This window comes from Roseovarius halotolerans, from assembly GCF_900172255.1.
Taxonomy (GTDB): Bacteria; Pseudomonadota; Alphaproteobacteria; order Rhodobacterales; family Rhodobacteraceae; genus Roseovarius; species Roseovarius halotolerans.
Genome location: NZ_FWFU01000002.1, coordinates 495,671 through 549,993, shown reverse-complemented (window position 1 = coordinate 549,993; position 54,323 = coordinate 495,671). Strand labels below are relative to the sequence as shown.

Sequence of the window (54,323 nt, the reverse complement as noted above, 5' to 3'; positions counted from 1 at the left end):
GGCGCTGAGCGCAATCAGGAACCGCTCCACAAGCGAAGGGGCCAGTGCATAGACCAGCCCCTCCAGGATCAAGACCAGCCCGAGGGCCAGAAAGATATTCTCGATCAATTGGACGCCCCGGACTGACTCTCGATTTCTTGCTGGCGCTCTTCCTCTTCCAGACGCTCACGCTCGGATTCGGGCAGGTCGGGCGAGATCTCGGACTCCGGCGCCATCTCGCGCAGGCTCTCGATATCGATATCCTCGATGTCCACCTCGGTCAGGCCACCGGCTCGGATCGAGTTGAACAGCTCGGACAGGAATTCGCTGTCGGGCGAGAATACAAGCGTGGTGTTCTCGGAATTGAGCGACCGCTCCATCGCCGAGAGCGAGCGATAGAACGCGAAGAACTCGGGATTCTTGCCAAAGGCTTCGGCATAGATCCTGTTCCGCTCGGCGTCGGCTTCACCGCGCGTGATCTCGGCTTCGCGCTCGGCTTTCGACACGGTCTCGACCACGGTCCGGTCAGCGGCGGCGCGCACACGCTGAGCAGCCTCGTTACCACGGGCGATCTCGTCTGCGGCCTCGCGTTCGCGCTCGGCGCGCATCCGGGCGAAGGTGGCGTCAAGGTTCTGCTGGGGCAGGTTGGTCTGCTTCAGCCGGACGTCGACGATCTCCAGCCCGAGGCCTTCGGCGCTCGTGCGGGCCTGCGCGCGGATACGCCGCGCCAGCTCGCCCCGTTGGGGTGAAAGGATCGTGTCCGAAGTCACCTGGTCGGCACCCAGAACCTCGCGGATCTGCGCGTTGAGGATCGACGAAAGGCGATCCTCGGCGGCACGGATGCCGCCCACACCCACGGCCTGGCGGAACTGCACGACGTTGGCGATGCGGTAACGGGCGAAGGCATCGACCACCAGTCGGCGATCGTCCGAAGGCGTCACCTCGATCGTATCGGTGTCGAAGGACAGGATCCGGTCATCGTATCTCACGACTTCCTGGATGATCGGGATCTTGAACCCGAGGCCCGGTTCCTCGACCACCTGACGGATCTGGCCGAATTGCAGAACAAGCGCTTTTTCGCGCTCGTCCACGATGAAGATCGAGGACAGGACGCCGATGACAGCGACGACCGCGATCGGCAGAAGAAGTGCGGCTTTACGCATCAGTTCGACCCCCCGTTGCTTGTGTTGGACGACGCGGCGCCACCGCGGCGCAATTCATTCAGCGGCAGGTAGGGCACAAGGCCCTGACCGTTCTCGCCCGCACCTGTGGCTTCGTCGATCAGGATCTTGTCAAGCTGCCCAAGCGTGCGCTCGACCGTCTCAAGGTAAAGACGCCGCTGCGTGACCTCGGGCGCGGTGTTGAATTCCTGCGCGACGGCGATGAAGCGGCTTGCCTCACCGATGGCTTCGTTGACGACGCGCGCGCGATAGCCTTCGGCCACTTCGATGACCTGTGCCGCCTGGCCCCTGGCCTCGGCCAGCACGCGGTTGGCATAGGCATCGGCCTGGCGTTGCAGACGGTCGCGTTCCTGTTCGGCGGCCTGCACCTCGCGGAAGGCGTCGATCACGGCGCCCGGCGGGTCGGCGGTGTCCAGGTTGACACGCACGATGGTGATGCCGCTTTCGTAATCGTCCAGCGTTTCCTGGATATTCTCGCGCGCTGTGTCCGCGATGATGCCACGGTCGCGGTTGAGGATCGGCGCCAGGTTCGACGCCGCGATGATCTCGCGCATGGCGGATTCGGACACCGCCCGCACCGTCAGCTGCGGGTCGCGGATGTTGAACAGAAGTTTCGCGGGGTCCTGAATGTTCCACACGACCTGGAAATCGATATCGACGATGTTGGCGTCGGTCGTCAGCATCAACCCATCGCTTTCGGCGCCGCGGCCCATGCCGATATCCTCGGTGCGTTCCGAAGTGACATTGACCACATCATAGGTCACCACCGGCCAGGGCGCGAAGTTCAGACCCGGCTGTCCGGTCGACGAATAGGAACCGAGAAACAGTTCGACGGATTGTTCTTCCGGTTTCACCGTATAGAAGCTCGCCGCCGCCCAGGCCACCAGCGCGATCACCACGCCCAGCAGAATGGAACCGCGCCCAAAGGCCGGTCCGCCGCCGCCGCCGGCACCATTGCCGCCGCCACCGCCGCGACCGCCCATCAGGACGCGCAGTTGATCCTGGCCCTTTCTGACCAGTTCGTCGATTTCCGGAATCTGCGGCCCTCCGCCTTCCGAGGGCCTGCGCCCACCACGTTTTCCGCCGCGGTTATCGTCCCCGCCGCCTGAATTTCCGCCGCCGCCCCAGGGGCCGCCAGAATTTCCAGCCATGTAAACCTTCCCTTTACTGCCGCCCCGTTCGGGACGTTCTCTCTAAACTGTGCCCTGATACCTGAATTTCAAGCGCTTCGCACCGGTTCGCGCATCGTGACGATTTCCTCGGACATGGTGGGGTGAACCGCCACCGTGCGGTCGAAATCCTCTTTGGTGGCGCCCATCTTGATCGCGATGCCCGCCAGTTGGATCATCTCGCCCGCGCCGGGCGCGACGATATGACAGCCCAGGATGCGCCGACTTTCCTTGCTGACGATCAGTTTCATCAGCACCCGGTCCTCGCGCCCCGCGAAACTTTCCCGCATCGGTTTGAACGAGGTGCAATAGATATCGACGGGCTCCTGGTCGCGTGCCGCTTCCTCGCTCATCCCAATGGTGCCGAATTCCGGCTGGGTGAAGATCGCCGTCGGGATCAGGTCGTGATCCACCGGCGTCGGGTTGCCGTTGAACACCGTCTCCACAAAGGCCATCCCCTCGCGGATCGCCACCGGCGTCAGGTTCGCCCGGTCGGTCACGTCGCCGATGGCATAGATCGACGGCACCGCGGTCTGGCTATAGGCATCCACCTCGATCTCGCCCTTGCGGCCCAGCTTCACGCCGACCTCCTCAAGCCCCATCCCGGCGGTATTGGGATTGCGCCCGGTCGCGAACATAACCTGGTCGAACATCCGTTCGTCGCCATTGGTGGCCTTGACGCGGAATCCCTTCTCCTGCTTCTCCATCTCGATGATGTTGCAGCCGAGATGCAGATCGACCCCGTTGCGGATCATCTCCTCGGAAATCAGCCCGCGCGCTTCTTCGTCGAACCCGCGCAGGATCTGCGCGCCGCGGTAATACTGCGTCACCTGCACACCCAGACCATTGAGAATACAGGCGAACTCGCAGGCGATATAACCGCCGCCGATGATCAACAGCGACTTGGGGAGCGTTTCCAGGTGGAAGATCTCGTTGCTGGTCAGCGCGTGCTCGGCATCCTGGATGTCCGGCGTCACGGGCCATCCGCCGGTGGCGATCAGGATATGCTTCGCCGTCTTGGTCTCGCCGCTGGCCAGCCTGACGCTGTGCGCATCCGCCACCACCGCGCGGCTGTCGAAGGTCTCGACCCCGCTATTGGACAACAGCCGCCGATAGACCCCTTCCAGCCGGTCCAGCTCGCTGAGCATCTTGTCGCGGAATCCCGGCCAGTCGAAGCCCCCCGCATGCACGGTCCAGCCATAGGCCTGCGCGTCGCTCATGTAGCCGGGGTATTCGCTCGCGAACACCATCAGCTTCTTGGGCACGCAGCCGCGCTGCACGCAGGTGCCGCCGTAACGGTCCTCCTCGGCCAGCGCCACCCTGGCGCCGCCCTGTGCCGCGACGCGCGCCGCGCGCACCCCGCCCGAACCGCCGCCGATCACGAAAAGGTCGTAGTCGAATGCCAATGCCTTATCCTCTGAATTGCTCTCGCTCAGTCCTGCAGATCGGTGAACAGGTTCTCGGATTCAAGGAAATCGAGCCGGTCTTCCTCGACCGTGCCCTCGTTGATGTCGCGGGTCTCGACGCGACCATCGCCATAACCCACGATCACCACGTCACAGATATCTATGAACAGCCCGTTTTCCACCACGCCCGGCATCTGGTTCAGGACCATCGCCAGCTGGTTCGCCTTGCCGATCCGCCCCAGGTGCAGGTCCAGGATGTAATTCCCCTCATCGGTCACGAAGGGACGGTCTCCGTTCATGCGCAGAGTCGCATCGCGGCCCAGCACATCCATCGAGATCAGCATCTCCTCGACCAGCGACTTGGTGGTCTCCCAGCCGAACGGAATGACCTCGATCGGCAGCGGGAACGCGCCCAGTGTCTCGACCTCCTTGCCGACATCGGCGATCACGACCATCTGGTCGCTGGCGGTGGCGACGATCTTTTCCTGCAACAGCGCCCCGCCGCCGCCCTTTATCAGGTTCAGGTTCGCGTCGAACTCGTCCGCGCCGTCAATGGTCAGGTCCAGCCACTTGGCCTCGTCAAGGCTGATCACCTCGATCCCGACCTCGCGCGCCAGTTCCGCGGTGCGGGTCGATGTCGGCACGCCCTTGATCTTGAGCCCGTCATCGCGCACCAGCTCGCCCAGGCAGCGCACCATCCAGGCGGCGGTCGACCCCGTGCCAAGCCCCACGCGCATCCCGTCCTCGACGTAATCGACAGACCGCTTGGCAGCGACGAACTTGGCCTTGTCGATGGGCGACAATTCTCCGGACATGGCAGCGACTCCCCTGACGTTTCGGGAAGGGTTATAGGCAAGTTGAGCGTCATGCGCGAGGGGGCATCGGCGGGTTTGTGACAAACCCTCGCGCCCGGTGCCCTGCGCGGCGACCGGGCCGTCGTTTTCAGGCTGGCGCCGCGCGCCCGTCGCGTTAGGCTGACGCCATGCCCATGACCGAACCCTACCGCCTGCATTACGCGCCCGACAACGCCTCGCTGGTGATCCGCCTCGCGCTCGAGGAACTGCGCCAGCCCTATCGCGCGCTGCTGGTGGATCGCGCGGCGCGCGGGCAATCCTCGCCCGCCTACCTTGCACTCAATCCCGTCGGGCTGATCCCGGCGCTGGAAACGCCCGACGGCCCGATCTTCGAGACCGGCGCGATCCTCCTGTGGCTCGCCGACCGCCACGGCGCCCTCGCGCCCTTGCCGGATGCACCGGACCGCGGCGCGCTTCTCAAGTGGCTGTTCTTCCTCTCCAACTCGCTGCACCCCGCGCTTCGGATGACCTTCTACCCGGATCGCTACATCGGCCCCGGTACTGCCGAATGCACGCGCCTTCGCAGGCACATGCAGGGCGAGATCGCCCGCCACCTCGACACGCTCGAATCCGCCGCCACGGACGCGCCCTCACTGTTCAGCGGCGCTGAACCCACGGTCCTCTCGCTCTACCTTGCCCCGATGCTGCGCTGGATGGCGCTTTATCCCGAGGGCGAGACCGGCTGGTTCTCGCTGGCGCGCTGGCCGCATCTCGGGGACATGGCCGCTGCCCTTGAATCCCGCCCCAGCGTCGCCGCCGCGATCCGTGCCGAGGGGCTCGGCCCCGCACCCTTCACCGCGCCGCAACCCGCCGATCCGCCCGAAGGCAGCGCGCTCTGAGGCGACACAACCGTTGAAACCGCGCGCCTGAACCCCGAGATTGACAAGACTGGCGCAGATTTCGACAACTCGGTCGTTTTTGCGCCCCGAAAGCGCGCACCGCCGCGTCATAGAGATACAAAGAACCCGTATCGTCATCGGGTCAGCACAGGAAGGATCGCATGTTTCTGTCCGTTTTCGACATGTTCAAGATCGGTGTCGGCCCGTCCTCGTCGCACACGATGGGGCCGATGGTGGCCGCCGCGCGCTTTCTCGACAAGATGCGCGCCGCCCCGTTCGAGCCTCACGGCCTGCGCGGCTCGCTGCATGGCAGTCTTGCCTTCACCGGCATCGGCCATGCCACGGACCGCGCCACGATACTGGGCCTCGCGGGTTTTCGCCCCGAGGATTACGACCACGACACGGCCGAGGCGACGCTTGAGCAGATTCGCGAAACCCACACCCTGCGTCCGCCCGGCCTGCCGGAACTGGCCTTTCACCCCAAGGATGACCTGATCTTCGATTTCGGTCCCAACCTGCCGGGCCATGCCAATGGCATGATCCTGATGGCCACCGACGCCCAGGGCGACGTGATCCTTCAGGAGACATATTATTCCATCGGCGGCGGTTTCGTGATGACCGAGGCCGAACTGGCCCAGGGCCGCAACACCGACGAGGGCGAACCCGTCCCCTATCCCTTCAAATCCGCCGCCGAGATGCTGCAAATGGCCGAACATTCGGGCAAGACCGTCGCCCAGATGAAAAAGGCCAACGAGATTTCCCGTGGCGGCCCGGAAAACCTGCGCTCAGGTGTCGCGCGGATCTGGAAGGTGATGGATGACTGCATCGAACGCGGTATCGAATCCGAGGGCGAACTGCCCGGCGGCCTGCGCGTGCGCCGCCGCGCCAAGGGCATCCGCGATGCCCTCCTCGCCGAACGCGGCACCAACCTTCAGGCGCCCCACAAGATCAACGACTGGATCAGCCTCTACGCGATGGCCGTGAACGAAGAGAACGCCGCCGGCGGTCAGGTCGTGACCGCGCCCACCAATGGCGCTGCGGGCGTGGTGCCCGCCGTCATCAAGTACTGGCTCGAACATGTCCCCGGCGCGTCCGAATCCCAGATCGAGGATTTTCTCCTGACCGCCGCAGCCATCGGCGGGCTGGTGAAATACAACGCCTCGATTTCGGGCGCCGAGGCGGGATGTCAGGCCGAGGTCGGCAGCGCCGCCGCGATGGGTGCCGCCGGACTGGCCGCCGTGCTGGGTGGCACCCCCGCCCAGATCGAGAACGCCGCCGAAATCGCGCTGGAACATCACCTCGGCATGACCTGCGACCCCGTGAAGGGGCTGGTGCAGGTGCCCTGCATCGAACGCAACGGCCTTGGCGCGATCAAGGCGGTCAGCGCGGCCAGCCTCGCCCTGCGCGGCGACGGCACCCACCTTGTGCCGCTCGATGCCTGTATCGAGACCATGCGCCAGACCGGCGAGGACATGAGCGAAAAATACAAGGAAACCTCGCTTGGCGGCCTTGCCGTGAACGTGCCCAACTGCTGAACGCGCGCGGCGCGCCTAGGCAGGCCAGCTTGCGCGCGCATCGAGCAGCGCGCCTGCCGCCACTTCCAGCATCGCCTCGGGCAGGATGACCAGCATCTTGGGCGCGGTCAGCGACAATTGCACCGGCCCCGTCGCGTGGTTCGACGTGCCGATCCTCCCGTCGGGCGCGAAATTCAGCCCCGCGATGGAATATTCCAGCCCCTCCGACAGCCCCTCGACCGCCCCCAGCGGAAACAGCGATACCTCGCAGCCCTCGGGCAGGCCGATCGACAATTCCGGCGGCGCAAGGAACACCAGCTCCTCGCGCCCCAGCAGGATGCAGCGCCGGTGCGGGTGACGCACCAGCGTGTTGTAGGCCGCCAGCTGATGATCCAGCCGCGCGCCCGAAAACCCGATTCCCACCACCAGCGGCGCGGCGATGTTGCCAAGGCACTTGTCGAAATCCGTGCTGTCCTGATCCGCGATCGGATGCAGCGCCTCGTCGGGAAACCGCGCCCGCCCTTCGGCGCTGAGCGAATCGAAATCGCCGATCACCGCCTCGGGAATCACCCCGTTGGCCAGTGCCGCATCCGCCCCGCCATCCGCCGCAACCACCCTCGGGCCCAGTGCGCGGGCGCGCTTCAGAAGAAATTTGTCTATTTCTGCGCCCCCAATCAGGGTGATTGGCTCTGCTGCCTCAACAATCATCTGACATTTTCCTGATTAGCCGATATTTAGGAAACTGATCACATTCTCACCATGAAATGATACGCTAAAGTTCCAAGAATCGGGCGCCTTTGGTCTTGGCAAGCATGGTAAAGACGAATGTCGCAGGTCAAGAAGAGCGAGCATTCAAATGGTTAGTGGAAGTAAGATTCTCACAGTTTCGTACGGGACATTCTCGTGCACACTCGAAGGATTCGACGATTCCTTCGACACGATGAAGGCAATCGCCGAGTATTTTCGCGACCTGGCGGCCGATGACAGGTATTTCGGTGCCGAGCCACCGACCCCGGACGCCGAGATGCTCGCCCGGATCGCCGAGCGCGAAATCTCGCGCCGCGTCGAGGCGCGTCAAGGCGAAGGCGGGATTGTCCTGCGCGCTGCCGACTCTTCGGCCCTTGCCGGTCTGACCGCGCCCTACGCGCTTCAGCCTCAGCCCGCCGCCAGTCAGCCTGCGCCCGCTCCGGCCCCCGAGGCCGAAGCACCCGACACAGCGGCACCCGAAGCCCCGCTTCAGGAAAGCCCCGCCGAGGCCGCTGAACCCGCGGCCGAACCCAAGGCCGCCGAACCGGCGCCGGAACCCGAGGTTGCCGAAGCGCCCGAGTCCGTTTCCACCGACGAAGAGGAAACCGCTGCCGAAGCCGCAGAGGCCGCGCATCCCGCCGTCACCGAAGACGCCAGCGAAGAGGTTCTTTCCGAAGCATCGGAACCTGAACCCGAAGCAATTGCTGAACCGGCACCCGAACCGGAACCGGAATCCGTTGCCGAAGCAGAACCGGAGCCGGAAGCCGTGGCCGAGCCGGAAGCGGAGCCCGTACACGTCGCCGAGGCCCAGCCCGAGTCCGAAGATGACAGCGTCGCCGCCAAGCTGCGCCGCATCCGCTCGGTCGTGATGCAATCCGAACGCAGCTACGCCGGGGATGAATTCACCGAGGACGAACACGCCGACGATGAAAGCGCGGGCGACTACCTCGATGACGCCGCCGCCGATCTCGATGCCGCCCTCGAAGCTGACGACGCCGCAGAACTTGCGCAGGCCACGCCGCTTCAGGACGACGAGGAAGACGAGCTCGATTCGATCCTCTCGCGCTTCAATGCCGACCGCGACACCGTCGCCGAGGAACCCGCCGATACTGGCGATACCCTTGAAACCGAAGAGGAAATTCCGAACGCAACCAGCGATGAGGTTGAACTGGCGCATGATACGCTGGCGCAGCTTCTGGCCGACGCCCTGCCGGCAAAAGCCGCTGGCGATGCCGCCGAAGCCGCTGCGGACGCAGACGCTCAAGCACCCGAATTCGCTGAGGCGGAACCCGAGGCCGACCCCGTCGAAGATGACATCGCCGACGAAGACACCGCCGAAGACGCCGAAGAATCCGGCGAAGACATGGTCGAGCCGCGTGAACCGCTGCGCGCCCGTGTCGTCGCCATCAAGCGCAGCGAACTCGAAGCTGCTGCCGCCGCGCAACAGTTCGAAGAGGAACTCGCCGAGGACGACACCGCCGCCGCCACATCCGACGACGACGATGACGAGGAAGACGATGCGCCCGCCTCGCTTCTCAGCCCCGAGGAAGAGGCCGATCTTCAACGCGAACTGGCCGCGCTCGAGGCCGAGATGGGCGACGACGCGCCCGAATCCGAGGGCCGTCTTGTCGCAGACCAGGACGACGATGACGACCTTTCGGAATCCGCGCTGGACGACGAATGGGCCGACACCGCCGAGGCCGACGAAAACGACGAAGATCGTCCCCAGCCCGCACCTGCCCTTGGCAAGCTGGACGAGGGCGAACCCCATGCGGATGTGAACCGCATTTTCGCCAAGACCGACAGCCACCGTGACGCGCCTGAGGCCAACCACCGCCGCAGCGTGATCCAGCACCTGCGCGCCGCCGTCGCCGCCACCCGCGCCGACAAGAAGGCCGGGATCGCGGATGACCCCGGCAAGGACGACACGCCCTATCGCTCGGATCTGGCGGATGTGGTGCGCCCGCGCCGCCCGCGCGCCGACGCCACGCGCGAGCACACCCGCTCGCCCCGGCCCGAGGAAACCCGGCCCGCGCCGCTCAAGCTGGTGGCCGAACAGCGGGTCGATGTCGAAACCCCGCGCGAGCCGATCCGCCCGCGTCGCATCTCTGCTGCCGAGTTGCAGGCCGATCCGGCCGCCGTGGACAGTGGCTTTGCCGATTTCGCCAGCGAAATGGGCGCGACCGAGCTGCCCGACCTGCTCGAGGCCGCCGCCGCCTATCTCGCCGATGTCGAAGGCCGCCCGCAATTCTCGCGCCCGATGCTGATGGGCAAGCTGCGCGAAGTGTCGGATGCCGGGTTCTCGCGCGAAGACGGCTTGCGCAGCTTCGGCAAACTCCTGCGCGACGGCAAGCTGCAAAAGCTCAAGGGTGGCCGCTTCAGCGTCACCGAGGAAACCGAGTATCGCAACGCCGAAGGGCGCAATCGCAACGCAGGCTGAGCGGAGGGACCGCTCCTTCAGACGCCCGGTCCGGCCCTCGTGCCGCGCCGGGCGTCTTCACATCCGGCTCAGACCCCGGCGGGCAGCCATATGGTGCGGATCATGCTCGCCCGGTCCAGAAACGCCGGGTCCTCGCCCTCTGCACCGAACCAGTCGCGCGCATGGCCGTCATTGACCCAGGTCCGCTTCATCGCCTCCGCGCTCTCGCGCTCGATCATTGCCGACAGGTCGCTCGATGAAAAACACCACAGCGCGTCGATCTCCATATGCCGTGCCATCGCAGGCGCCAGATCCGCGTGGCTTCCCGTCAGCAGGTTGACCGCGCCGGGCGGCATCTGCAGGCACTCGAAAATCAGCGACAGTTCGGGTGCCACCAGCGGATAGGCTTCGGATGCCACCAGAACCGCACGGTTTCCCATCGCCAGGATCGGCGCCAGCACCGAAACAAGCCCCAGCAGCGGCGCCTCGTCGGGGCAGATCGCGCCGATCACGCCTACCGGCGCGCGCGCGGCCACCGCCAGCCCGTGCATCGCCACGCCAGGTGCGCGTGCGGCAATCGCGTCGGCGCGCGCGGCATAGCTGCACAGCCGCTCGATCGCCGTATCGACCTCCTTCTCGCCACCACGACCACCTGTCAAATCATTGATAAGGTGTGATAAATCGTCCTTTCGCGTCGTCAGCGCGTGGCTCATCGCGAGCAGGGCGCGTGCCCGGTCGCGCCCGCTTCTGCGGCTCCAGTCCGCGGCGTTATGCGCCGCGCCGACCGCCGCGCCGACATCGCTTGTCCCGGCCTGCGCCACCTGTCCCAATATCCGCCCCGCCTTGTCATGCACGTTGCGGCAATAGCCGCCGGGGCGCACCTGCCGCCCGGCGATGAACAGCGTTGCATCGGTCACGCCCGGCGCTTCCGCGCTCGCCGCCGCGCCATTGGCGCTGGCAAAGGGCTCGATCCGGGGCAGGGGTCTCGGCTTTCCATTCGTTCCCGTATGGTGCGCCAGCCCGTCCCATCCCCCATCGCGCCCGAACCCGGCTTCGCGCAGCCCGCCCTGCGGCGCGGCGGCATCCGTCAGCCCCGTGGCATTGATCCAGACGACACCGGCCGCAAGCCTCGGCGCCAGGTCCAGCACCAGCGACAGCGTCTCCGACCAAAGCGAGACCGCCCCCGCATGGCCCGTGTTGTTGATCAGCTGGACCGCCTCCTGCGGCGTTCTGAAACTCATCGCCACTGCGACGGGGCCGCGAATATCAAGGTGCATCGCCGGATCGGCGGGCGCCAGCCCGGTGATCAGGGCAGGGCGGTGATACTGCCCGCCGGGCGAAGGCCGGGTCGGGACGAACAGATCGCCTCCGGCGCGGGCAATCAGATCGGCCATCCGCCCGCGACCCGCCGGGTTCGCCATCGCGCCGATATCCGTGCACCGATCCAGCGGATCGCCGATCCGCAGGTTTTCCATACGGTTGCGTAGCTTTTGATGAAACCGCTCCGCCACACTCTCCTGCACCAACAGCCGATGCGGGCTTTCATAGGAAACTGCCAGCGCCTCGATTGCGGAATCCAGGTCGGCATCGTCAAACACGACGAAACTGTCGGCCGCATCCATCTCCAGCGACAACACCTTTCCTGCCCCCGCCGTCGCGCGGCGCAGCGCGCGCCCCGCCGTCAGCGATCCGGCAAAACCGACCATGTCGGTCCCCTCGTGGCACGCAAGGCTCTCGCCCACTGCGGCATCGCCGGTCAGGATATTGACCACGCCCTTCGGCAATCCTGCCTGCCGGCAGAGATCTGCAAACAGCAAGGCGCTCAGCGATGCCCATTGCGAAGGCTTCACGATCACGCTGTTGCCCGCCGCCAGCGCCGGGGCCAGCTTGCGCGCCAGCACCGCCAGCGGCATCCGCGACGGCAGGATCACCGCGCAGACACCCAGCGGCGCACGCCCCGGCAATTCACTCTCGATCAACCGCGCCAGGCTGGCATGATGCTGAAACTGCCGCTCCACCTGCGTCACGTCATGGTCGCGCACCGCACCGATGGGTCGCCCGGTATCCAGCACCTCGATCACCGCGCAAAGCCGCGCATTGTTGGCAACCACCCGCGCCAGCGCGTCCAGATGCCGTGCCCGTCCGGCCCCGCCCAGCCCGGCCCATTTGCGCTGCGCCTTCCCGGCGGCGCTCACCGCGCTGTCCAGATCCTCCTGCGTCGCCGCCGACAATGTCGCCAGAACCTCGCCATTCGCCGGGTTCACGGCGTCGAACCCCGCCCCCGGCGCGCCAAAGGTGCCGTTGATGAACTGCCCGAAACGGTCGCCCTGATCGACCAGCCATGCCAGTGCCTCGGCGGCGCTTTCCGGGGCGTCGCCATAGGCCATGCTGTCATATTCCTCGCGCACGCTCATGTTCCTGTCCCCGCTTCCATCATCCGATCCCGTGGCGCCAGCCCGCCGATGGCCGCCCGCTCACATGCTGCTCAAGCTGCCGTTCTATATCCGCCAGCAAGGACGACGCCCCGAAGCGAAACAGCTCCGGCGACAGCCACTCGCGGCCCAGCTCCTCGCGCAGCATCGCAAGATAGGCCAGCGCCTCGCCCGCCTTTGAAATGCCGCCCGCCGGTTTCATGCCCACCCGCCAGCCGGTCCTTTCGTGATAGTCGCGGATCATCCGCAACATCACCAGCGTCACCGGCAGCGTCGCGTTCACCGGCTCCTTCCCGGTCGAGGTCTTGATGAAATCCGCGCCGGCCATCATCGCCACCATCGCCGCGCGCGCCACGTTGCGCAGACCGCCCAGCTCTCCCGTGGCAAGGATCGCCTTCATATGCGCCGCGCCGCAGGCCGCGCGAAACGCCCGCAGCTCGTCATGCAGCGCCTCCCAGCGCCCCTCCAGAACCCGTCGGCGCGAAATCACGATGTCGATCTCCTGCGCCCCGGCGGCGACGCTGGCCTCGATCTCGGCGATGCGCAGGCGCATCGGCGACAGCCCCGCCGGAAACCCGGTCGAGACCGCCGCCACCGGAATGCCCGTGCCCTCCAGCGCCTCGAGCGCGGGTGTGATCATCTCGTGATAGACACAGACCGCGCCCACGCGCAGCCCCTCCATCCCCATCGCCTCCAGAAGGTCCGGTCGCAGCGGCTGGCGCGCCTTGGCGCAAAGCCGCGCAACCCGCGCCGCCGTGTCGTCGCCCGAGAGGGTGGTAAGGTCCATGCAGGCCACCGCCTTGCACATCCACGCCGCGCGCTGCTCGCCGGTCAGGACGCGCCGCGCGGGCAGGGCCGCCGCCGCCCGGTTCACCGCCGGCGCGTTCACCCGCAGCGCGCCGATCCAGTCCATGTCCAGCGCCATGCCCGCATTGCGCAAGCCCCCGGCTTGCGGCGACTGCGTGACGTGATCCTGTCCGAAGCCCTGCATCGGCATGCCGCCATGTCCTGAAAAATCCCTGGGCCAGACTCGCATGCGCCGGGAAACTTGGCAAGCGCGCGCGTTGTTTCTTGCAATTGCGAATAATTCGCAATTGCATTGACTCCGGCCCTGCCCAGCCCCATAGTTCCCCTGTTCGCAGTCAGTAACGGAGCCCTCATGACCCGTCTCTCCCGGCGCCGCCTCCTCGGTCAGGCCGCTTCGGCCCTCGCGCTTGCGGCCACGCCGCTAAGGGCCGCGCCGCCCGCGCTCGACATCGTGGCAACCACCGGCATGATCGCCGACGCCGCGCGCAATATCGGCGGTGACCTCGTGAATGTGCGCGCACTCATGGGCTCGGGCGTCGATCCCCATTCCTATCGCCAGACCCGCAGCGACATCGTCGCGCTGACCCGTGCCGATCACGTCCTCTGGCATGGCCTCTATCTCGAGGCGCAGATGGAAGACATGCTGCTCAAGCTCTCGCGCCGTGGCACCGCCACCCCGGTCGGCGAGGCCGTGCCGCGCGCGCAGCGGATCGCGCATGACGAATACGAGGGGCGCTTTGACCCCCATGTCTGGATGGCGCCCGCGCTCTGGGTTCATGTCCTGCGCGCCGTGCGCGATGCGCTCACCACCCTTGCGCCCGCCCATGCCGACACTTTCGCCGCAAACACGGACGCCTATCTTGCGCGCATCACCCAGCTTGACATCTACGCGCAAGAGGTGCTCTCGACCGTGCCGCCCGCATCCCGTGTTCTGATGACGGCGCATGACGCATTCGGCTATTTCGGCCGCGCCTACGGGTTCGAGGTGATCGGCGTGCAGGGCATCTCGACGGAATCCGAGGCCGGGCTGAACCGTATCCGCACCCTTTCCACCCTGCTGGCCGAGCGCGACATCCGCGCGGTCTTTGTCGAAACCTCCGTCTCGGATCGCAATATGCGCGCACTGGCCGAAGGCGCCGCCGCTCAGAACCATGAAGTCAGGATCGGTGGTTCCCTCTATTCCGACGCGATGGGCAAGCCCGGCAGCTACGAGGGCACCTATATCGGCATGATCGACCACAACGTCACCACCATCGCCGCCGCGCTGGGCGGTCAGGCCCCCGAGAGGGGCATGGATGGCCTCTTGCAGGCGGGATTGTGAGCATGAAGCACGACAGCACCCGCCCCGAGGCCGTCAGACCGGCCATTCCCGCGACCGCCGGTGATGCGCCGTCGGTCCCTCTGGCGATCAGCGGCCTCACCGTGTCTTACGGCGATATGCCTGCCGTCAACGATGTCAGCGTCGCTTTCCGCTCCGGTGCCATGACCGCGATCATCGGTCCCAACGGGGCGGGAAAATCGACGCTTCTGAAATCCGCCCTGGGGATCGTGACGCCGCTCTCGGGGCAGGTCACCTGCTGGGGCAGGCCGCTGGCGCGGCAACGTCACCGCATCGCCTATGTACCCCAGCGCGCCGCCATCGACTGGGAGTTCCCCGCCCGCGCGCTCGATGTGGTGCTGATGGGCATGTATCGCGAGCTTGGCCTCCTGCGCCGGGTGCGTGCATCGCATCTGGCGCGGGCCATGTCCTGCCTTGCCCGCGTCGGGATGGAGGATTTCGCCGACCGCCAGATCGGCCGCCTCTCGGGCGGCCAGCAGCAACGCGTGTTCCTTGCCCGCGCACTGGCGCAGGGCGCGGACCTCTACATGCTCGACGAACCCTTCGCCGGGGTCGACGCGGCGACCGAACGCGCCATCATCGCCGTCCTCAAGGAAATCGTCGCTGAAGGCGGCACCGTCATTGCCGTGCATCACGACCTTGCCACCGTGCCGGGCTATTTCGACCGCGTGTTCCTGATGAACGTTCACGCCATCGCCGAAGGGCCGGTCGCCACCGCCTTCAGCCGCGAGAATCTCGACCTGGCCTATGGCGGGCGTCTGGCGCAAGACCCGGTCGGGGCAGCGGGGGCGCGCGATGCTTACTGACGCGCTTTTGCTGCAACTTGGCTACAACGCCACCCTGGTCACGCTGGGCGCGGCGCTGCTGGGCGCGGCGGCGGGGGTGACGGGCGTGTTCCTGGTCCTGGGCAAACGCGCGCTTGTCAGCGACGCTGTCAGCCACGCGACCCTGCCCGGCATCGGGCTTGCCTTCATCGCGATGGTCATGGCGGGGGGTGACGGGCGCGCACTGCCGGGGCTGTTGCTTGGCGCGGCGGCTGCGGCGGGGCTGGGGCTGCTCTGCGTCAGCTGGCTGACCCGGCGCACCCGCCTTGGCGAGGACGCCGCCATCGGCGCGGTGCTGTCGGTGTTCTTCGGCGCGGGGGTGGTCCTTCTGACGGTGATCCAGACCATGAGCGCGGGGCGCCAGGCAGGGCTCGAAACCTTCCTGCTCGGGTCCACCGCCGGGATGCTGCGCAGCGATGCCCTGGTGATCGCCCTGGCGGGGGCGCTGGTGCTCGCTCTGGTTCTGGCGCTGCGCCGCCCGATGACCCTGGCCGCCTTCGATCCCGATTTCGCCGTCGCCCGCGGGCTGAACGTGCGGCGCATCGACCTCGCGGCAATGGGGCTTGCGATGGCGATCACCGTGATCGGGCTCAAGATCGTCGGTCTGATCCTGATCGTCGCCCTGCTGATCATCCCGCCCGTCGCCGCCCGGTTCTGGAGCGATCGCGTCGATCATGTCCTGGCGCTCTCGGGCCTTCTTGGCGGCATCTCGGGCTATGGCGGGGCGGCCCTGTCGGCCACCGCGCCGGGCCTGCCGACCGGGCCGCTTATCGTGCTTCTGTCCTTCGCGCTTTTCGCGCTCTCGCTTCTGGCCGCACCGCGCCGCGGGGTGCTGGCGACGCTCTTGCGCCGCCGCCGCGCCGTCGCGCCGGGGGCGGGGCGATGATGGGCGCCGAGTTCGTCGCCCTGTCGCTGCCCCCCATCCTGATCGGCACCTTGGCGGCCATCGCCTGCGCGTTGCCGGGGAACTTCCTGCTGCTGCGCCGTCAGGCGCTGATCGGCGATGCCATCAGCCATGTGGTCCTGCCCGGTATCGTGTTGGCCTTCCTTGTGACCGGAACCGTCGCCGCCTGGCCGATGATGCTGGGCGCGGGCGCGGCGGCGCTTGTCGCGGTCCTGATGATCGAGACCATCCGCCGCCTTGGCCGGATCGAGCCCGGCGCCGCGATGGGGGTTGTCTTTACCACCATGTTCGCCGCCGGTGTGCTGCTGCTTGAACAAAGCGACACATCGGGTGTGCATCTTGACGTGCAGCACGCGCTTTACGGCAATCTCGAAAGCCTGATCTGGCTCGAGGCGACGGGCTGGGATTCGCTCTGGGATGTCCAGGCCCTCGCGGCGCTGCCGCCCGAATTGCCGCGCATCGCCCTGACGCTCCTGGTCGTGGCGGTGGTCATGCTGCTGTCATGGCGGCCCCTGGTCCTGTCGACCTTCGACGAGGGTTTCGCCCGCACGCTGGGCCTGCCGGTGCGTGCCATCGGCGTGGGCCTGGTCAGCCTCGCGGCACTGGCGGCGGTGGCGGCCTTTGACGCGGTCGGCTCGATCATCGTGATCGCCATGTTCATCTGCCCGCCCGCCGCCGCGCGGCTGATGACCGACCGCCTTGGCACGCAAATCTGGTGGAGCCTCGGCTTTGCGACCCTGTCGGCGGTGCTCGGCTACGTGCTGGCGGGCTATGGGCCGCTCTGGCTGGGGGGCACGCATGCGCTCAGCGCCGCGGGCATGATCGCCAGCGTCTCGGGTGTGATCCTCTTGCTGGCGGCGCTGTTTGGCCCCTGTCGCGCACCGGCAGGGCAGCGGCCCGGCTGAGAGCGCAGGAGCGAGGGACCAGTCCCTCGCGCTCCCTGGGATATTTCCAAACAGAAGAAGGGCTCAGCCGTTCAGCCCGAAGGCCCGCGCCAGCGCGCCGAGTCCCTCGGGCAGAAGGCTTTCCCGGCTGTGGAGCTCGACCGGAACGCCCTGATCCCCCAGCGCCAGATCCAGCCCCGGAGCGGCGCCGTCAGGCGCGATGAGGGCGACCTGCTGCCCGAGCCAATAGGGCCGCGCGGCGGCCAGTTCGACGCCGATCAGATGGCCGGAGATGGCATCGGGCCGGTTCGAGACCTCGGCGGCGCGCAGATGTGCCGCCAGCCTCTCGGGGCGGCTCAGGCTGTCGGCGATCGCATCGGGCGCGGGTGGCATGGTGCCGCCCAGCGCCGACACAAGCCGCGGCGTAAGGAAGCTCTGCGCGCTCACGGCCTCGCCCGCGCTGATCTGGACCCAGTGGTTGATGCCGTCCTCCAGCGCGCAGACCACCCCGTCCCAGCCGGGCTGGCGCGCCAGCAGGCCCGCGATCCACAGCCGCACACGGGCAGCGATCACATCGGGCGGGGCTTTTTGCACAAGACCCGGCAGGGCAGCGCCCGCCGCACCGGGCAGGACCGGGGCGGGCAGGGGATCGGGGGCGCCGTCACCGATCCGGACCTGCTGCGCGGCCTCGAATGCCAGTGCCGCAAGCGCGCCGGCCTCGTCGGGCGCGCGGGTGCTCTTGATCAGGCTGGCGCCGCGCATCGCATGGGCGCTGATGTCGGCGCCGTCGCGGCCAATGGCGATCCAGTCGGTCATCGCCCCGGTCAGCCCCGTTCGATCTGGCGGATCAGCCCCGCCATGTCATAGCCCGCCGCCCGCGCCCTGCGGATGACCTCGTCACCGCCCAGCGCCTCGTAGCTGACCATGCTCCAGAGCATCGTGCAGCGCGTCCCCGAGCGGCAATAGGCCAGCACCGGGCGTTCCATCTCGTCAAGCGCGCGGGCGAAGTCGCGGATCGTCGCCGCCGGGGTCGGCCCCAGCGGGATCGGCACCGAGCGGACCTCGAGCCCGGCATCGCGTGCCGCCTCGGCCACCGCCGCGTAATCTGGCTGTCCGGGTTCCTCGTCATCGGGCCGGTTGCAGAGCACCGAGCGGAACCCCGCTGCCGCGATGGCCGGAATATCGCCCGGCGAGATCTGAGGGCTGACCGAGATGTCCCCGGTAATCCTGCGTATGTCCATGGCGCGCCTCCTTGGTCAGACATTCATATGCGACGAACTGCCCCGCGACTTCAACATCTGCCTGCATGGCGCGCCGCTGCCCGGCGCGATGACCGCGCCGCCCGCACCCGGCCTTGCGCAGGTCTTGTTCATGTCAAGGGGGCGGTCGGCAATTTCCGGTAAATCGACGCATTTGATCTTCAAAAAGCGACATTGACAGTGAAATGATCCGTCAAAATCGCAAATATGGGAAAATATCACCAATGCTTCATGCTATCATGCGTCATTCTGCCGCGGAATAACAAGCAGAAGGCGGCGGAGCGATCAGAACGAGGGAGTTGATAAACATGTCCGGAATATTCGTCGTTGGTTTTGACGGCAGCGAAGCGGCGCATCGCGCGCTGGATTTCGCCATAGAACGCGCTGCGGCGCAGGGCGGCACCGTGCTCATCGCGCATGTGCTTGAATGGTCGCCCTATTCCTTCCTGACCCCAAACGAGCTGGAAGAGCGTCACAAGCGCCGCCGCGAGGAACTGGAGCGCGCCGAAACCGCCCTGATGGCCCCGGTCGTCAAGAAGGTGTCGGGCAGGGGCGCCGAGATCGAAAGTGTCATCCGCTACGGCAAGATCGCGGATGTCCTCTGCGAGATCGCCAAGAGCAAGAAGGCGGCGCAGATCTTCATCGGGCGTAACGGCCACTCGGCGCTGGGCGCGCGGGTGTTCGGCTCGGTCGCCAGCGCGCTGGTGCAGACCGCGCCGGTGCCCTGCACCATCGTTCCATGACCGCAAGACACCAACACAACAGGGATTTTCATATGTATCCTAAAGCAACACGGGCGGCCCTGGCCGCTGCCGGGCTCAGCCTCACGGGTGCCGCCCCGGCCTTCGCACAGTCGCTGGACGAGACGGTGAACCAGATCTTCGCCGCCTCCACAGGATGGTTCGTCAACTTCATCTTCAGCCCCTTTCCCGGCACGTCCTTTCCCTGGATCGTCGCCTGGCTGGTGGCAGCGGCAACGGTGTTCACCTTCTACTTCCTGTTCATCCAGTTCCGCGCCTTCGGCCATGCGATCTCGCTGGTCAAGGGCGACTATTCCGACCCCGACGATGCGGGCGAGGTCTCTCACTTCCAGGCACTTGCAACGGCGCTGTCGGGCACCGTGGGGCTTGGCAATATCGCGGGTGTCGCGGTGGCCGTCGGCATCGGCGGGCCGGGGGCGACCTTCTGGATGATCCTCGCGGGCCTCATGGGCATGGCCAGCAAGTTCACCGAATGTACGCTGGGCGTGAAATACCGCAATGAATACCCTGACGGCACGGTCTCAGGCGGCCCGATGTATTACCTCACCAAGGGCTTCGCCGAACGCGGCCTGCCGGGGGGCAAGTTCCTCGCGGTGATGTTCTCGATCTTCTGTATCCTCGGCGCGCTGGGCGGCGGCAACATGTTCCAGTCCAACCAGGCGCATCAGCAGATCACCGGCATCGTCGGCCCCTATCCGGGCTGGATCACCGGCGTGATCTTCGCCGGTGTGGTCTTCGCCGTGATCGTCGGCGGCCTCAAGTCCATCGCCAAGGTCACCGAAAAGGTGGTGCCCTTCATGGGTGTCCTCTACGTGCTGTCGGCGCTGGTCATCATCGCGATGAACGCCGACATGATCGGCTGGGCCTTCGGCCAGATCTTCGCGGGTGCCTTTACCGGTCTCGGCGTGGCGGGCGGCATGGTCGGCGCGCTGATCCAGGGCTTCAAGCGGGCCGCCTTCTCGAACGAGGCAGGCGTCGGCTCGGCCGCGATCGCCCACTCGGCGGTGCGCACCAAGGAGCCGATCACCGAAGGCTTCGTGTCGCTGCTCGAACCCTTCATCGACACGGTGGTGATCTGCACCATGACGGCGCTGGTCATCATCATCTCGGGGCAGCTTCTGACCGATCCCGAAACCGGCCTCTACCTGGTGGGTGAGTCCGGGATGATCCAGACGGCGGACGGGACATCGGGCGTCAGCCTCACATCGGCGGCCTTCGCCAGCGCCTTCAGCTGGTTCCCCTATGTGCTGGCCCTCGCGGTGGTGCTCTTCGCCTTCTCGACGATGATCAGCTGGTCCTATTACGGGCTCAAGGCCTGGACCTATCTCTTCGGCGAGGGCCGGGGCCAGGAGCTCACCTTCAAGGTCATCTTCTGCATCTTCGTGGTGATCGGCGCGGCGGCCAATCTCGGCCCGGTGATCGACTTCTCGGATGCGGCGATCTTCGCGATGGCGGTGGTCAACGTGTTTGGGCTCTACTTCCTGATGCCGATCGTCAAACGCGAGCTCGACAGCTACCTCGCGCGCCTGAAATCCGGCGAGATCAAGAAGTTCCACTGACCTCTGGTCCGCTGAGAACCCAAGACCGGCGCAGCCTGCGCCGGTCTTTTTCGTTGGGGGTGGTGAAAGGGCCGACACCCCCCTCATTGATACACCCGCACACACTTCCTACGTCTTATGGAGTGCCGCAGACCGGCAGACACCTGAAAATGCAGGAGGACACGACATGGACGAAAAGGAAGCCTATCAACAGAAGCTGAACGCCAAGCTCGACGAATGGAAGGCCGAGATCGAGAAGATGCAGGCCAAGGCCAAGACCGCCGAGGCCGACGCGCAGCTTCAGTATCAGGACTATATCGAAGACCTCAAGAAGCGCCGCGCCAACCTCGAAAAGGAACTCGAGGAGTTGCGCGACACCCAGACCGCCGCATGGGATGACCTCAAGTCCGGCGCCGACAAGGCATGGAAAGCCATGTCCGACGCGATGGACGACGCATGGCGGCGCTTCGGCTGAGCCCCTCGGGGCGCAGCCTTCCGGGCGGGGTCAGGCCGCCGCGAACCCCTTGTCCAGCGCCGCAAGGATGCGGTCGATCTCGGCTTCGGTGATCGTCAGGGGCGGTGACATCAGCACGTTATGCGCCCCCAGCCGCACCATCGCCCCCGCCTCATAGGCGGTCTGGTGGATGCGCTTCATCGTCGCCGCGTCCATCGGCGTCTTGGCGGTGCGGTCGCTGACGATCTCGATCCCGGTCATCAGCCCGTGACCGCCGCGCACATCGCCGATGATGTCGTATTTCTCGGCGAGCTTGCACACCCCGTCATAAAGCTGCGTGCCGCGCGCCGCCGCGTTGGTCTTGGTATCAAGCCGCAGCGTTTCGGACAGGCACGCCACCACCGCCGCCGCACCCACCGGATGCGCCGAATAGGTGTAGCCGTGCCAGATCGCGCCCTCGGGGCCGGAATTCTCGAACACATCGGCGACCTTCTCGCCCAACAGCGTCGCCCCCACCGGGAAATACCCGCTGGTGATGCCCTTGGCGCAGGTCATCATGTCGGGCTTCACGCCCCAATGGCGCGATCCCGTCCAGTCGCCGCTGCGCCCGAACCCGGTGATGACCTCGTCCGCGATCAGCAGGATCCCGTAACGGTCACAGATCTCGCGCATCCGCCGCATGAAACTGTCGCCCGGCACGATCACCCCGCCCGCGCCCTGGATCGGCTCCATGATGAAGGCGGCAATGGTGCTCGGGTCCTGGAACTCGATCTCGTCCACCGCCGCCGCGGCGATCTTCTCGGCCAGCACCTCGGGGTCGGTCTCGTCGAACGGGTTGCGATAGGTATAGGGGCTGGGCAGGTGGTAACAGCCCGGCAGAAGCGGCTCATAGGTGATGCGGAAACGGTTGTTGCCGTTCACGCTGGCACCACCGAAATGCGTTCCGTGATAGCCCTTCTTGAGGCTGAGGAACTTGGTCCGCGTCGGCTCGCCACGCAGCCGGTGATACTGGCGCGACAGGCGCAGCGCGGTCTCCACGCTGTCCGACCCGCCGCTGGTGAAAAAGGCGCGCACCATGCCGTCCTCGGCAAAGAACTCCTGCACCGCGTAAGAGGCCTCGATCGCCGCCGGGTTCGACGTGCCCGCAAAGGCCGAATAATAGGGCAGCTGCCAGAGCTGGTCGGAAATCGCCTGCTTGATGGCATCGTTGGAATAGCCAAGGTTGACGCACCACAGGCCGCCCACGGCATCGACGGCCCGATGCCCGTCGAGATCGACGATCTCGACCCCTTCGGCGCCCTTGATGATCTTGGGGGCGTTCTCATGCGCCTCACCCGGATGTCCCATCGGATGCCACAGATGGCGGGCATTCATCTCGCGAAGGAAATTATCGTCTTTCATCGGGCGGCTCCATTCGGTCTCTGAGTCGGGAATTTGATCAAACTCTTGCACCCGCGCTCCGGTCCTGTCCAGAGCCTTGGCCGCAGCCTGTCTGCAACGCGCTGCCACGAAAACGCCGGAATTCGTTGCGGAAATGGAAATTTTGGTTTAAACTCGGGCTATTGCGCCACGATTGCGCATCCTTGAGGCAAGCAGTGACGGCAGGAAGATCGCGCAAAGCGGCGCCACCGTCATCACAGGTAGTGACCATGACCGAGAAACCGGACTCTCAGCAGTTCGTTCGCGCGACCATGCGCCATTTCGCGGAATTGCGCGCCTCCGGGCCTGCAAATCCCGGACACGGCACCGCCTTTCCCGAGGACTGGTTCGACCTGCCCGCGGATTTCCTCTCTGATTTCGGCAGCCTCTTCTACCTTGCTTCGCTGACCCGCTATCACCGGCCCCGACCGCTGCAGGATCTCTTCGCCTGTTTTGAACCGCCCCTTCGCCTCGGCCAGTACAAGCTCTTTCGCTCAGGCGGCCATCCGCGTGCGGCGATCACATGGGCGGGGCTCTCGCCGCAGGCCGAATACGCCCTCGCCATCGACCACCGGGCTCTCCACCCCGAGGAATGGAACAGCGGCCCGTCCCTCTGGCTCGTCGATTTCATCGCCCCCTTCGGCCATATCGACCAGATCGTGCCGCTGCTCACGCATAATCCCGAGGTGCTTCGGATCAGGACCCTCTGGCACAACAAGCCCGGCACCCGCTATCGGATCGTCGAATGCAGCCGCAGCGCGCCCGACGCCCCGATCTCGATCAAATCCTACGGTATCGGCCAGTTCAAACGCCTGCTCAAGGAAAGCGGACATGGGCGCACCTAGCATCGGCGGCACAAGCACGGGCGCCATCGACGCCAACAGCACCGGCAGCGTCAGCGCCGATCTCAACGACGTGTCGAACAACATGTGGGGCGACACCTGGTCGATCCAGAGCGGCGCCACCTATGGCAGCGCCAGCATCAATGCCTCGACCGGCCTCTGGAGCTATGACCTCGACGAGAACCACCCCGCCGTGCAGGCCCTCGATCCGGGCGAGACCCTGACCGATACATTCGTCGTACGCCTCTCGGATACCGGCGGCAACGATACCCAGACCGTCACCATCACCATTACCGGTGTGCCCTGCTTCGTTGCCGGCACCGTCATCGAAACCGCCACCGGCCCGCGGCCCGTCGAAACGATCCGCCCCGGCGATCTGATCGTGACCCGCGACAGCGGATTGCAACCGGTGCGCTGGGCCGGGCAGCGCACGGTTCATGCCGATGCCCTCGCCGCCGAAGAGCGCCTGCGCCCGATCCGCATCCGCAAGGGGGCGCTTGGAGGCGGCCTGCCCCGCAACGACATGCTGCTTTCGCGCCAGCACCGGCTGCTCGTCACCGGCGACCGGGTGCAACAGATCTGCGGCACCGACGAGGTGCTGCTCCCCGCCCTTCGCTTTCTCGATTGGCCCGGCGTCGACATGCTCCCGCCGGACGGCCCGATCTCCTATCATCACCTGCTGTTCGACCGCCATCAGGTGATCATCGCCGAAGGCACCGCCACCGAAAGCCTGCTTCTGGCCGAGGAAGCCCGCAACCGCCTGCCGTTCCGCGCCCTCCTTGAAATCGAAGCGCTCTTTCCCGGCCCCGAAGCCCGCCGCATCCTCGCCAACCCGGCGCGTCCGATCCCGACACCGCAATTGCAGAAACGCATCGTCGCGAACGGCGCCGGACAGACACCGCTCTCTGGCGGACATGAAACAGCCCGCACCGCGCCCAACGCACCGCGCCTCAAACGCCGCTCGTCCTGATCCCGCCCTTCATCTGGCGAAAAATACCTCGGGGGGTCCCGGGGGGCTGGCCCCCCGGCCTCGGCCCCGAAAAGGTGCCTCACCCCGTCAGGATGGAACTTACCTTCAGCGCGCGCTGGGCGTTGCCCTCGACTTTGAGCTTGCCCGACATGAAGGCCATCACCGGGTTCTGCTCGCCCGACAGGATGTTGCGGAACACCTCGTCGCTGGCGATCAGCACCACGTCGGCCGCCTCGTCCCCCGCCTCGCTTGCGGCGCGCGCGCCGCTCTCGTCCAGCATCACCGCGCCCTCGCCGGTGATCACCAGCTTGGCGCTGCCCCGGATCGCGCCGCGCGCCTTGGGTGTCAGTTCAGTGATATAGCTTTCGATCAGCGCGCTCATCGTGGCCTCTTTTCGGATGGGTTCATCGCGCCAGATTGGCGCATTCGCCCCGCGCGGCAACCGGAACCCTGCGTCAATTCCGGGCCCCGGGCGCGATCTGTACAAAATCCGCGCGCCAGCTCCGGAATTGCGTACGAAACCGCCGTACAAATCGGACGTTTTGTACCGTTCTCACCAGCGGTCCAGCGCGTCTTCGTCCGCGTCTTTCGCCGCGACCCAGCCCGCGCCGTCGCCGGTGACTTCCTTCTTCCAGAACGGCGCGCGCGATTTCAGGAAATCCATAAGGAATTCAGCCGCTTGAAAGGCATCCGCCCGATGCGGTGCGGACGTGGCGACCATCATGATCATCTCGTCGGGTTCAAGCGCTCCATATCGGTGGATGACCAGAATATCACCTATATTCCAACGGCTTAGCGCTTCCTCGGCAATCTTCTCGATAGCCCTCTCGGTCATGCCGGGGTAATGCTCGATCTCCATCGCCTTCAGGTCGTCGCCCTCAAGGTCGCGCACGATTCCGGTAAACGTTACGAGCGCTCCCATCCCCGCCTGCCGCGCGGCAAAGCCCCTGGCCTCGTGGCCCAGGTCGAACGCCTCCTCCTGGACTCTGATATCCATCGCCTAACCCCCTGTCATCGGAGGGAAAAACGCAACTTCCCGCACATTCTCCAGCGGCGCGTCAAAGTCGCTCAGTTCCTGGTCCACGGCCACCCGCAGCGCATCCAGATCGGCGAAAGCGGCGGCGTAGCGTTCTTCTTTCTGGGTCAGTTCGTTAACCAGTTCCCGCACCGTCGCGGCCCCGGTCTCGATTCGGTCCTTCGGGCGCCCGACCCGCTCCCGCACCCATGCGAAATACAGAACGTCCATCTCTCATTCCTTCAGATAAGGTATTGATTTCCTGAAGTAATCATACCCCGTCAGCAATGTCAGCGCAGCCGCGATCCACAGCAGCCACAGCCCCGCGTGGCCCAGCATCACCGCACCATGCGTCATGGCCCCGAAATAGTGCTCGAACACGCCCTGGGCAAAAAGCACTGCAATCGCAATCATTTGCGCGGTCGTTTTCCATTTCGCCAGTTGCGTGACCTTCAAGGTCCCCGCTGTATCGCCCAGAAACTCCCGCAACCCGCTCACGAACACCTCGCGAAACAGAATCACCGTCGCCGGCAACACCAGCCACGGCGACATGCTCGAATATCCCACGATCACCATCAACGCGATCACCACCATCGCCTTGTCAGCGATCGGGTCCAGCATGGCGCCAAGTTTTGTCGTTTGTTTCCAGGCCCTTGCAAGGTATCCGTCAAACCAGTCCGTCGCCGCTGCGCTGATGAACAGCAACAGCGCAAACCAGTCCGCCCAGGGCCTGTGGAAATACAGGAACATCACAGCCACCCCCGGCGCAGCCAGCAGGCGCAAAGCGGTCAGGATATTTGGCACGTTCCACTTCATGCTCCGGTTCTAACCCCTCCCAAGGCAAAGGGAAAGCGCGGTTGCACCGCATCGCATGGTCAAAAATCGCTGAGCCGTTTCGTCGTCTCCGGGTCCATGAAACCCGCGACCGTCGCGTCGGTTTCCAACTGCAACGCACGGTGCAGATCGGGCAGGGCGGCACTGTTGAGCACCCGCTTCATTGCCCGCACCGACAATACCGGCAGGTCGGCCAGACGCTGCGCCTCTGCTTGGGCGGTCTCGATAAGATCATGATCTTCAACGGTTTTCCACGCAACGCCAAGACGGGCCAGTTCTTCGGCGCCATAGCGTTCTCCGAAAAACAGCATCTCGCGTGCCTTGATCAGCCCGACCAGTGCAGGCAGCAGGCTGGTCACCGCGCCGGTCACGAACAGGTTGAGCGACACCTCGGGAAAGAACCCCTTGGCCGACGCCCCCCAGATCGGGAAATCGCAATTGATCGCCCATTCAAAGCCACCCCCCACGGCCCAGCCATTGATCGCGCCCACCACCGGCTTTTGCCCCAGCGTGATCGCGTGGGTCGCCCGCTGGATCGCTTGCACCAGGTCGCGCGCCTCTTCCTCGGTCTCGGGATGAACATGCGCGCGCCGGTCATCGCCCGCGCAAAATGCCTTGCCCGCCCCGGTGAACAGGATCGCCCGCGTCGACGGGTCGGCATTGGCGTCCTCGAATGCGCGCGCCACATCGTCGATCAACTGCCTGTTCATCGCGTTCAGGCTTTCGGGACGGTTGAGAGTGATTGTCCGCACGCCATCGCCCGTCATCGCGCTCAACACGGTTTCGTATTTGAAATCAGTCATTTATCTTCCCCGTATCACGCGTTTCGTCTTGCCTTCGGTCAGCGGCAATGTCCCGTGCGGCACCAGGGTCACGCGGGCGGTCGCGCCCAGCTTGGCCTTGATCGCGGTCTCCACCTGCCGCGCCAACCCCTCGCCCGCGGCCTGACCCTCGGCCAGTTCGGCCGTTACCGGCAGGCTGTCATAGGGCGGCGGCCCGTCCAGCACGATCCGGTAGTCCCCGGACAATGCCTCGAACCCGTTGATCACGGCCGCGACCATGGTCGGAAACAGGTTGAGCCCGCGCACCACCACCATGTCATCCGAGCGCCCCACCACCCGGAACCTGAAGCCCGTGCGGCCGCAGGCGCAGGGCTCGGTTGTATCCACCGTGATGATGTCTCCGCTGCGAAACCGCACCAGCGGCTGGCAGTCGCGCATCAGATGGGTCAGCACCAGCTCTCCCGTCTGCCCCGCCGCGAGCGGCAGCGCCGCGCCGCTGTCAGGATCGACCAACTCGGGGTAAAGAATATCCGCCGCCATGAAGTGCAGCCGCGTGTCATGCTCGCATTGCGCCGCGAAATTGCAGAACACGTCCGAAACGCCGTAATTCGCGTTGCGCGGCTCCATCCCCCAGATATCGCGCAATCGATCACGAAAGGCAGGGTCATCAAGCCCCGCCTCGCCGCCGAACAGACCCAGCTTCAGCCCCAGGTCGCGCGGCTTCATTCCCGGAAACTTCTCGGCAATGACCCGCTCCAGGACCGCGGGATACGAGGGCGTGCACGAGATCGCATTGATCCCCACCTCACGTATCGTGCGCACCAGCAATTCGGTCGACCCCACGCCAAAGGGCACCACCATCGCACCCGTGGCCTGCAAGGTCATGTGATCGGTCAGCCCGCCCATCCACATCTGGTAGTTGAGGCAATGCACCACCGTATGATCGGGCGTCAGCCCCGCTGCCGACTGGCACCGCCCTCCGACGGTCTCGGTGGCGTGGCAATCGCGGGCCGAAAGCGCCAGGTTCATCGCCTGCCCCGTGGTCCCCGAGGTGCGGTGCAGTCGGACGGCGGCGCTTCGAGGCGCGGCCATGTAGTCGCCGAAAGGCGGATGATCGGCCTGCGAGATGCGCAGCTGCGCCTTGTCCGACAAGGGCAGTTCGGGCAGGTCGCGCAGATCGGCCGACGGATGCTTTCCCTTCCACAAGGCACGATAGAAAGCAGAGCTCTGCGCCACATAGGCGCTTTGCACGGCCCACGCGGCCTGTTGATGCGCCTTCAGCTTTCCGGGGCGCGCGAATTCGCCCCTGTGCAACAGCTTCATGGTTTCAACCCCCGCTCCCATATGGTCGTCAGTGTATCGACCACCGCCTCCAGATCGCCGGACACCGCCACGAGTCCCGGCTCGCCCGAAAGGAACAACCCCGAGAAATACTGGTCAGTCATCGCGCCGAGCGCATAGGCGCGCCGCATCAGCTCGTCCTCGGGCAGGGCGGCGCCATCGCGCTCCATCCTGCGCCGTGCCGCGGCGGCCACGGTCTCTATCCAGTCGCGGTTCAGCCGGTGAAAAGCGCTGCGGGCCTCTGGAAAGCGATCAAGATGATGCACGAGGCATTTCATCAGGCCCCGGTTCTCGCGGAACAGCATCCCATAGGCCATTGTCGCAGCGCGGATGCCATCCTCCGGCGCGCCTCGGCTCGCCCGCATCATGCCGTCCTGCAGGAAATGCGCAAAGCCCGGCAGCAGGTCGTCCAGAAGCTGCGATTGATCCTGGAAATAAAGGTAGAACGTGCCGTTGGCCACGCCCGCCTGCTTGCAGATCGCGCTGATCGTCAGATCCTGTAGCGCGGCATTCTCCAACAGCGCGCAGGTGGCGATGCGGATCTGCTGCGCCGTGCGCTGGCCCTTGGCTTCGCCCTTCACGCGCTCGGCCAGAACCGTGCGATAGCTGAGCGTGCCGACGGGGTCGGACGGGTCGGGCAGGGGCTTTCGGGCGGTGTTCATGGGCAATCCGCTTTTTATGAAACTGAATCCATATTCATAAAAAAGCCGCGCCGAGTCAATCGCTCTCTTCGGCCTGCCGTCTCAGCCCTTTTCGTGAAAGAAATCGTAGATCTTCTGCGCCAGCCCCTCGGACACGCCCTCGACGGCCTTCAGGTCCGCAAGGTTGGCGCGGCTCACGGCCTTGGCCGATCCGAAATGCACCAGCAGCGCCCGCTTGCGGGCCGCGCCCACACCGGCCACCTCGTCAAGCGGCGTGGCGCTCATGGATTTGGCGCGTTTCGCCCGGTGCGTCCCGATGGCAAAGCGATGCGCCTCGTCGCGCAGGCGCTGCACGAAATAAAGCACCGGGTCATTGTGCCTGAGCGCCGTGGGCCGTGCGCCGACACGGTGGAATACCTCCTTGCCCTGGTCGCGGTCCACGCCCTTGGCGACGCCCAGCATGGGGATGTCCTCGACCCCCATCTCGCGCATGATCTGCGCCACCGCGCTGACCTGTCCTGCACCCCCGTCGATCAGCAGCAGATCGGGCCAAAGCCCCTGTTCGCGCTCCGGGTCGTCCTTCAACAGCCGCTTGAACCGCCGGGTCAGCACCTCTTTCATCATGCCGAAATCGTCACCGGGAGTCAGATCGTCGCCGCGGATGTTGAACTTGCGATACTGGTTCTTCATCAGCCCTTCGGGTCCGGCCACGATCATCGCGCCGACCGCATTGGTGCCCTGGATATGCGAGTTGTCATAGACCTCGATCCGCCTGGGCGGGGCGGGCAGGTCAAAGGCCTCGGCCAACCCCTTGAGCAGCTTGGCCTGGGTCGCGGTCTCGGACATCTTGCGCGCCAGGCTCTCGCGGGCGTTGCGCAGCGCCGCATCGACCAGTTCGGCCTTCTCGCCGCGCTTGGGCACCAGCAATTCGACCTTGCGGCCCAGCTTGCCGCTCAGGGCCTCGGTCATCAGGTCGGCATTCTCGATCGGATGCGACAGGATCAGTTGTCGCGCCGGTTCCTTGCTGTCGTAGAACTGCCCGATAAAGGCCTCCAGCACCTCGGCCTCTTCCACATCGTCGCCGACACGCGGATAGAAATCGCGGTTGCCCCAGTTCTGCCCGGCCCGGATAAAGAACACCTGCACGCAGGCCTGCCCGTTTTGCAGGTGCAGCGCCACGATATCGGCCTCGTTGACGGTCCGCGGGTTGATGCCTTGCGCGCTCTGCACTTCGGTCAGCGCCTTGATCCGGTCGCGCAGCGCGGCCGCGCGCTCGAATTCCATCGCGTCCGATGCCTCGGCCATCTGGGTTTTCAGCTTGTCCTGGATCTCGGTCGAGCGCCCGGACAGGAACCGTTCCGCATCGCGCACCACCGCCGCGTAGTCTTCCTCGCTGATATAGCCGACACAGGGCGCGGTGCAGCGCTTGATCTGGTATTGCAGGCACGGTCGCGTGCGCGAGGCGAACTGCGTATCCGTGCAATTGCGCAACTGAAAGGCGCGCTGCAACTGCGCCAGCGTCCGGTTGACCGCACGCGCGCTGGCAAAGGGGCCATAGAACCGCCCCTTGCCCTTCTTGGCGCCGCGATGCTTGCGGATCATCGGGTAATCATGGGCGGTGACATGAATGCTGGGAAAGCTCTTGTCGTCGCGCAACAGCACGTTGTAGCGCGGCTTGAGCTGCTTGATGAGGTTCTGTTCCAACAGCAGCGCCTCGGTCTCGGTGCGCGTGGTCAGGAACATCATCGAGGCGGTTTCGCGGATCATCCGCGCGATGCGTGCGGTATGTCCGGTGGGGCGGGCATAATTCGACACCCGCGCGCGCAGGTTGCGCGCCTTGCCCACATAAAGCACCCGCGCCTGCGCATCGAGCATCCGGTAGACGCCGGGCGAGGAGTCCAGTGTTCGCAGGTACCGCCGGATCAGGCGGTGTCCCGTTTCAGGGGTGGTGTCGCTGTTCTGCTCGGTCATGGGGTTCAGATATGATTCTTCTTGGTCGCTGCAATCTTATCGCGATGCGGGCAAGAGGAAACCTTTCCACCAAACCTGTGGATAAACTTGGGGGCAAGTTTCGTGTAAGGGAAATATTCCCTTGGATTCAGACGATTTGATCGATTTGCCTGTTTTTTAGGCGTATTTTCAAGCCATTGAAATTGCTCATAAAAAACTTTGACTGCCCGCAAAATACTGAAAACATTAAAAATTTTGTAACAGCTTTCTGACAGTCCCGTGAGCCGTGCACAAGTTTTCTCGGCCCCGGCGCGTGCCCGCCTCACTCGACGCCCAGCACATCCGGCGTCTGCCAGCCCAGATGCTGCCCGCCGTCGACGCACAAAAGCTGCCCCGTGACTGCCGGGGCCCCGAGGAAATACGCCAGCGCGGCGACGATGTCAGCGCTGTTGGCGCCCCGTTCCAGCACCGTTGCCTGGCGCTGGCGCTGGAAATGACTGTCGCTCTGCCGGTGCCCCTGAAGCGTCGGGCCGGGGCCGATCGCATTGACCCTCACGCGTGGCGCCAACGCCTGCGCGGCGGTCTGCGTCAGGGTCCACAATCCCATCTTGGCCAGCGTGTAGCTCATGAATTCGGGGGTCAGCTTACGCACCCTCTGGTCGATCATGTTGACAACCAGCCCCTGTGCCACCGGCTCGCCTGCCTCGCAGGGAACCGGCTCTGGCACCTGCCGCGCCAGCGCCTGTATCAGCACGAAGGGCGCGCGCAGGTTGCTTTCCATGTGACGATCCCAGCTTTCGCGACTGGCGCTTTCCAGCGTGTCATGCTCAAAGATCGACGCGTTGTTCACAAGGACCGTAATGGGGCCGTCCAGCGCTGCGGCAGCCTTGGGCAAAAGCGGCTCCACCTGCGCCTCGTCCAGCAGGTCGGCCTGCAGCGTCACCGCTCGCCGCCCCATCTCGCGGATCTCCTGCGCGACCGATTCCGCCGCATCGGCGCTGGTGGCGTAATGCACCGCCACGTCATGCCCGCGCCGCGCCAGTTCCAGCGCCATCGCGCGGCCCAGCCGTTTTCCCGCCCCTGTTACCAAAGCTCCGCTCATGCCAGCACCACAACAACATAGGTCACGTAGAGCGCCGACAGCGCCACGCCCCAGATACGGCCGATATCGACCTTGAAAAAGACGAAGGGGAAGATCAGCAGCGACGCCGCCAGCATCACCCACAGATCGAATTGAAGGAACTCGCGGTCAACCGGCAGATCGCCGATCAGCGAGGCGATACCGATGATCGCCAGCAGGTTGAACATGTTCGACCCGATCACATTGCCAAGCGCCACATCGGCCTGCTTGCGCAATGCCGCCATCACCGTTGTCGCCAGTTCCGGCAACGAGGTTCCAAGCGCCACCAGGGTCAGGCCGATCACGGCCTCGCTGATGCCGTATTGGCGCGCGATGATCGAGGCATTGTCCACCAGCAGATCCGCACCCAGCGGCAGGCCAACCAGACCCAGCACCAGGAACAGCACGATCTGCCACCAGGGCATATCGGGGTCCGCGCCCTCGACTTCCTCGCTTTCGTCCGGGTCATCGGCCACGATGGCGAAAGTGGCACGCCGATGCTGGCGCGCCTCGATGAACGCGTCGGTCAGCACGAATGACAACGCGGCCAGCAGGATCAGCCCCGACACAAGGGTAAACGTGCCCAGAAAGGCCAGCCCGATGAACAGCACCGAAGCCACCAGCATGAACACATAGGTCTTGCGGGTATTGCAGTCGCTGGTGTGAAGGACCGAAAGGATCGCGGGCAGCCCCAGCACCAGCAGGATATTGGCGGTGTTCGACCCGATCACATTGCCAAGCGCCAGCCCCGGCTTGTCATCCAGCACCGCGTTGACAGAGATCAGCAGCTCGGGTGCAGACGTGCCAAAGGCCACGATGGTCAGGCTCACGATCAGTGCCGGGATCCCGATCCGCAGGCTCAGGTTCACCGCGCCCTTGACCAGCGCATCGCCAGCCAGAAGCAGGATCACCAGCCCCAGACCCGACAATAACCAAGGCATCATTTGGTCTTGCCCTTTCTGCAAGGGCAGGGGCCCTTGCCGATACGGAAGCGCCCGCATTTGGGGCATTTCGCCGAAGCCAGCTTCTTCTGGCCCGGAAAGCGCAGCTTGCCGAACATGGCCATGACGCCCATGCCGACAAGGAACAATATGACGATCTTGACGATCACCTCAGAGGCCGAAACGCGCGAAGGCGGCGCGCTCCTCGATCCCGGCGATGGCATCGCCGGCAATGCTCATGCCAAAGCGCTGGAACAACCCGCGCTTGCGGCCATATTGAGCAAAGCGCACCTTGTCGCCGTAAAGTTCTTTCATCTTGGGCACCAGATGCCCGACCCCGTCGGCCAGCCCCAGCTCGATTGCCCGCGCGCCCAGCCAGAACTCGCCGGTAAAAAGGTCGTCGCTCTTGGCCAGTCTCGCACCACGGCGGCTTGTGACCTGGGCCTCGAAGACGCGGTGCATCTGTTCCAGCAGCCCCTTGAGCCGGGTCACGTCCTCTTCCTTTTCGGGCAGGAACGGATCAAGGAAGCTCTTCGACCTGCCCGAGCTGTGAACCCGGCGTTCCACCCCTTGGCGTGCCAGCAGCACAGGTGCGCCGAAACTCGACGAGATCACGCCGATCGACCCCACAATCGAGGCCTCGTCGACCCAGATCGATTCCGCCGCCGTCGCCAGCCAGTAACCGCCCGACGCGGCCACATCCTCGACAAAGGCATGGACGGGAATGTTTTTCTCGTCGGCCAGCCGCCGGATGCGCGATGCGATCAGCGAGGATTGCACCGGCGAGCCGCCGGGCGAATTGATCAACAGCGCCACCGCCCTTGGCTTGCCGCGCTTGAAAGCCTTCTCGATCACGGGCGCCAGCGCCTCGTCATTGAGCTGCGAACGGCTGCCGGTTCCGATCGATCCGTTCAGCCGGATCACTGCCACCAGCAGGCCACGATTGAGAAAGGGAATACGCTCTTTCATGGCAACGCATGTAGAATGCCGGAGACCGACAAACAAGGCGGCATGATCAAGCATTTCTCCCCCGCCCCCAAAAAGCGGGGGCGGGCGGGTAAGAAAACCAGCCGCGTCAGGGGCTCAGGATTTGATCCGATAGCCGGTCTTGAAGATCAGCCAGATGATGGTGAGGCACAGCCCGGTAAACGCCGCAATCGCCAGCAGACTCAGCCCCAAAGGCACGTCCGCCAGCCCGAAGAATGACCACCGGAACCCCGAGATCAGGTAAACGACAGGGTTGAAATAGGACACCGTCTGCCAGATCGGGGGCAGCATCGAGATCGAATAGAAAGACCCGCCCAAAAACACCAGCGGCGTGATCACCAGAAGCGGGATGATCTGGAGCTGCTGAAAGTTCTCGGCCCAGATCCCGATGATGAACCCGAACAGCGAGAACGAAAGGCAGGTCAGCACCAGAAAGGCCAGCATCGGCCCCGGATGCATGATTTCCAGATCCACGAAGAACCCCGCCGTCACCAGGATCACGACCCCGATCATCAGCGATTTCGTCGCCGCCGCGCCGACATAGCCGATGACGATCTCAAGGAAATTGATCGGCGCCGAATGCAGCTCATAGATCGTGCCGATGAATTTCGGGAAATAGATGCCGAAACTGGCATTGCTGATGCCTTGGGTGATGATCGTCAGCATGATCAGCCCCGGCACGATGAACGATCCGTAACTGACGCCCTCGATCTGGTCGATCCTGCTGCCGATGGCCGAACCGAACACCACGAAATACAGCGACGTCGAAATCACCGGCGACAGAAGGCTTTCCATCAACGTGCGCAGGAAACGCTTCATCTCGTAGACATAGATCGCCTGGATGGCCCGCAGGTTCATGCCGTTTCCTCCTCTTGGTCCCTGACCAGCCCGACAAAGATCTCCTCGAGGCTCGATTGCGTGGTGTGCAGGTCGCTCAGGGTCAGCCCGGCCTCGGCCAGCGCCTGCAACAGCCGCGTGATGCCGGTGCCGTCCTGCCCGCGCGTGTCATAGTGATAGCTCAGCGCATCGCCATCAGGGGCCAGCTCCAGATTGTAATCCGCAAGCGCGGCGGGAACCGCGTCGATCGGCGCCGCAAGGTCGATGCGCAGGGTCTTGCGCCCCATCCGCCGCATCAGCGCCGTCTTGTCCTCGACCAGCAGGATTTCACCCTTGTTGATCACCGCGACGCGGTCGGCGATGGCTTCGGCCTCTTCGATGTAATGGGTGGTCAGGATGATGGTGACGCCCTGCGCCTTCAATCCCCGGACAACCTCCCACATGTCGCGGCGCAGTTCCACATCGACCCCGGCAGTGGGCTCGTCCAGAAACAGCACGCGCGGCTCGTGGATCAGCGCCTTGGCGATCAGCACCCGCCGCTTCATCCCGCCCGACAGTTCGCGGGTCCGGCTGTTGCGCTTGTCCCATAGCGACAGCTGGCGCAGGATGCGTTCGGTCAGCGCCGCATCCGGTGCCTTGCCGAACAGACCCCGTGAAAAGCGCACCGTGTTGATGACCTTCTCGAACGGTTCCAGCGCGATTTCCTGGGGAACCAGCCCGACAATGCTGCGCGCCGCGCGGTATTCCCTGACCACATCATGCCCGCCGATGAGGGCATGGCCACCGCTCGGCGTGGTGATCCCGCACAGCGCGGAAATCAGCGTCGTCTTGCCCGCGCCATTGGGGCCGAGCAAGGCTAGGATCTCGCCCTCCTCGATGGTCAGCGATGTTCCCTTCAGCGCCTCGAACCCGTCGCCATAGATCTTGCGCAGGTTCTCGACCTCGACCATCGGTTTCATGCGGCGCCTCCATTCTCGATTCCCGCAGGCTACGGCATCGCGCCCCAACTGCAAATCGCCCGGCACGCAGACCCCTCTGTGCAGCCATGCAGGGACGTGCGCTTGGGGCTTTCCTTCGCCGCACACGATGCTATGTCTTTCGTCGGCGGGCGATACGAGAGTTTGAGATACATGATTCAACGCATGGCTGCACTTCTGGCGCTGGTCCTGCTTGCAGGCTGCGGCGAGCCCGTAACCTCCAACAGCGGTTCGCGCATCCTTCTCCTCGGCGATTCACTGATGGCCTTCAACAAGGCACAGGATCGCGCCGTTTCCGACGCCATCGAAGAAGAACTGAAAGAACCGGTAACGGATCGCTCCGTGGTCGGTGCGCGGTTCTTCTATCCGCTGCCGATCACCGGCAGCGCCGGGCTCAGCATTCCCAAGCAGTACCGTGAAGGCGACTGGGACTGGGTCGTCCTGAATGGCGGCGGCAACGATATCTGGATGGGTTGCCTATGCGGTCCGTGCAAGCAACGCATCTCCCGGCTGATCTCCGAGGACGGCAAGCGCGGCACGATTCCGGGCTTCGTGTCCCGGATGCGCCAGACCGGCGCGCAGGTCGTCTTCGTGGGATATCTGCGCACCCCCGGCGTGACCTCCCCTGTTGAGGGCTGCGCCGATGAGGGCGACGAGATGGATCGCCGCCTTGCCCGGCTGGCCGCGCTGGACCGGGGCGTGCATTTTCTGTCGCTGGCAGAACTGGTGCCGCATGGCGACCGCTCCTATCACGGGCTGGACCTGATCCATCCCTCGCCCAAGGGCAGCCAGGAGATCGGCCGCAGGATCGCGCGCATCATTGAAACGCACAGCCGCCCGCCATCCTCGCGTTAGGACTTGATCAACCGCTTGAGCCAGCCCTTCTTCTCGGCTTCTTCTTCGTCATCCTCTTCCTTCGGGCCCTCGATCACCTCTTCGAGGCGGGAAAAGAAGTTGTCGGCCATCTTCTTGGCGAAACCGTCGACGATCCGGCTGCCAAGCTGTGCCAGTTTGCCACCGACCTTGGCCTCGACGTCATAGGACAGCCGCGTGCCTTCGGGCACCTCTTCCAGCCGCACATCGGCCGCGCCCTTGGCAAAGCCGGCGGCACCGCCCTTGCCCTCGCCCGTCAGGGTCAGGCTGTCGGGTTCGATCATCTCCGATACGGTCACATGACCCTTGAAGGTCGCCTTCACCGGGCCGACCTTCTGGGTCACGGTGGCCTCGAACCCGTCTTCGGGGTTGCCGGTGACCTCCTGCGCGCCGGGTACGCATTCCTTCAACACATCGGGGCTCAGAAGCGCCGCCCAGACCGTCGCGCGGTCGGCTTCGATAATGCGTTCGTCACTCATCTTCATGGCGCTTCCTCCTGTCGCGTCCGCCCTGCCGTCCAGCCTAGAGCAACCCGCATCGCGGGCCAAGTGGCCAGCGCATTGCATCCGGTGCGCCGCGCGCTAATCTGCACGCCGGAACACCACGGCCGGGGGAAGGACCATGTTGCAAGGTATCCGCGTGATCGAGATCGAGGGCCTTGGCCCCGGTCCCTTCGCCGCCATGACACTGGCCGATCTCGGCGCCGAGGTGATCGTGATCCAGCGCCCCGGCGCGGGCAATGCGGTCGCCGGCGCCCGCAACCTTCTGGACCGGGGCAAGCGCACCATCGCGCTCGACCTCAAGGACGGGGCCGATCTTGCCACCGCGCGGGCGCTGATCGCCACCGCCGACGCCCTGATCGAAGGCTTTCGTCCCGGCGTGATGGAACGCTTGGGCCTTGGCCCCGCAACCTGCCACGCCGATAATCCGGCGCTGGTCTATGGCCGCATGACCGGCTGGGGACAGGACGGACCGAAATCGCAGATGGCGGGGCATGACCTCAACTACATCGCCACCTCCGGCGCGCTCTGGTATGCCTCACCGCCCGATGCCGCACCGCTGACGCCGCCGACGCTGGTGGGCGATATCGGTGGCGGTGCGATGTATCTGGTGGCGGGGATTCTGGCCGGGATCATCGACGCCGCGCGCAGCGGGCAGGGCAGGGTGGTGGACGCGGCCATCGTGGATGGTTCAGCGCATATGATGGCGCTGCTGATGTCGATGGCGCCCGCGGGCAACCTTTCGCAGACGCGCGGTCAAAGCCCCCTCGACGGGGCACATTGGAGCCGCACCTATCGCTGCGCCTGCGGCGGTCATGTCAGCGTGCAATGCTTCGAGCCGCAATTCTACGCCGCCTTTCTCGATCTGATGGGGCTTTCGGATGATGCCGCCTTCGCCGATCAGAACGATCCCGCCCAATGGCCCGCGCAGACCGACCGCCTTGCCGCGATCTTCGCGGCAGAACCCCGCGATCACTGGACGCGCCTCTTCGAGGGCAGCGACGCCTGCGTCGCTCCGGTCCTTTCGCCCGCCGAAGCAGCGCTCGATCCGCATATGGCCGCACGCGGCGTCTGGCACATGGGGGATGGCGTGCAGCAACCGGCCCCCGCGCCGCGCTTTGACGGGGCCGCGCCAGCGCCCCGCCCGATCCCCGCGCGTGACGCCGATGGCGCGGCGCTGCGCGCCGAGCTGGCCGAACTTGGCGCGCGTGGGCGGGTCTGAGCGACCCGATTCGTCCGCGCCCCCTTGGATCACCCGGCGCAAGTGTCTATCTTGCCGCTTCGGGCACAGCGCGACAGGACAGGCAACATGGCCAAGCCAAAGGAAAACCCCAACTACAAGGTCGTCGCCGAGAACAGGCGCGCGCGCTTCGATTACGCGATCGAGGATGATCTGGAATGCGGCATCATCCTTGAAGGTTCCGAAGTCAAATCCCTGCGTCTTGGCGGCGCCAACATCGCCGAAAGCTACGCCACCGTTGATGATGGCGAATTGTGGCTGGTGAACTCCTACGTCGCGCCCTACGAACAGGCCAAGACCTTCCAGCACGAGGAAAAACGCCGCCGCAAGCTGCTGGTGTCGAAAAAGGAACTGGCCCGTCTCTGGAACGAGACTCAGCGCAAGGGCATGACGCTGGTGCCGCTGGTCCTCTATTTCAATCACAAGGGCATCGCCAAGATGAAGATCGGCATCGCGAAGGGCAAAAAGGCCCATGACAAGCGCGAGACCGAGGCGAAGCGTGACTGGAACCGCCAGAAACAGCGCCTCCTCAAGGACCACGGTTGAGCGGTGAGCTGCCGGTCTGAATTCCCCTTTTGGGAATGAAGCGCGATTTTGCTAGTCTCGGATGATCGCAGGTATCTGTCTCAAGGGGGGACACATGGAACTGTTGATCGGGCTGATCTGCGGGGCAATCGGCGGCAACATCGCCGGTGGCCTCCTGCGCAACGTCAATCTGGGCCTCTTCGGCAATGCCCTTGCCGGGGTGATCGGCGCAGGGCTGGCGGAAAAGACGCTGTCGGTCCTGGGCGATGATGGCTTGTCCTCGGCACTGGGCGGCGGCGATGCCGGGGTGCTCTGGACCCACGCCGCGACTGGTGCTGTCGGTGGCGCGGCGGTCTTGCTGGCGCTCGGCTCGATCCGGAACATGCTGGTGAAATGAACCACCGGCGCGCCGGGATGCTTGCTCTCCACTGCGCCGCGCGCTAGGCATGAGCCGTCCGAAATCAGGGGACGCGCCCATGACCCATGACGATCCTAAGACCCTCGTATCGACCGAATGGCTGGCCAGCCATCTGAAGGATCCCGACCTTCGGATTCTGGATGGCACCTATTTCCTGCCGCCAACCGACCGCGATGCCCGCGCCGAATATCAGGCGGCGCATATTCCTGGCGCGCGCTTCTTCGACATCGACGACATCAGCGATCACCGCTCTGCCCTGCCGCACATGGTTCCCCCGGTCGAGAAATTCATGTCGCGCCTGCGGGCGATGGGTGTGGGGGACGGGCATCAGGTGGTGGTCTATGACGCGCTGGGCCTGTTTTCGGCGGCGCGCGTCTGGTGGCTCTTCCGCCTGATGGGGCAGGACAACATCGCCGTGCTGGACGGTGGCCTGCCCAAATGGATGGCCGAGGGCCGACCGACCGAGGACATGCCCCCGATCGTGCGCGACCGTCACATGACGGTCCGCCGCCAGAACCACATGGTCAAGGACGTGACGCAGGTCTCCGCCGCCTCCAAGCTCGGCGATCACGAGATCCTCGATGCCCGCTCGCCAGGCCGCTTTCGCGGTGAAGAACCCGAACCGCGCGAAGGGCTGCGCGGCGGCCACATCCCCGGCTCGCGCAATGTCTGGTATCGTGACCTGCTCAATGACGACGACACCATGAAGGACCCCGAAGCGCTGCGCGCCGTCCTCGCGGATGCGGGGGTGGACCTCTCGAAACCCGCGATCACCTCTTGCGGGTCGGGCGTCACCGCCGCCATCATCAACCTTGCACTCGAGCGGATCGGCAAGACCGATCATGCCGTTTATGACGGGTCCTGGTGCGAATGGGGGGCTTTCCCCACCGTGCCCGTCGCCACCGGAGAAGACTGACCAATGTTCGAACATCTCAAGGAACAGCCCAAGGACAAGATCCTCGCGCTCATGCAGGCCTACAAGGACGATCCGCGCGACGACAAGATCGACCTCGGCGTCGGCGTCTACAAGAACCCGCAGGGTGTGACCCCGATCATGCGCGCAGTCAAGGAAGCCGAGCGCCGCTGGTGGGACGAGGAAACCACCAAGGCCTATACCGGGCTGGCGGGTGATCCCGCGTTTTCGGACGCGATGATCGGCCTCGTTCTGGGCGATGCCGTCGCGCGCGACCACGTCGCCGCCGTCGCCACGCCGGGCGGCACCGGCGCGGTGCGCCAGGCCTTCGATCTCATTCACATGGCCAACCCGCAGGCGCGGGTTTTCGTGTCGGACCCGACATGGCCCAACCACCTCAGCATCCTCAAGCATCTGGGGATCGAAACCGTCAGCTACCGCTATTTCGACAGCGAAACCGGCGGCGTCGATTTCGATGGCATGATGGCCGATCTCGCCGGGCTTCGCGCGGGCGACGTGGTGCTTTTGCATGGCTGCTGCCACAATCCCACCGGCGCCAACCTGACCGGCCCGGAATGGCAGGCGGTGATTGCGCTGATGAACGACATTGGCGCGCTGCCGATGATCGACATCGCCTATCAGGGCTTCGGCGACGGGCTCGAGGCCGATGCCGCCGCAACGCGCGCGGTCGCCTCGGGCTGCCCCGAAGTGCTGATCGCCGCAAGCTGCTCGAAGAATTTCGGCATCTACCGCGAACGCACCGGCATCCTGATGGCCGTGGCGCAGGACAAGGGGATGCACGCCGTCACGCAAGGCAACCTTGCCTATCTCAACCGGCAGAACTATTCCTTCCCGCCCGATCACGGCGCGCGGCTGGTCTCGGTCGTGCTGCACAGCGACGATCTGCGCGCCGATTGGCAGGCCGAACTGGAAGAGGTGCGCAACGGCATGCTCGCCCTGCGCGAACAGCTGTCAACCGAGCTGCGCAAGCTGACCAACTCCGATCGCTACGGCTTCATCGCCCAGCATCGCGGCATGTTCTCGCGCCTCGGGCTTTCGCCGGAAACGGTCGAGCGCCTGCGCAAGGATCACGGTATCTACATGGTGGGGGATTCGCGCATCAATATCGCCGGGCTGAACAAGGACACCGTTCCCAAGCTGGCCCAGGCCATCGTCGAAGTGGGTGCCTGACGCTCAGGCGCGGTAGCGCGCCAGGAACATCGCGACCGCGCCGTCGATCACGCGCTCGATATCCTCTTCGGTGGCCGGTGTGCCGACGCCGCACAGGCTGCGCAGGAACAGATCGCTCTTGCACAGCTCGCCGAACTGGTTGGCGGCCAGGTCCATGTCGTCGATCTTCAGCACGCCGCTCGCCACATAGGGCTTCAACACGCCGATCAGCCGGTCGCGCACCATCGCCGGGCCGGATTCATAGAACCGGCAGCCCAGCTCGGGAAAACGGTGCGATTCGGCCACGCATATCCGGAACACCTGTTGCCCGAAATCCGACAGGAAAAAGCGCACGATCCGATCCGCCGCCAGCCGCAGCACGCAGTCAATCGGATGATCCGCATCGAACTCCGCCAGCGCCGCGTCGGCCTGGCGGTTGCACTCCATCCGTGCGACCTCCGAGAACAGCAGCCGCTTGTCGGGGAAATAGCTGTAGAGCGTGGCCTTCGAGACCCCCGCCACACGGGCGATATCGTCAACGCTGGCGCCCTCGAAACCGTCGCGCATGAACACTTCGCGTGCGCCTTCCAGCACCTGGTCGAACTTTCTGCCCTTCTTGATTTCAGCGGCCATCGCCGTCATGCGGTGTCTCCCCAAAGCCGTCGCAGTCTAGTCGCGCCAGGGGGGACACCGCAAGCATGTCGCTTGTTTACGTAGGGCATGCGTTACTTGTTGATGCCCGCGTCGGTCTGCGTGACGGGTGCGGGCGCCGGGTCCGGTGACGGAAAGGACAGGGTCGGGGTCAGCGTTTCGGTTCCGATCCCAAAGGCAAGGACGGGTCCGGCGGACAGCATGATGACAAGAGCGGTGAGAACGGGTTTCATGATGATCTCCTAACTGAACTAAACTGTTCACTTCTTGATATCTAAACCAAATAGTTCACTTTGCAAGTCAAAACTGAACTAATTAGTTCACTTATTTTGCTGCGGCTTTGTGTCCATCGCGAAGCCCTTGTGTTTCCTCTCATTTTGGGTAATTTAGAATAATTCTAAATAAGGAGACTGCGCATGATTCCCGGAGTTTCATCGCGCCGGCGCTTTGCCGATCTGTCAGAACAGGAAATCCTGGCCCTCGCCATTTCCTCGGAAGAGGACGACGCCCGGATCTACCGGACCTATGCCGAAACCCTGCGCGCCGAATTCCCGGATTCCGCGCGCATCTTCGATGGGATGGCCGCCGAGGAAGACAGCCACCGCCGTGCCCTGATCGACCTTCACGAAAGCCGCTTTGGCGGGGTGATCCCGCTGATCCGGCGCGAACATGTGGCTGGTTTCTATGCCCGCCGCCCGATCTGGCTGATGGAAAACCTCGGGATCGAGCGCATCCGCGCCGAGGCCGAGGCGATGGAGCATGACGCCGAAGCCTTTTACCACAAGGCGGCGCAGCGCAGCACCGATCCCGCCACCCGCAAATTGCTGGGCGACCTTGCCGCCGCCGAGGCGGGCCACGGCGAACGCGCCACCGAACTTCAGGCCGAGCATCTCGACGAAGACGCGCTGGCCGCAGAAGAGCGAAACTCCAAGCGCCAGTTCGTTCTCACCTGGGTGCAGCCGGGGCTGGCCGGGCTGATGGACGGTTCCGTCTCGACGCTGGCGCCGATCTTTGCCACCGCCTTCGCCACGCAGGACACCTGGACGACCTTCCTTGTCGGGCTTGCCGCCTCTATCGGCGCGGGCATCTCGATGGGCTTCACCGAAGCCGCCAGCGATGACGGTGAACTCTCCGGTCGCGGAAGCCCGCTCAAGCGCGGTATCGCCTCGGGTGTCATGACCACCGTGGGCGGGCTTGGCCATGCCCTGCCATATCTCATCCCCGATTTCTGGACCGCGACCAGCATCGCCTTTGCCGTGGTGTTCATCGAACTCTGGGCGATCGCCTGGATTCAGAACCGCTACATGGAAACGCCGTTCTTCCGCGCCGCCTTCCAGGTGGTGCTGGGCGGCGCGCTGGTCTTCGCCGCCGGGGTGCTGATCGGCAGCGGCTAGCGCGCGGAAAAGCCACCCCGCGCGTCGCGCGCGGGCTTGCCTTTGCCCCCCGCCTCGTGGTCACTGGGGCGCGATACTGACCATCAGAAGGGAACGCGCCAATGGAGATCCTATCGGAAAACGCCTGTTTCGGCGGTGTGCAGGGCGTCTACAGCCACGCATCGCAGGCCACCGATTGTCAGATGACCTTCGGCCTGTTCCTCCCCGCCGAGGCCGAGGACGGCCCGGTTCCGGTGCTGTGGTATCTCTCGGGCCTCACCTGCACGCATGAAAACGCCATGACCAAGGCCGGGGCGCAGGGCTGGGCGGCCGAACACGGCATCGCGCTCGTCTTCCCCGATACCAGCCCGCGCGGCGAGGGCGTGGCCGATGACGATGCCTTCGATCTGGGGCAGGGCGCAGGTTTTTACGTGAACGCCACGCAATCCCCCTGGGCGCCGCATTTCCGCATGTGGGATTACATCGCCGAGGATCTGCCCCGCGTCCTGTTCAACAATTTCGCGATCGACGGCGACCGGCAGGCCATCACCGGCCATTCGATGGGCGGGCATGGCGCGCTGACGCTGGCGATGTCCCTGCCGGGGCGCTTCACCAGCGTGTCGGCCTTCGCGCCGATCAGCAACCCCACCGCCAGCGACTGGGGCCGCAAACAGTTCGCCGCCTATCTGGGCGATGACGAAAACCTTTGGGCGGCGCATGATTCCAGCCATCTCATGCGTGAACGCGGCTTTGACGGGCCAGTGCTGGTGGATACCGGCACCAGCGACCAGTTCCTTGACCTGCTTCGCCCCGAGGCCCTCGCTGCCGCCTGCGCCGAACGGCGCCAGCAGGCGACGCTACGCATGCAGCCGGGCTACGATCACAGCTACTACTTCATCTCGACCTTCATGGAAGACCACGTCGCCTTCCATGCCGAGGCGCTCTACACAGGCTGATCGCATGTCCCATTACGATCTCGTCATCATCGGCTCCGGCCCCGCGGGCCGCGCCGCCGCCATCCAGGCAGGCAAGCTCAAGCGCCGTGTGCTGGTGGTGGATCGCAAGGACCGCCTGGGCGGGGTCTCGGTGCATACCGGAACCATTCCCTCCAAGACCCTGCGTGAAACCGTGCTGAACCTCTCTGGCTGGCGCGAGCGCAGCTTTTACGGCCGCTCCTACCGGGTCAAGGAAGACATCGGCGCGAATGACCTCAAGGCGCGCCTGCACAAGACGCTCGATTACGAGGTCGATGTTCTGGAACACCAGTTCAACCGCAACCATGTCGAGACGCTTTGCGGCATGGCGCGCTTCACCGGCCCCCACGAGATCGAGGTCGCCACCGAGGCGGGCGACAAGACCCTTCTCACCGCCGACCGCTTCCTGATCGCCACCGGCACCCGCACCTATCGCCCTGACGATGTGCCATTCAACGGCACCACCGTCCTCGACAGCGATGAGTTTCTCGAACTCGCCCGTATTCCGCGCAGCCTGATCGTCGTGGGCGCGGGCGTGATCGGGGTGGAATACGCGACGATGTTTTCGGCGCTCGATGTGCGCATCACCCTGATCGAGCCGCGTGACAGCTTCCTCGATTTCATCGACCGCACCCTGATCCAGGACTTCACACACCAGATCCGCGAGAACGGCGTCGACCTGCGCCTCGGCAGCGCCATCGACAAGATCGAGGATTGCGGCGAGCATGTCGAAGTCAGCCTCGCCAATGGCCGCCACGTCCGCGCTGAAATGCTGCTCTTCGCCGCCGGACGCATGGGCGCGACCGAAAGCCTGAATCTCGACGCCGCCGGGCTCAAGGCCGACCATCGCGGCCGGCTGTCGGTGGACCGCAAGACCTACCAGACCGACGTGCCCCATATCTATGCCGCCGGTGACGTGATCGGCCATCCCTCGCTGGCCTCGACCTCGCTGCAACAGGGCCGCGTCGCCGCCTGCGACGCGCTCGACACGCCCACCTTGCCCGAAAGCCCGTGGTTCCCCTATGGCATCTACTCGGTGCCCGAAATCTCCACCTGCGGCATGTCCGAAGAGGAAATGCAGGAACGCGGCATCCCCTACGAGGTCGGCGTCGCGCGCTTCCGCGAAACCTCGCGCGGTCATATCATGGGTCTCGAACACGGCATGCTGAAGATGCTCTTCTCGCTCAAGACCCGCCGCGTTCTCGGGGTGCAGATCGTCGGCGAAGGCGCGACCGAGCTGATCCACATCGCCCAGGCGGTGCTGAATCTCAAGGGCACCGTGGACTACTTCGTTCAGAACACCTTCAACTATCCCACCCTCGCCGAGGCCTACAAGATCGCCGGTCTCGACGCCTTCAACCGCATGCCCATTCCCGAGGAATACAAGGTCCGGCGCGACGGCAGCTCGATCCGGAAGACGACATCGTGAGCATCTATGTCGACGCCGATGCCTGCCCGGTCAAATCCGAGGTCGAGAAGGTCGCCACCCGGCACGGCCTGCGCGTCCATATCGTCTCCAATGGCGGTTTGCGCCCTTCGCCCAACCCCCTCGTTGACACCGTGATCGTGCCCGACGGCCCCGACGTGGCCGATATGTGGATCGCCGAGCGCGCCGGTCCGGGCGATGTGGTCATCACCGGCGATATCCCCCTTGCCGCCCGCTGCGTCGAATCCGGCGCCCAGGTGCTCAAGCATAACGGCGAGGCGCTGACGGCGGCCAATATCGGCAACGTGCTGGCCACGCGCGACCTCATGGCCGACCTGCGCGCCGCTGACCCGTTCCGCCAGGGTGGCGGCAAGGGCTTCACCAAGGCCGACCGCTCGCGCTTTCTGGAAGCCCTCGAAAAAGCCGTGCGCGCCGCCGCAAGGCCACCCCGCACCTGACGCCCTCGCACATCCCCGCCTTCATCTTGCCGGAAATACTCGGATCCTCCGCCGCCATCTTCGCCCGGCCGGGGGGTTTACAAAACCTGCGCCCTCCTCTCATCTGGCGGGGCAGTTTCAGCCTCGGATATTCATGACCACCGCCACCACATCGCGATCCAACCTGATGGGCGCGCTTTGCGCCATCGCGGCGGTGCTGTGCTTTTCGGTCAACGACATGGGCATCAAGTTCCTCTCGGACCGCTACGCCCTGCACCAGGTGATCTTCATCCGCGCGATGATCGCCATGTGCGTGTTCGGCGCGCTGATCATGCCCTTCGGCGGCGGGCTCACGGTGATCCGCACCCGGCGGCTCAGGATGCACCTCCTGCGCGGCCTCTGCGTGGTCTTCGCCAACATGTGCCTGTTTCTGGGGCTGGCGGCGATGCCGATCGCCGATGCGGTCGCCGTGTTCTTCGTCTCACCGCTGGTGATCACGATCTTCTCGGTGATCTTCCTGCGCGAAACCGTCGGCGCGCGGCGCTGGGCGGCCATCGGCGTCGGTTTCCTCGGCGTGCTGGTCATCGTCAAGCCGGGCACCACGGCGTTTCAGCTTGCCTCGCTTCTGCCCGTCGCAGCGGCCACGCTCTATGCGGTGATGCATATCCTCGCGCGCAAGATCGGCGGCACCGAAAGCGCGGCTACGATGGCCTTCTACATCCAGGCCACCTTCATCGTCGCCAGTCTGCTGTTCGGCGCAATGTTCGGTCACGGCGGCTTTGCGGGCTCCGGCCATCCGTCGCTCGAATTCCTCCTGCGCCCCTGGGGGCCGGTGGCGCCGGGCGACTGGCCGATCTTCGCCATGCTGGGCACCACCGGCGTCTTCGGCGGCCTCTTCATCAGCCAGGCCTACCGCCTGTCCGAAGCCGCCTTCGCCGCGCCGTTTGAATATATCGCGATGCCGATGGCGATCATCTGGGGCGTCACTGTTTTTGGCACCTGGCCCGCCCCGACCGCCTGGATCGGGATTGCATTGATCGTCGGCTCAGGGCTTTACATGATCTGGCGCGAATCCGCCAAGGGCCGCACGCTCGTCGCCAAGGCCCCCCGCAGAAGGTAGAGACATGAGTATCAACGCCGTCATCTTCGACATCGGCAACGTGCTGATCGAATGGCAACCCGAACGCCGCCTGGCCGAGCGCATCGGCGCGGATCGCGCCGCCTCGCTGTTCGCGGCCTTCGACGTGCATGCGATGATGACCCGGATCGACGCGGGCGGTGATTTCGCCGACACGATCGAGGAAACCGCGCTGGCCCATCCCGACTGGCAGCACGAGATCCGTCTCTTCCGCGATGAATGGAACGCCATCGCGCGCCCCGAAATTCCCCACAGCGTCCGCCTGTTGCGCGCGCTCAGGGCGCGCGGCGTGCCGGTCTTCGCGCTGACCAATTTCGGCGCCCGCAATTTCCCCCTCAGCGCCGCGCAATTCCCGTTCCTGTCAGAGTTCGACCGCCATTACATCTCGGGCGAAATGTGCCTCGTCAAACCCGACCCGGCGATCTACGAAGCGGTCGAAACCGATTGCGGCTTTGCCCCCGAAACGCTCCTCTTCACCGACGACCGTGACGAGAACATCGCCGCCGCCCGTGCGCGCGGCTGGCGCACCCACCTGTTTGACGGGCCGGAACTATGGGCGCACACTCTCGTTGAACACGGGTTGCTGACCAGGAAAGAGGCCGCATGACGATCACCATCATCCCCTTTGACGAAGGCGAAAGACATCTCGACTGGCTCGGGCTTTGCGACGCGTTCGAGGCCGGGCACAAACTGCCCAAGGCCGAGATCGCCGACAATTTCCTCTACCGCGACCGCGACACGATGCTCAATCGCGCCGCCTGGATCGACGGTCTGGGCATGGCCGTGAAGACGGCGACGATCTTCCCCGGCAACCCCGCCAAGGGCGCGCCGATGATCAATGGCGCCGTCAATCTTTATGACGATGCGGGCGGCACGCTGGCGGCGCTGGTGGATTTTCACCTCGTGACCAAGTGGAAAACCGCGGGCGACAGCCTCTATGCCGCGCGCAAACTGGCCCGCCCCGACAGCGAGAACATCCTGATCGTGGGCGCGGGCACGGTCGGGCACTCGCTTTTCGATGCCTATTCCGCCGCCTTCCCCAACGCCCGTTTCCGGGTCTGGAACCGCACCCGTGCCAAGGCCGAGGCCATGGCCGAAACCTGCCCCGGCCTGCGGGTTGCCGATGACCTCGAACGCGCCGTGCGCGACGCCGACATCGTGACCTCCGCCACCATGTCCACCGACCCGATCCTCAAGGGCGAATGGCTGCGCCCCGGCCAGCATATCGATGTGATCGGCGCATACCGTCCCGACATGCGCGAGGTCGATGACACCGCGCTCACCCGCGCGCGCGTCTTCGTGGACAGCTACGACACGACCGTCGGCCATATCGGCGAGATCAAGATCCCGCTCGAAGCGGGCACCATCAGCCGCGACGACCTGATCGCCGATCACTATTCGCCCTCGGGCTTCACCCGCACCGGCGATGACGAGATCACGCTCTTCAAGAACGGCGGCGGCGCGCATCTCGATCTCATGACCAGCCGCTACATCCTCGACGCCTGGCAGAGCGCGCGATGATCTGGTGGGCGCTTGCGATCCTGACGGTCGCGGCGCTCATCGCCGCGCCCGTCCTCGCCGAGGCGCTGCGCCCCGCCATGCGCGGCGCCGCCCGTGCCACCGCGCCCGGGCAATTCGCGGACCTGCCGCGTGGGCAGACCCATTACGAGTGGATCGGCCCCGCCGACGGCCCGGTGATTGTCTGCATCCACGGCCTCACCACCCCCTCCTATGTCTGGCATCCGATCGCCCAAGGGCTCGCCCGGCTCGGCTTTCGCGTCCTGCTCTACGATCTCTACGGGCGCGGCTATTCAGACCGCCCGCGCGGCACACAGGACACGGCGTTCTTCGTCGCGCAGCTCGAAGACCTGCTCGATGCCCTCGGGGTCGATCAGCGGATCACTCTCATCGGCTACTCGATGGGCGGCGCCGTCGCCGCCGCCTTCGCACGCAAACATGGGTCGCGGCTGCGCCAACTCGTGCTGCTCGCGCCTGCGGGGATGGGCCATGACCTGGGTCCGGTGGCACGGCTCGTGGTCGATTACGACCGCTTCGGGCGCTGGCTTTTCATGCTCGCCTATGGCCATTCCTTCCGCAGCACGACCGAATCCGAACGCGGCCTCGACAGCAGCATCGACAATGTGGTCGACCGTCAGCAGGATGAACTGCGCTGGCGCGGCTTTCGCCCGGCGGTGCTTTCGTCCCTGCGCCACGCGCTTTCGGGTGACATGGCCGAGGCGCATCGCGCCATCGCCGACACCGACCTGCCGGTGCTCGCCATCTGGGCGCGCGAGGACGAGGTGATCCCGATCTCCGGTCTCGGCCGCCTTGCCGAATGGAACCGCAACGCCCGCCAGGAGGTGGTCGAGGGCGCAGGCCACGCCATCGCCTATACCCATGACCGCGAGGTGCTCGACCTGCTCGACGTGCTGTTGCTGCGCTAGCGTCTCACGCCGCCAGTTGCGCCGGCGTCGTGCGCGCCTCCTTCACCGGCAGATGCACCAGCGCCGAGAACGCGCCGACCCCCACGCCGACCCACCAGACCATGGTGTAATCGCCGTAAACGTCATACATCCGCCCACCCAGCCAGACCCCCATGAAACTGCCCAGCTGGTGACTGAAGAACACGATCCCGTAAAGCGTCCCCATATAGCGCAGCCCGTAAAGATGCGCGATCAATCCCGATGTCAGCGGCACCGTCGCCAGCCACAACGCCCCCATCCCCACCGAAAACAGCAGCACGCTGGTCGGCGTCATCGGCACCAGGATGAACGTCCCCGCAACCACGGTGCGCGCGGCGTATACCCCTGCCAGCAGATATTTCTTGGAATAGCGCTTGCCCAGCCAGCCCGCCGTCAGCGTCCCGGCGATATTGGCCAGCCCGATCACCGCGATCGCGATCGCCCCCAGTGCCGATGTGGTGGTGATCCCCACCGCATGCAGCGCCCCCCCCGGCGCGATCGGGCCGCACATCTCGGTCACGAAGGCCGGGAAATGCGCGGTCACGAATCCCAGCTGATAACCACAGCTGAAGAAGCCGAGGAAAATGAGCGTATAGGACGGATCGCGAAACGCCCGTTTCAGGATCTCGCCCATGCTCTCCTCGATCTCGACGCGGCTCGCCGGTTCGGGCGCGCGCATCAGCGGCAGGAAGGCCAGCACCATCAGCACCGCGCCCGCAAAGACCACGAACACCATCTGCCAGCTCATCCATCCCAGCAGCGCCTCGGCCACCGGCGGGCCGAAAACCTGCCCCGCCGACCCGGCGGCGGTGGCGATCGCCAGGCTCATCGAGCGGTTCTCATCCGAACTCGCCCGCCCCACCACCGCCAGGATCACGCCAAAGCCGGTGCCCGCAATGCCGAACCCCACCAGGATCTCGTAAAGCTGATGCGCCTCGGGCGAGACCGCAAAGGACGACAGCACCAGTCCCGCAGCATAGACAACCGCCCCCATCACGATCGCCTTGCGGTCGCCGATCCTCTCGGCAATCGCACCGAAGATCGGCTGCCCGATCCCCCAGGCCAGGTTCTGAATGGCAATCGCCAGGCTGAACTCGGCCCTCAGCCAGCCGAATTCCTCGGCGATGGGGATCTGGAACACGCCAAAGGACGCCCGGATCGCAAAAGAAACCAGAATGATCGCGCAACCCGCAATCAGAACCGGTGTGAAAAGCGGCGTCTGCCTGTCCATCTGGGTGATCCTGTTCTGCGCACGGCCACATTAGAAGAAACCCCGCCCCGGTCAATTCAGCCATTGTGATGCCTCCCATCACCATCCGCGCACCGCTTTCCTTGCGCGCCACGGCGCGCTATGCGTCGCTCCATGGAAACGCTGACCGATCACTACGCCCGCCTGACCGCCGCCGGGGACCTGACGCCCGACGCGGCGCAACAGGCCGCGCTGCCCGAATTCGACCGCATCCGCGCAGGGCTGGCCGCCCGGGCCGCGCACAAGGGCTGGTTCCGCCGCGCGCCCGAACCGCCAAAGGGGCTTTACCTCTGGGGCGGGGTGGGGCGCGGCAAGTCGATGCTGATGGACCTCTTCGTCGAAACCGTGCCGGTGCCCGCCCGCCGGGTGCATTTCCATGCCTTCATGCAGGAAATCCACGCCGGGATGCACGCCGCCCGCCAGAAGGGCGTCGAAGACGCGCTCGCGCCCGTGGCCGCCTCCGTCGCCGATGGCCTCGGCCTGCTCGCCTTCGACGAGATGCAGATCACCGACATCACCGACGCGATGATCGTCGGGCGCCTGTTTCAGTCGCTCTTCGATGCCGGGATCGTGGTCGTCACCACCTCCAACCGCCATCCCGATGACCTCTACAAGGACGGGCTCAACCGGCAGCTCTTCCTGCCCTTCATCGACCTGATCAAGACCCGCATGGTGGTGCATGAGATTAACAGCCCCACGGATTACCGGCAGGACAGGCTGGCCGGCAGCCCCACCTGGTTCACGCCCCTCGGCCCCGAAACGCGCGAGCAGATGCAGGCGCTCTGGGACGACCTCACCGATGGCCAGGACACGCCGCCCCATGTGCTTCATGTGCAGAAACGCGCGGTCGAAATCCCCGCCTTCCGTAACGGCGTGGCGCGCGCCAGCTTCTATGATCTCTGCGGCCGCCCGCTCGGCCCCGCCGATTACCTCGCCCTGGCCGATGCCGCCCGTGTGCTCATGCTTGAAAACATCCCCCGGCTCGGGCGCTCCAACTTCAACGAGGCCAAACGCTTCGTCACCCTCATCGATGCGCTCTACGAGGCGCGCGTGCGCCTGATCTGCTCGGCCGCCGCCGAACCCGAATATCTTTATGTCGAAGGCGAGGGCAGCTTTGAATTCGAACGCACCGCCAGCCGCTTGCGTGAAATGCAATCCGCCGACTGGGCGCAGGACTGAACCCTTCATCTTGCCCGAAATACTCCGGGGGAGTCGCCGTCTGCGGCGACGGGGGCAGCGCCCCCCGCATCCCTCTCAGGTTTTCGCCGTCGCCTGAAGCCAGTTGATATAAAGCCGCTCGGCCATCTCGTTGAACCGCTCCATGCGCGCGTCGCAATCCGCGCTCAGCCGCTCCGCGGCACCGGCGCCAAGCGTGCTTTCCAGCGCCTCGGCATATTCCGGGATCGCCACCCAGTTCTCCACCGTGTCGGGCTCGACCTCGATGTGAAACTGCGTCGAATAGGCCCGCGTGCCCCATTTCATCGCCTGCACCGGGCAGGCGGGCGATGTCGCCAGCACCTGCGCGCCGGGCGGCAGGGCAGTCACTTCCGCACCATGCCATTGCAACGCCGGAAAGACCTCTGGCAGCCCGTCGAACAGCACGCCGCTCGCCCCGGCTTCGGTCAGGTGCACATCCATCACCCCCACCTCGGGGTTTTCGGCCGGGCCGACCGCGCCGCCAAGCGCCTCGGCCAGCAACTGATGCCCAAGGCACAGGCCCAGATAGGGCAGGCCGCGCTCCTCCACCGCCACGCGGATAAACGCCTTCTCCTCCGCCAGCCAGGGATGCGCATCCTCCTGCCAGGTGTCCATCGGACCCCCCATCACCCAAAGCGCGTCATAGCCGTCGATGTCGGGCAGGGCCGCGCCCTTGTCCAGTTCCACCGCGTCCCAGTCGTGGCCATCCTCGGCCAGGAACCTGCGGAAGATACCGGGATGTTCGGTTGTGGCGTGTTGCAGGACCAGAATGCGCATGCGTGGCCTCCTTCGGCTCAGGTTTCGCCAAGCCTAGGGCCGCCGCCGCGCGGCGGCAAGCGCCCGCTCTCGGCCTTGCGCAAACCACGCGCGCGATGCCGGATTCGCACTAGCGATAGGACGAGGGCGAGCGCCCGTAGCGCTCCGAATAGGCGCGCGAGAAATGCGACGAGCTGGCGAATCCCGTCGCCAGCGCGATCTCGGTCAGGCTCAGCGGCGAATTGCGCAACAGGCTCTGCGCCTTGTCCAGTCGCAGCTCCCGGTAATAGCGCATGGTCGAGCGGCCCAGCTTCTCGGTGAACAGCCGATTGAGCTGGCGCGGCGACAGGCTGGCGAACCCCGCCAGCCGCGCCAGCGTCAGCGGCTCGCCCACATGCGCCTCCATCGCCGCCACCGCGTCCAGGATGGCGGGCGCCGTCGTGCCGACACGCTCGACCAGCCCGGCGCGCTGCGGCCCGACAGAGGGGCGCACATCCGTATGCATGAACCAGTCGCTGACCTGGCGGGCAAAATCCGCGCCGTGATGCTGCGTGATCAGCGCATGCATGAGGTCGATCGCCGCGGTGCCCCCGGCGCAGGTCACGCGGTCCCGGTCGATGACGTAAAGCGTGCGCTCGATCGCCAGGTGCGGCGAGATCTCCGCCAGCGCCGCGGCATGTTCCCAATGCACCGTCATCCGCCGCCCCGCCATCAGCCCCGTGCGCGCCAGGATGATCGGCCCGCCGGAGACACCGCCCAGCGGCACGCCCTCGCGCGCGAGCCTTGCTAGCCAGTTCATCACCGCCCGGTCGGCGTAGCGTGTCGGATCGCCCCCGGCGACCACGAAAAGGTAATCGAGCTGCTGCGCATCGCCCACCATCGCCTGCGGCATCACCACCGCCGCGCCGGAACTCGGTACCGGGGCCGCGGAGGTGGCAAAATTCACCATGTCGTAAAGAGTCCGCCCCGCCAGCAGGTTCGCCGCGCGCATCGGCTCCACCAGCGACGCATAGGACATCATCGCGAATCCGGGGACCGGCAGCACACCGATTCGC

57 protein-coding genes and 1 pseudogene (2 of these 58 running past the window's edge) are annotated in these 54,323 nt (G+C 65.3%); 27 read left to right on the top strand and 31 right to left on the bottom strand.

Translation table 11 applies throughout. The features are described 5' to 3' along the window. The 5 genes from ROH8110_RS09735 to rpiA form a co-directional block, all read right to left on the bottom strand. Positions 1-108: the 5' portion of a DUF2065 domain-containing protein gene (locus ROH8110_RS09735; protein WP_085817550.1), read on the bottom strand. The gene continues 90 nt to the left of window position 1, outside the view; 108 of the gene's 198 nt are visible here — the first part of the coding sequence; its start codon is at positions 106-108; its stop codon lies beyond the left edge, outside the window. After that, positions 105-1,142: a protease modulator HflC gene (hflC, locus tag ROH8110_RS09730; protein ID WP_085817549.1), complete on the bottom strand. Its 1,038-nt coding sequence runs from the start codon at positions 1,140-1,142 to the stop codon at positions 105-107. Before hflC ends, ROH8110_RS09735 begins: the two co-directional genes overlap by 4 nt. Continuing rightward, positions 1,142-2,311, bottom strand: a complete 1,170-nt coding sequence (gene hflK, locus ROH8110_RS09725; RefSeq protein WP_085817548.1) for an FtsH protease activity modulator HflK — start codon at positions 2,309-2,311, stop codon at positions 1,142-1,144. Before hflK ends, hflC begins: the two co-directional genes overlap by 1 nt. A 68-nt stretch (positions 2,312-2,379) precedes the next feature. Next, on the bottom strand, positions 2,380-3,735 hold the full coding sequence (gene gor, locus ROH8110_RS09720; RefSeq protein WP_085817547.1) for a glutathione-disulfide reductase: 1,356 nt from the start codon (positions 3,733-3,735) through the stop codon (positions 2,380-2,382). A 26-nt stretch (positions 3,736-3,761) separates the two neighbouring features. Next, positions 3,762-4,550, bottom strand: coding sequence for a ribose-5-phosphate isomerase RpiA (rpiA, locus tag ROH8110_RS09715; protein ID WP_085817546.1), 789 nt, complete (start codon positions 4,548-4,550; stop codon positions 3,762-3,764). 173 nt (positions 4,551-4,723) lie between these two features. Between rpiA and ROH8110_RS09710 the strand changes: the two genes are divergently transcribed. Beyond that, the gene (locus ROH8110_RS09710) at positions 4,724-5,428 is read left to right on the top strand and encodes a glutathione S-transferase family protein (protein ID WP_085817545.1); all 705 of its coding nucleotides are present in this window, start codon (positions 4,724-4,726) and stop codon (positions 5,426-5,428) included. A gap of 161 nt (positions 5,429-5,589) precedes the next feature. After that, the gene (locus ROH8110_RS09705) at positions 5,590-6,963 is read left to right on the top strand and encodes an L-serine ammonia-lyase (protein WP_085817544.1); all 1,374 of its coding nucleotides are present in this window, start codon (positions 5,590-5,592) and stop codon (positions 6,961-6,963) included. Positions 6,964-6,978: 15 nt separating this feature from the next. On the opposite strand, the gene ROH8110_RS09700 is transcribed toward ROH8110_RS09705, so the two are convergent. After that, positions 6,979-7,650: a thiamine diphosphokinase gene (locus tag ROH8110_RS09700; RefSeq protein WP_085817543.1), complete on the bottom strand. Its 672-nt coding sequence runs from the start codon at positions 7,648-7,650 to the stop codon at positions 6,979-6,981. A gap of 232 nt (positions 7,651-7,882) precedes the next feature. Here ROH8110_RS09700 and ROH8110_RS09695 point away from each other — a divergent pair, with 232 nt between their 5' ends. Then, a complete protein-coding gene (locus ROH8110_RS09695) occupies positions 7,883-10,129 on the top strand; it encodes an MSCRAMM family adhesin (protein WP_085817542.1) in 2,247 nt (748 codons plus the stop codon). 68 nt (positions 10,130-10,197) lie between these two features. Here the strand turns inward: ROH8110_RS09695 and ROH8110_RS09690 are convergent, their stop codons facing one another. Both ROH8110_RS09690 and deoC read right to left on the bottom strand, forming a co-directional pair. Further along, positions 10,198-12,522 (bottom strand): aldehyde dehydrogenase family protein, encoded by a 2,325-nt coding sequence (locus ROH8110_RS09690; protein ID WP_085817541.1) that lies wholly within the window; start codon positions 12,520-12,522, stop codon positions 10,198-10,200. A gap of 19 nt (positions 12,523-12,541) precedes the next feature. Then, complete coding sequence (deoC, locus tag ROH8110_RS09685) at positions 12,542-13,531, bottom strand: deoxyribose-phosphate aldolase (protein WP_085817833.1); 990 nt, start codon at positions 13,529-13,531, stop codon at positions 12,542-12,544. Between the two features lie 168 nt (positions 13,532-13,699). On the opposite strand from deoC, the gene ROH8110_RS09680 reads away from it, so the two are divergent. The 4 genes and pseudogenes from ROH8110_RS09680 to ROH8110_RS09665 all read left to right on the top strand — a co-directional run bounded on the left by ROH8110_RS09680 (position 13,700) and on the right by ROH8110_RS09665 (position 17,319). After that, a complete protein-coding gene (locus ROH8110_RS09680; RefSeq protein WP_085817540.1) occupies positions 13,700-14,668 on the top strand; it encodes a metal ABC transporter solute-binding protein, Zn/Mn family in 969 nt (322 codons plus the stop codon). A 2-nt stretch (positions 14,669-14,670) separates the two neighbouring features. Further along, positions 14,671-15,492 (top strand): metal ABC transporter ATP-binding protein, encoded by an 822-nt coding sequence (locus tag ROH8110_RS09675; RefSeq protein WP_085817539.1) that lies wholly within the window; start codon positions 14,671-14,673, stop codon positions 15,490-15,492. Next, a pseudogene (locus ROH8110_RS09670) lies at positions 15,482-16,369 on the top strand (metal ABC transporter permease); the annotation flags it as partial. The gene ROH8110_RS09675 and the pseudogene ROH8110_RS09670, both read left to right, overlap by 11 nt. A gap of 26 nt (positions 16,370-16,395) precedes the next feature. Beyond that, positions 16,396-17,319 (top strand): metal ABC transporter permease, encoded by a 924-nt coding sequence (locus ROH8110_RS09665; RefSeq protein ID WP_085817538.1) that lies wholly within the window; start codon positions 16,396-16,398, stop codon positions 17,317-17,319. 63 nt (positions 17,320-17,382) lie between these two features. Here the strand turns inward: ROH8110_RS09665 and ROH8110_RS09660 are convergent, their stop codons facing one another. Then, entirely contained in the window at positions 17,383-18,114 is a 732-nt protein-coding gene (locus ROH8110_RS09660; protein WP_085817537.1) for a 2-dehydro-3-deoxygalactonokinase, read from the bottom strand. Positions 18,115-18,122: 8 nt separating this feature from the next. After that, positions 18,123-18,539 carry a protein tyrosine phosphatase family protein gene (locus ROH8110_RS09655; RefSeq protein WP_085817536.1) on the bottom strand — a complete coding sequence of 139 codons (417 nt, stop codon included), beginning with the start codon at positions 18,537-18,539 and terminating at the stop codon, positions 18,123-18,125. Between the two features lie 326 nt (positions 18,540-18,865). Between ROH8110_RS09655 and ROH8110_RS09645 the strand changes: the two genes are divergently transcribed. The 3 genes from ROH8110_RS09645 to ROH8110_RS09635 all read left to right on the top strand — a co-directional run bounded on the left by ROH8110_RS09645 (position 18,866) and on the right by ROH8110_RS09635 (position 21,331). Beyond that, positions 18,866-19,300 (top strand): universal stress protein, encoded by a 435-nt coding sequence (locus ROH8110_RS09645; RefSeq protein ID WP_085817534.1) that lies wholly within the window; start codon positions 18,866-18,868, stop codon positions 19,298-19,300. A 32-nt stretch (positions 19,301-19,332) separates the two neighbouring features. Beyond that, a complete protein-coding gene (locus ROH8110_RS09640; protein ID WP_085817533.1) occupies positions 19,333-20,877 on the top strand; it encodes an alanine/glycine:cation symporter family protein in 1,545 nt (514 codons plus the stop codon). A gap of 166 nt (positions 20,878-21,043) precedes the next feature. Continuing rightward, positions 21,044-21,331: a sll1863 family stress response protein gene (locus ROH8110_RS09635; RefSeq protein ID WP_085817532.1), complete on the top strand. Its 288-nt coding sequence runs from the start codon at positions 21,044-21,046 to the stop codon at positions 21,329-21,331. A 30-nt stretch (positions 21,332-21,361) separates the two neighbouring features. Here ROH8110_RS09635 and ROH8110_RS09630 read toward each other — a convergent pair whose 3' ends face one another. Beyond that, positions 21,362-22,711 carry an aminotransferase class III-fold pyridoxal phosphate-dependent enzyme gene (locus tag ROH8110_RS09630; protein ID WP_085817531.1) on the bottom strand — a complete coding sequence of 450 codons (1,350 nt, stop codon included), beginning with the start codon at positions 22,709-22,711 and terminating at the stop codon, positions 21,362-21,364. Positions 22,712-22,959: 248 nt separating this feature from the next. Between ROH8110_RS09630 and ROH8110_RS09625 the strand changes: the two genes are divergently transcribed. Further along, positions 22,960-23,574 carry a toxin-activating lysine-acyltransferase gene (locus tag ROH8110_RS09625; protein ID WP_085817530.1) on the top strand — a complete coding sequence of 205 codons (615 nt, stop codon included), beginning with the start codon at positions 22,960-22,962 and terminating at the stop codon, positions 23,572-23,574. Then, positions 23,561-24,541, top strand: coding sequence for a Hint domain-containing protein (locus ROH8110_RS09620; RefSeq protein ID WP_085817529.1), 981 nt, complete (start codon positions 23,561-23,563; stop codon positions 24,539-24,541). The genes ROH8110_RS09625 and ROH8110_RS09620 overlap by 14 nt, the downstream gene beginning before the upstream one ends. A gap of 79 nt (positions 24,542-24,620) precedes the next feature. Here ROH8110_RS09620 and ROH8110_RS09615 read toward each other — a convergent pair whose 3' ends face one another. The 14 genes from ROH8110_RS09615 to ROH8110_RS09550 form a co-directional block, all read right to left on the bottom strand. Further along, positions 24,621-24,923 carry an SCP2 sterol-binding domain-containing protein gene (locus tag ROH8110_RS09615; protein WP_085817832.1) on the bottom strand — a complete coding sequence of 101 codons (303 nt, stop codon included), beginning with the start codon at positions 24,921-24,923 and terminating at the stop codon, positions 24,621-24,623. 171 nt (positions 24,924-25,094) lie between these two features. After that, positions 25,095-25,538, bottom strand: coding sequence for a molybdenum cofactor biosynthesis protein MoaE (locus ROH8110_RS09610; protein WP_085817528.1), 444 nt, complete (start codon positions 25,536-25,538; stop codon positions 25,095-25,097). 3 nt (positions 25,539-25,541) lie between these two features. Then, on the bottom strand, positions 25,542-25,787 hold the full coding sequence (gene moaD / locus ROH8110_RS09605) for a molybdopterin converting factor subunit 1 (RefSeq protein WP_085817527.1): 246 nt from the start codon (positions 25,785-25,787) through the stop codon (positions 25,542-25,544). 3 nt (positions 25,788-25,790) lie between these two features. Continuing rightward, the gene (pgsA, locus tag ROH8110_RS09600; RefSeq protein WP_085817526.1) at positions 25,791-26,372 is read right to left on the bottom strand and encodes a CDP-diacylglycerol--glycerol-3-phosphate 3-phosphatidyltransferase; all 582 of its coding nucleotides are present in this window, start codon (positions 26,370-26,372) and stop codon (positions 25,791-25,793) included. Between the two features lie 59 nt (positions 26,373-26,431). Further along, the gene (locus tag ROH8110_RS09595) at positions 26,432-27,193 is read right to left on the bottom strand and encodes an enoyl-CoA hydratase/isomerase family protein (RefSeq protein ID WP_085817525.1); all 762 of its coding nucleotides are present in this window, start codon (positions 27,191-27,193) and stop codon (positions 26,432-26,434) included. Further along, the gene (locus tag ROH8110_RS09590) at positions 27,194-28,495 is read right to left on the bottom strand and encodes a phenylacetate--CoA ligase family protein (RefSeq protein ID WP_085817524.1); all 1,302 of its coding nucleotides are present in this window, start codon (positions 28,493-28,495) and stop codon (positions 27,194-27,196) included. Further along, the gene (locus ROH8110_RS09585; RefSeq protein WP_121143673.1) at positions 28,492-29,175 is read right to left on the bottom strand and encodes a TetR/AcrR family transcriptional regulator; all 684 of its coding nucleotides are present in this window, start codon (positions 29,173-29,175) and stop codon (positions 28,492-28,494) included. Before ROH8110_RS09585 ends, ROH8110_RS09590 begins: the two co-directional genes overlap by 4 nt. Before the next feature lie 81 nt (positions 29,176-29,256). Then, positions 29,257-31,125 carry an excinuclease ABC subunit UvrC gene (gene uvrC / locus ROH8110_RS09580; RefSeq protein ID WP_085817523.1) on the bottom strand — a complete coding sequence of 623 codons (1,869 nt, stop codon included), beginning with the start codon at positions 31,123-31,125 and terminating at the stop codon, positions 29,257-29,259. Between the two features lie 301 nt (positions 31,126-31,426). Then, the gene (locus ROH8110_RS09575; RefSeq protein WP_085817522.1) at positions 31,427-32,206 is read right to left on the bottom strand and encodes an SDR family oxidoreductase; all 780 of its coding nucleotides are present in this window, start codon (positions 32,204-32,206) and stop codon (positions 31,427-31,429) included. Next, complete coding sequence (locus tag ROH8110_RS09570; protein WP_085817521.1) at positions 32,203-33,168, bottom strand: calcium/sodium antiporter; 966 nt, start codon at positions 33,166-33,168, stop codon at positions 32,203-32,205. The genes ROH8110_RS09575 and ROH8110_RS09570 overlap by 4 nt, the downstream gene beginning before the upstream one ends. Continuing rightward, positions 33,165-33,335: a hypothetical protein gene (locus ROH8110_RS09565; RefSeq protein WP_176236589.1), complete on the bottom strand. Its 171-nt coding sequence runs from the start codon at positions 33,333-33,335 to the stop codon at positions 33,165-33,167. The genes ROH8110_RS09570 and ROH8110_RS09565 overlap by 4 nt, the downstream gene beginning before the upstream one ends. A 1-nt stretch (position 33,336) precedes the next feature. Then, entirely contained in the window at positions 33,337-34,134 is a 798-nt protein-coding gene (locus tag ROH8110_RS09560; protein ID WP_085817519.1) for a S49 family peptidase, read from the bottom strand. 114 nt (positions 34,135-34,248) lie between these two features. Then, positions 34,249-35,010, bottom strand: coding sequence for an ABC transporter permease (locus tag ROH8110_RS09555; protein WP_085817518.1), 762 nt, complete (start codon positions 35,008-35,010; stop codon positions 34,249-34,251). After that, complete coding sequence (locus ROH8110_RS09550) at positions 35,007-35,948, bottom strand: ABC transporter ATP-binding protein (RefSeq protein ID WP_085817517.1); 942 nt, start codon at positions 35,946-35,948, stop codon at positions 35,007-35,009. The genes ROH8110_RS09555 and ROH8110_RS09550 overlap by 4 nt, the downstream gene beginning before the upstream one ends. A gap of 183 nt (positions 35,949-36,131) precedes the next feature. Between ROH8110_RS09550 and ROH8110_RS09545 the strand changes: the two genes are divergently transcribed. Next, positions 36,132-36,821 carry an SGNH/GDSL hydrolase family protein gene (locus ROH8110_RS09545; RefSeq protein ID WP_245962806.1) on the top strand — a complete coding sequence of 230 codons (690 nt, stop codon included), beginning with the start codon at positions 36,132-36,134 and terminating at the stop codon, positions 36,819-36,821. Here the strand turns inward: ROH8110_RS09545 and ROH8110_RS09540 are convergent. Next, positions 36,818-37,324: an SRPBCC family protein gene (locus ROH8110_RS09540; RefSeq protein ID WP_085817515.1), complete on the bottom strand. Its 507-nt coding sequence runs from the start codon at positions 37,322-37,324 to the stop codon at positions 36,818-36,820. The two genes, ROH8110_RS09545 and ROH8110_RS09540, sit on opposite strands and share 4 nt — an antisense overlap. A gap of 136 nt (positions 37,325-37,460) precedes the next feature. Between ROH8110_RS09540 and ROH8110_RS09535 the strand changes: the two genes are divergently transcribed. The 5 genes from ROH8110_RS09535 to ROH8110_RS09515 all read left to right on the top strand — a co-directional run bounded on the left by ROH8110_RS09535 (position 37,461) and on the right by ROH8110_RS09515 (position 41,626). Beyond that, positions 37,461-38,561 carry a CaiB/BaiF CoA transferase family protein gene (locus ROH8110_RS09535; protein WP_085817514.1) on the top strand — a complete coding sequence of 367 codons (1,101 nt, stop codon included), beginning with the start codon at positions 37,461-37,463 and terminating at the stop codon, positions 38,559-38,561. 87 nt (positions 38,562-38,648) lie between these two features. Then, positions 38,649-39,125 (top strand): SsrA-binding protein SmpB, encoded by a 477-nt coding sequence (smpB, locus tag ROH8110_RS09530; protein ID WP_085817513.1) that lies wholly within the window; start codon positions 38,649-38,651, stop codon positions 39,123-39,125. A gap of 94 nt (positions 39,126-39,219) precedes the next feature. After that, on the top strand, positions 39,220-39,501 hold the full coding sequence (locus ROH8110_RS09525) for a hypothetical protein (protein ID WP_085817512.1): 282 nt from the start codon (positions 39,220-39,222) through the stop codon (positions 39,499-39,501). A gap of 79 nt (positions 39,502-39,580) precedes the next feature. Continuing rightward, complete coding sequence (gene sseA, locus ROH8110_RS09520; protein ID WP_085817511.1) at positions 39,581-40,438, top strand: 3-mercaptopyruvate sulfurtransferase; 858 nt, start codon at positions 39,581-39,583, stop codon at positions 40,436-40,438. A 3-nt stretch (positions 40,439-40,441) separates the two neighbouring features. Then, positions 40,442-41,626, top strand: a complete 1,185-nt coding sequence (locus ROH8110_RS09515) for an amino acid aminotransferase (protein WP_085817510.1) — start codon at positions 40,442-40,444, stop codon at positions 41,624-41,626. A 3-nt stretch (positions 41,627-41,629) separates the two neighbouring features. On the opposite strand, the gene ROH8110_RS09510 is transcribed toward ROH8110_RS09515, so the two are convergent. Continuing rightward, positions 41,630-42,247 carry a TetR/AcrR family transcriptional regulator gene (locus tag ROH8110_RS09510; protein ID WP_085817509.1) on the bottom strand — a complete coding sequence of 206 codons (618 nt, stop codon included), beginning with the start codon at positions 42,245-42,247 and terminating at the stop codon, positions 41,630-41,632. An 83-nt stretch (positions 42,248-42,330) separates the two neighbouring features. Further along, positions 42,331-42,489 (bottom strand): hypothetical protein, encoded by a 159-nt coding sequence (locus tag ROH8110_RS18675; protein ID WP_170156485.1) that lies wholly within the window; start codon positions 42,487-42,489, stop codon positions 42,331-42,333. 183 nt (positions 42,490-42,672) lie between these two features. Here ROH8110_RS18675 and mbfA point away from each other — a divergent pair, with 183 nt between their 5' ends. The 8 genes from mbfA to ROH8110_RS09470 all read left to right on the top strand — a co-directional run bounded on the left by mbfA (position 42,673) and on the right by ROH8110_RS09470 (position 50,048). Continuing rightward, positions 42,673-43,650 (top strand): iron exporter MbfA, encoded by a 978-nt coding sequence (gene mbfA / locus ROH8110_RS09505; protein WP_085817508.1) that lies wholly within the window; start codon positions 42,673-42,675, stop codon positions 43,648-43,650. A 101-nt stretch (positions 43,651-43,751) separates the two neighbouring features. After that, on the top strand, positions 43,752-44,585 hold the full coding sequence (gene fghA / locus ROH8110_RS09500; RefSeq protein ID WP_085817507.1) for an S-formylglutathione hydrolase: 834 nt from the start codon (positions 43,752-43,754) through the stop codon (positions 44,583-44,585). Positions 44,586-44,589: 4 nt separating this feature from the next. After that, positions 44,590-46,032 carry a Si-specific NAD(P)(+) transhydrogenase gene (sthA, locus tag ROH8110_RS09495; RefSeq protein WP_085817506.1) on the top strand — a complete coding sequence of 481 codons (1,443 nt, stop codon included), beginning with the start codon at positions 44,590-44,592 and terminating at the stop codon, positions 46,030-46,032. Continuing rightward, entirely contained in the window at positions 46,029-46,487 is a 459-nt protein-coding gene (locus ROH8110_RS09490; protein WP_085817505.1) for a YaiI/YqxD family protein, read from the top strand. The genes sthA and ROH8110_RS09490 overlap by 4 nt, the downstream gene beginning before the upstream one ends. A 133-nt stretch (positions 46,488-46,620) precedes the next feature. Beyond that, positions 46,621-47,586 (top strand): DMT family transporter, encoded by a 966-nt coding sequence (locus ROH8110_RS09485; RefSeq protein ID WP_085817504.1) that lies wholly within the window; start codon positions 46,621-46,623, stop codon positions 47,584-47,586. A 4-nt stretch (positions 47,587-47,590) separates the two neighbouring features. Beyond that, the gene (locus ROH8110_RS09480) at positions 47,591-48,211 is read left to right on the top strand and encodes an HAD family hydrolase (protein WP_085817503.1); all 621 of its coding nucleotides are present in this window, start codon (positions 47,591-47,593) and stop codon (positions 48,209-48,211) included. Beyond that, positions 48,208-49,125, top strand: a complete 918-nt coding sequence (locus tag ROH8110_RS09475; protein WP_085817502.1) for an ornithine cyclodeaminase family protein — start codon at positions 48,208-48,210, stop codon at positions 49,123-49,125. The genes ROH8110_RS09480 and ROH8110_RS09475 overlap by 4 nt, the downstream gene beginning before the upstream one ends. Further along, entirely contained in the window at positions 49,122-50,048 is a 927-nt protein-coding gene (locus ROH8110_RS09470) for an alpha/beta fold hydrolase (RefSeq protein ID WP_085817501.1), read from the top strand. Before ROH8110_RS09475 ends, ROH8110_RS09470 begins: the two co-directional genes overlap by 4 nt. A gap of 4 nt (positions 50,049-50,052) precedes the next feature. Here the strand turns inward: ROH8110_RS09470 and ROH8110_RS09465 are convergent, their stop codons facing one another. After that, positions 50,053-51,297, bottom strand: coding sequence for an MFS transporter (locus tag ROH8110_RS09465; protein WP_085817500.1), 1,245 nt, complete (start codon positions 51,295-51,297; stop codon positions 50,053-50,055). A gap of 132 nt (positions 51,298-51,429) precedes the next feature. Here ROH8110_RS09465 and zapE point away from each other — a divergent pair, with 132 nt between their 5' ends. Further along, positions 51,430-52,494 carry a cell division protein ZapE gene (zapE, locus tag ROH8110_RS09460; RefSeq protein ID WP_085817499.1) on the top strand — a complete coding sequence of 355 codons (1,065 nt, stop codon included), beginning with the start codon at positions 51,430-51,432 and terminating at the stop codon, positions 52,492-52,494. A 75-nt stretch (positions 52,495-52,569) separates the two neighbouring features. Here zapE and ROH8110_RS09455 read toward each other — a convergent pair whose 3' ends face one another. Both ROH8110_RS09455 and ROH8110_RS09450 read right to left on the bottom strand, forming a co-directional pair. Then, positions 52,570-53,289 carry a type 1 glutamine amidotransferase gene (locus ROH8110_RS09455; protein ID WP_085817498.1) on the bottom strand — a complete coding sequence of 240 codons (720 nt, stop codon included), beginning with the start codon at positions 53,287-53,289 and terminating at the stop codon, positions 52,570-52,572. Positions 53,290-53,398: 109 nt separating this feature from the next. After that, on the bottom strand, positions 53,399-54,323 hold the 3' portion of the coding sequence (locus ROH8110_RS09450; RefSeq protein ID WP_245962807.1) for a GlxA family transcriptional regulator. The gene runs 53 nt beyond the window's last position; only the last 925 of its 978 coding nucleotides appear in the window; the start codon falls outside the window, past its right edge — the gene reads right to left on this strand; the stop codon is at positions 53,399-53,401.

What these genes read in the sequence shown, in the direction of transcription:
- hflC (WP_085817549.1), bottom strand. Translation starts at nt 1,142, where the DNA reads ATGCGTAAAGCCGCACTTCTTCTGCCGATCGCGGTCGTCGCTGTCATC.
- hflK (WP_085817548.1), bottom strand. Translation starts at nt 2,311, where the DNA reads ATGGCTGGAAATTCTGGCGGCCCCTGGGGCGGCGGCGGAAATTCAGGC.
- rpiA (WP_085817546.1), bottom strand. Translation starts at nt 4,550, where the DNA reads ATGTCCGGAGAATTGTCGCCCATCGACAAGGCCAAGTTCGTCGCTGCC.
- ROH8110_RS09710 (WP_085817545.1), top strand. Translation starts at nt 4,724, where the DNA reads ATGACCGAACCCTACCGCCTGCATTACGCGCCCGACAACGCCTCGCTG.
- ROH8110_RS09705 (WP_085817544.1), top strand. Translation starts at nt 5,590, where the DNA reads ATGTTTCTGTCCGTTTTCGACATGTTCAAGATCGGTGTCGGCCCGTCC.
- ROH8110_RS09700 (WP_085817543.1), bottom strand. Translation starts at nt 7,650, where the DNA reads ATGATTGTTGAGGCAGCAGAGCCAATCACCCTGATTGGGGGCGCAGAA.
- ROH8110_RS09695 (WP_085817542.1), top strand. Translation starts at nt 7,883, where the DNA reads ATGAAGGCAATCGCCGAGTATTTTCGCGACCTGGCGGCCGATGACAGG.
- ROH8110_RS09690 (WP_085817541.1), bottom strand. Translation starts at nt 12,522, where the DNA reads ATGAGCGTGCGCGAGGAATATGACAGCATGGCCTATGGCGACGCCCCG.
- deoC (WP_085817833.1), bottom strand. Translation starts at nt 13,531, where the DNA reads ATGCAGGGCTTCGGACAGGATCACGTCACGCAGTCGCCGCAAGCCGGG.
- ROH8110_RS09680 (WP_085817540.1), top strand. Translation starts at nt 13,700, where the DNA reads ATGACCCGTCTCTCCCGGCGCCGCCTCCTCGGTCAGGCCGCTTCGGCC.
- ROH8110_RS09675 (WP_085817539.1), top strand. Translation starts at nt 14,671, where the DNA reads ATGAAGCACGACAGCACCCGCCCCGAGGCCGTCAGACCGGCCATTCCC.
- ROH8110_RS09665 (WP_085817538.1), top strand. Translation starts at nt 16,396, where the DNA reads ATGGGCGCCGAGTTCGTCGCCCTGTCGCTGCCCCCCATCCTGATCGGC.
- ROH8110_RS09660 (WP_085817537.1), bottom strand. Translation starts at nt 18,114, where the DNA reads ATGACCGACTGGATCGCCATTGGCCGCGACGGCGCCGACATCAGCGCC.
- ROH8110_RS09655 (WP_085817536.1), bottom strand. Translation starts at nt 18,539, where the DNA reads ATGGACATACGCAGGATTACCGGGGACATCTCGGTCAGCCCTCAGATC.
- ROH8110_RS09645 (WP_085817534.1), top strand. Translation starts at nt 18,866, where the DNA reads ATGTCCGGAATATTCGTCGTTGGTTTTGACGGCAGCGAAGCGGCGCAT.
- ROH8110_RS09640 (WP_085817533.1), top strand. Translation starts at nt 19,333, where the DNA reads ATGTATCCTAAAGCAACACGGGCGGCCCTGGCCGCTGCCGGGCTCAGC.
- ROH8110_RS09635 (WP_085817532.1), top strand. Translation starts at nt 21,044, where the DNA reads ATGGACGAAAAGGAAGCCTATCAACAGAAGCTGAACGCCAAGCTCGAC.
- ROH8110_RS09630 (WP_085817531.1), bottom strand. Translation starts at nt 22,711, where the DNA reads ATGAAAGACGATAATTTCCTTCGCGAGATGAATGCCCGCCATCTGTGG.
- ROH8110_RS09625 (WP_085817530.1), top strand. Translation starts at nt 22,960, where the DNA reads ATGACCGAGAAACCGGACTCTCAGCAGTTCGTTCGCGCGACCATGCGC.
- ROH8110_RS09620 (WP_085817529.1), top strand. Translation starts at nt 23,561, where the DNA reads ATGGGCGCACCTAGCATCGGCGGCACAAGCACGGGCGCCATCGACGCC.
- ROH8110_RS09615 (WP_085817832.1), bottom strand. Translation starts at nt 24,923, where the DNA reads ATGAGCGCGCTGATCGAAAGCTATATCACTGAACTGACACCCAAGGCG.
- ROH8110_RS09610 (WP_085817528.1), bottom strand. Translation starts at nt 25,538, where the DNA reads ATGGATATCAGAGTCCAGGAGGAGGCGTTCGACCTGGGCCACGAGGCC.
- moaD (WP_085817527.1), bottom strand. Translation starts at nt 25,787, where the DNA reads ATGGACGTTCTGTATTTCGCATGGGTGCGGGAGCGGGTCGGGCGCCCG.
- pgsA (WP_085817526.1), bottom strand. Translation starts at nt 26,372, where the DNA reads ATGAAGTGGAACGTGCCAAATATCCTGACCGCTTTGCGCCTGCTGGCT.
- ROH8110_RS09595 (WP_085817525.1), bottom strand. Translation starts at nt 27,193, where the DNA reads ATGACTGATTTCAAATACGAAACCGTGTTGAGCGCGATGACGGGCGAT.
- ROH8110_RS09590 (WP_085817524.1), bottom strand. Translation starts at nt 28,495, where the DNA reads ATGAAGCTGTTGCACAGGGGCGAATTCGCGCGCCCCGGAAAGCTGAAG.
- ROH8110_RS09585 (WP_121143673.1), bottom strand. Translation starts at nt 29,175, where the DNA reads ATGAACACCGCCCGAAAGCCCCTGCCCGACCCGTCCGACCCCGTCGGC.
- uvrC (WP_085817523.1), bottom strand. Translation starts at nt 31,125, where the DNA reads ATGACCGAGCAGAACAGCGACACCACCCCTGAAACGGGACACCGCCTG.
- ROH8110_RS09575 (WP_085817522.1), bottom strand. Translation starts at nt 32,206, where the DNA reads ATGAGCGGAGCTTTGGTAACAGGGGCGGGAAAACGGCTGGGCCGCGCG.
- ROH8110_RS09570 (WP_085817521.1), bottom strand. Translation starts at nt 33,168, where the DNA reads ATGATGCCTTGGTTATTGTCGGGTCTGGGGCTGGTGATCCTGCTTCTG.
- ROH8110_RS09560 (WP_085817519.1), bottom strand. Translation starts at nt 34,134, where the DNA reads ATGAAAGAGCGTATTCCCTTTCTCAATCGTGGCCTGCTGGTGGCAGTG.
- ROH8110_RS09555 (WP_085817518.1), bottom strand. Translation starts at nt 35,010, where the DNA reads ATGAACCTGCGGGCCATCCAGGCGATCTATGTCTACGAGATGAAGCGT.
- ROH8110_RS09550 (WP_085817517.1), bottom strand. Translation starts at nt 35,948, where the DNA reads ATGAAACCGATGGTCGAGGTCGAGAACCTGCGCAAGATCTATGGCGAC.
- ROH8110_RS09545 (WP_245962806.1), top strand. Translation starts at nt 36,132, where the DNA reads ATGGCTGCACTTCTGGCGCTGGTCCTGCTTGCAGGCTGCGGCGAGCCC.
- ROH8110_RS09540 (WP_085817515.1), bottom strand. Translation starts at nt 37,324, where the DNA reads ATGAAGATGAGTGACGAACGCATTATCGAAGCCGACCGCGCGACGGTC.
- ROH8110_RS09535 (WP_085817514.1), top strand. Translation starts at nt 37,461, where the DNA reads ATGTTGCAAGGTATCCGCGTGATCGAGATCGAGGGCCTTGGCCCCGGT.
- smpB (WP_085817513.1), top strand. Translation starts at nt 38,649, where the DNA reads ATGGCCAAGCCAAAGGAAAACCCCAACTACAAGGTCGTCGCCGAGAAC.
- ROH8110_RS09525 (WP_085817512.1), top strand. Translation starts at nt 39,220, where the DNA reads ATGGAACTGTTGATCGGGCTGATCTGCGGGGCAATCGGCGGCAACATC.
- sseA (WP_085817511.1), top strand. Translation starts at nt 39,581, where the DNA reads ATGACCCATGACGATCCTAAGACCCTCGTATCGACCGAATGGCTGGCC.
- ROH8110_RS09515 (WP_085817510.1), top strand. Translation starts at nt 40,442, where the DNA reads ATGTTCGAACATCTCAAGGAACAGCCCAAGGACAAGATCCTCGCGCTC.
- ROH8110_RS09510 (WP_085817509.1), bottom strand. Translation starts at nt 42,247, where the DNA reads ATGACGGCGATGGCCGCTGAAATCAAGAAGGGCAGAAAGTTCGACCAG.
- ROH8110_RS18675 (WP_170156485.1), bottom strand. Translation starts at nt 42,489, where the DNA reads ATGAAACCCGTTCTCACCGCTCTTGTCATCATGCTGTCCGCCGGACCC.
- mbfA (WP_085817508.1), top strand. Translation starts at nt 42,673, where the DNA reads ATGATTCCCGGAGTTTCATCGCGCCGGCGCTTTGCCGATCTGTCAGAA.
- fghA (WP_085817507.1), top strand. Translation starts at nt 43,752, where the DNA reads ATGGAGATCCTATCGGAAAACGCCTGTTTCGGCGGTGTGCAGGGCGTC.
- sthA (WP_085817506.1), top strand. Translation starts at nt 44,590, where the DNA reads ATGTCCCATTACGATCTCGTCATCATCGGCTCCGGCCCCGCGGGCCGC.
- ROH8110_RS09485 (WP_085817504.1), top strand. Translation starts at nt 46,621, where the DNA reads ATGACCACCGCCACCACATCGCGATCCAACCTGATGGGCGCGCTTTGC.
- ROH8110_RS09480 (WP_085817503.1), top strand. Translation starts at nt 47,591, where the DNA reads ATGAGTATCAACGCCGTCATCTTCGACATCGGCAACGTGCTGATCGAA.
- ROH8110_RS09475 (WP_085817502.1), top strand. Translation starts at nt 48,208, where the DNA reads ATGACGATCACCATCATCCCCTTTGACGAAGGCGAAAGACATCTCGAC.
- ROH8110_RS09470 (WP_085817501.1), top strand. Translation starts at nt 49,122, where the DNA reads ATGATCTGGTGGGCGCTTGCGATCCTGACGGTCGCGGCGCTCATCGCC.
- ROH8110_RS09465 (WP_085817500.1), bottom strand. Translation starts at nt 51,297, where the DNA reads ATGGACAGGCAGACGCCGCTTTTCACACCGGTTCTGATTGCGGGTTGC.
- zapE (WP_085817499.1), top strand. Translation starts at nt 51,430, where the DNA reads ATGGAAACGCTGACCGATCACTACGCCCGCCTGACCGCCGCCGGGGAC.
- ROH8110_RS09455 (WP_085817498.1), bottom strand. Translation starts at nt 53,289, where the DNA reads ATGCGCATTCTGGTCCTGCAACACGCCACAACCGAACATCCCGGTATC.